We start from the raw sequence: 55,981 nt of genomic DNA on the forward strand, positions 1-55,981 counted from the left end.
GCCGTCCATCCGGCCATGCGGCGGGCCGAGGAACTGCGCGCGATCATGCGGGAGGGCGTGCGGACCATGCGCGAGCGCGTCGCGGCCAACTGCGCCGACGTGGCCGAGCTGCACGACCGGCTGGCCCGGATGCACGAGTACGCCGGCCACGCCCTCGACTGCGACTGCGGCTCCCACCGGCGCAAGGCCGCCGAGTTCCGGGCCAGAGGGAACCGCTTCGCCTCCGTGTGACCATCGGCTTCTCACGGCAGGGTGCGCGACTGCGGGACCGCCCTGGGGGCATGGTGTCTCCCGGTGGCGATCAGGCGATGGAGGTGAGGCGAGATGACCGATTCGGCGGCCGACGCGTTCGAGAGCGAGTTCATCGAGTTCCAGAAGCGTCTGGCGTATCTGAGGGAGTCCCGGACGTTCGTGACCGACGAACTCGGCCGCGACGAGTGGATGGAGGCCGCGCTGCTGGAGCTCGAGGTGGCCACCGAGGAGCTGAAGGTCCGCCAGGAGGAGCTGATCTCCTGGGCCGACCAGGTCGCCGCCGAGAAGAGCCCGGCCGAGCTCGAACGCCTCCTGCTGCGCGCCGCCTTCACCGGCTCGCCGTTCCCCACCCTGATCGTGACCGGCGACGACGGGGTGATCAGGCGGGCCAACGCGGCCGCGCTCGCCCTGCTCGACGTGACCCAGTCGTACGCGGCCGGACGCCCCTTTCCGGTCTTCGCCGACCTGCGCTTCCGGGCCGCCCTGCGGTCGGCGCTGGCGGCGGCGAGCCGCACCGGCGAGGCCCGGACGGTCCGCATGCGCCTGGTGCGGCGGCGGCTGCCTCCGGTGGACGTCACGCTCGCCATCGCCCGGCTCGACCTGCCGGGTGAGCGGCCCCACCTGCTGATCGGCACCTCGGTCGTGCCGCCGCTGGAACCATTGCCGCCGTCCGGGCCCGAGATCCGGCCCGCGCGCGAGGACGTGTTGTCCTCCTGGGCCCGGCTGCTGCTCTCGCCCGGGTTCTCCCTCGGGCTGGCGGCGGGCGCGCTGCGGGAGGCTCTGGCCGACTGGGTCCGCGTCGACCTGGTGGACCAGACCGGCGCCTGGCGCCCGGCGGCCGCCGTGGCCGGCGAGGGCCTTCCGGCCGGGGGCGACCGGCCGCTCGACCTGTCGCGCCGGGTGGCCGAGAGCGGGCGCATGGCCCTGGAGAGCCCGCTCGGCGACCTCGGCGTCCTGGGAGAGGACGCCGACGGCGTCCCGGTGGCCGCGCGGCTGGGCGTCGGCTCGCTGGTCTGCGTGCCGCTCGTCGCCCGCCGCGCGATGGGCGCGGTGACGATCGCGCGCCGCGGCGGCGCACGGAGGCCGCTCTCCCTGGCCGAGGCCGGCCTGCTGCGGGAACTGGGCGACCAGCTCGCCCTCCGGCTCGACCTCGACGAACTTTTGGCCTGATCGGGGGCGTGGCGCGGCCGATGCGGGGCAGGCGGACCCTTGTCGGAAGGAGGAACGATGACAACCGCCCGCGAGATCATGACTCCGAACGCGGAGTGCGTGAACTCCGACCAGACCATCGCCGACGCCGCCGAGAAGATGCAGCGCCTCGACGTCGGCTCCCTGCCGATCTGCGGCGAGGACAACCGCCTCAAGGGCATGATCACCGACCGCGACATCGTGGTGAAGGTGATCGCCCAGGGCCGTGACCCCAAGTCGTGCCTGGCCGGTGAGCTGGGAGGCAAGGAGGTGGTGACGATCGGCGCCGACGACGACGCGCAGGAGATCCTGCGCACGATGGGCGAAGGCAAGGTCCGCCGCCTGCCCGTGATCGACGGTCACACCCTGGTGGGGATGGTCGCCCTGGCCGATGTCGCCAAGGCCCTTCCGGAGACGTCGGTCGGCGACCTCATGGCGGCGCTGACCACCGACTGACGCACTTCGCGGGCCCGGCCGTGCCGCCACGGCCGGGCCCCGGAGGGAGAGCACGGAGGAAGACACTCAGGAAAGGCAGAGACCATGCCCGCACGCCAGGAACTCCCCGACACGTTGAAGCGCTCCCCGAAGAAGGCCCAGCGGACCTGGCTCAAGGCCCACGACTCCGCCGTCGAACAGTACGGCGAGGGCGAACGGGCCCACCGGACCGCCAACGCGGCCCTGAAGCACAGCTTCGAGAAGGTCGGCGACCACTGGGAGCCCAAGGCCGAGAAGGGCCCCTCGGACCGCCAGGCCGAGAAGAGCACCCCCAAGCCCGGCAAGACCGCCGAGGGCGTCGACGCCAACGCCTCCAAGCAGCACCTCTACGACGTGGCCAAGCGCCTGGAGGTGCCCGGCAGGTCCTCCATGAGCAAGCCCGAGCTGGTGGAGGCGATCAAGAAGGCGAACCGGAGGGCGTCGGCCAAGGCCCGCTCGAAGTGACGCCCGGAGCGAGCGCCGTCAGCCGGTGAAGAACGCCCGCACGATCGGCCCGGTGACCTCCGGGTCGATCGTGTGCGTCTGGCCGTCGAGGGCCACGACGTGGGCCCCGGCGACCGCCGTGCCCAGGGCCCCCACCATGCCGCGCAGCCGGTCGGGACTGGCCGCGCCGTCGAGCACCAGCGTGGGCGGCGGGCGCAGGCCGGCGAGCTGGTCGGGCAGCTCGCGGTCGGTCACCAGCAGGGCGTCGTAGACCGACGAGGGCGCCAGCGCCTCCAGACGCCGCCAGAAGGGGGCGTTCTTCGCCTCCTCCACCATGTGGGGCGGCATGCCGATGATCTTGAGCTGGAAGTATTCGACCGCCTCCTCGCGCCGCCCCTGGGAGACCAGTTCGGTCAGGTGGCCGGCGTGGTCGGCGGGGGAGGGGTTCTCGTTCTGGTAGGGCGGCTCGTAGAGGGCCAGTCGGGTGATGCGGGCCCCGTCGAGCAGCGCCTTCAGCGCCAGCAGCCCGCCCGAGGAGTAGCCGAACACGGCCGCCTCGCCGCCCGCGGCCTCGATCATGGCCTTCAGGTCGTCGACCTCGTCGGCGATCCGGTAGGGCAGGGCCACCTCGCCGCTGCCGCCGCGCCCCCGCCGGTCGTAGACGAAGACGGTGAAGTGGTCGGCCAGCGCCTCGGCCAGCGGCAGGCCGGCGGCGCGCTCGTTGAAGACGCCCAGCACGACGATCACCGGCGGCCCCTCGCCGACCCGGTCGTAGGCCAGCGTGGTGCCGTCACGCGAGGTCGTAATCATCATGACAACCGTTCTATCAGCCGGTACCGTCGTACCCAGTCCAGCGAAACGAGGAGAGGCCATGGCTGCCCGTCCGGTGTGACCGGGGTGGTCCAGCGCTGCCCCGGTCAAGACGAGAGACAGTTTCTTTCTCACTTTGACTGGAGCATTTCTTCCAATGCCGTGGTACACGGATTTCTTCACCGAGCTGCCCAACACCTTCTGGCGGGCCGCCGTCCCCATCGAACACACGACCCCCGAGATCGACTTCCTGATGTCGCTGCCGGGCGACCACGTCCTCGACGTGGCCTGCGGCAGCGGGCGGCACGCCCTCGAACTCGCCGCGCGCGGCCGCCGGGTGACCGGCGTCGACGTGTCGGCCGAGGCCGTCGCCCACGCGACCCGGGAGGCCTCCCGGCGCGGGCTCGACGCCGTCTTCACGGTCGGCGACATGCGCGCGCTGCCCGAGACGACCGCCGACACGGCGATCTGCATGGGCAACGCCTTCGGCTACCTCGACCACGACGAGACGATCGGCTTCCTCAACGGGCTGACCGTTCGCACGCTGGTCCTCGACTACGCCTTCGCGGCCGAGTCGTTCCTCCCGGGCGTGACCCTGGAGGAGGAGCCGATGACCATCGGCGGCGTCACCGCCGAGCAGGTCAACGAGTACGACGTGACGGGCGGCCGCTGGCTCACCCACTTCACCTTCACCCGAGGGGAAGAGGTGCACCGGGGCACCTCGGTCCAGCACGTCTACACCGCCGCCGAGGTCCGCCGCATGGTCGCCGGTGCGGGCTTCACGACGATCGACCTGTACGCCGGCCCCGACGGCGCCCCCTACGAGATCAGGTCCGGCCGCCTGATCCTGGTGGCCCGCCGCTAGGCCAGGAGCGCGACGGCCGCGCGGAAGGCCCACGGGAGCTTCCGCGCGGCCGGCGCGATCACGTCACCGGTCATCCGGTTGCCCCTGACGGCCACCAGCGCCGCCGTGAGCGCCCGGTGCCGCCGCGACAACCGCCTCCAGGCGCGCTCGTACGAGCCGGGATCGCCGGTCCGCAGGGCCGCGACCAGCGCCTCGGCCGAGCGCGCCGCCAGCGAGACGCCCTCCCCGGTGAGCGCGTCGACGTACCCGGCGGCGTCGCCCACCAGCAGCACCCGCCCGGCCACCCGGGCCTTGGCCCCCTGCCGCAGCGGCCCCGCCCCCCTGACCGGCGAGCACGCGGGGCCCAGCCGGTCGCGCAGCGCGGGGAAGGCCGCCAGGTGCTCCTCGTAGGGCACCCGCCGCGAGCTCAGCACCGCCACCCCGACCAGCTCGGCCCCCAGGGGCGTCACATAGGCCTCCGCGCCCGGCGACCAGTGCACCTCGACGTGGGAGTTCCACGGGGCGACCGCGAAGTGTCGGCGCAGGCCGTGGCGGCGCAGCCGCCCCGGCGGGACGGTCAGCCCCAGGGCGGCGCGTAAGGGGGAGTGCAGCCCGTCGGCCGCGACCAGCCAGCGGGCCCGGCCGAACCCGTCGGCCTCGACGTCGCCCGGCCGCTGCCGGAAGCGCTCCACCCGCCCGGCGACCACCCGCACCCCGAGCTCGGCGGCCCGCTTGGCGAGCGCCTCGTGCAGGATCGTACGCCGGACGCCGACCCCGGAGAGCCCGCGCGGGAACGGCGCGGTCACCGAGCCGCCGGCGTCGAGGTAGGCGATGCCGCGCAGCGGCCACCCCTCCGGCCGCACCCCCAGAGCCCGCAGCGCCTCGGCCCCCGTGGGCATCAGCCCCTCGCCGCACGCCTTGTCGACCGGGGTCGCCCGAGGTTCGACGACGACGGCCTCCATCCCGGCCAGCGCGGCGTGGCAGGCGGTCGCCAGCCCGGCGGGCCCGCCGCCCGCGATCAATAAGTCGATCACGCGGTTTCCAGCCGGGTCAGCGCGGCCTCCTCACACCGGATGCGGACCACCATCAGCCCCGCGTTCAGCACCGTGAAGACCAGCGCCGTGACCCAGGCCGAATGGACGAGGGGCAGCGCCAGCCCTTCGACGACCACCGCGACGTAGTTGGGGTGGCGCAGGAAGCGGTAGGGCCCGCCCGTGACCGCCTTCAGTCCCGGCACCACCACGACCTGGGTGTTCCACTGGTGTCCCAGTGTTCTGATGCACCACCAGCGCAGCGCCTGGGAGGCCGCCACCAGCGCCAGCATCGGCCAGCCGAGGGCGGGCACGAAGGGGCGGTCGGCGGCGTACACCTCGATCAGGCACCCGGCCAGCAGCCCGGTGTGCAGCACCACCATGAACGGATAGTGGCCCTGACCGGCCACGATCCCGCCCCTGGCCAGGCTCCAGCGCAGGTTGCGCTTCGCGACGACGAGTTCGGCCAGGCGCTCGGCCCCGACGAGGGCGACCAGCACGGCGTACCAGCCCATCACCACTCCAGCAGGACGAGTTCCGAGCAGAACCCCGGGCCCATCGCGATCATGAGGCCGGGGGTGCCCTTCGGGGGATCGAGCGCCATCGTGTCGGCCAGCACCCGCAGCACCGACGACGACGACAGGTTGCCGACCTCGGCCAGCGACCGCCACGTCACGTCGAGGGCGCCGGGCGGCAGGTCCAGCGCCTCGACGACCGCCTCCAGTACCCGCGGCCCGCCGGGGTGGCAGACCCAGGCCGTGACGTCCTTCCTGGTCAGCCCGTGGTCGCCGAGGAAGCCGTCGACGTCGCCGGGCAGGTAGGTGCGGACGACGGCCGGGACGCTGGCGTCCAGCACCACCCGGAAGCCGCCGTTGGTGATGTCCCAGCCCATGACCTGGTCGGAGTCGGGGTAGAGGTGGGAGCGCGAGTCGACCACGCGAGGGCCGGGGCCCTCGGAGGTGGTGGCCACCACGGCGGTCACGCCGTCGCCGAACAGGCCGCCCGCGACCAGGTTGGCGATCGAGCGGTCGTCGCGCTGGATGGTGAGGGAGCAGAACTCCACCGAGAGCAGCACCGCGACCTGGGCGGACTTGGCGGTCAGGTAGTCGTGCACGCGGGCCACCCCGGCCGCGCCGCCCACGCAGCCCAGGCCGAACAGCGGCAGGCGCTTCACGTCGGGGCGCATGCCCAGGCGGGAGGCGATGCGGGCCTCGATCGACGGCGCCGCGAGGCCGGTCACCGTCGTGAAGAGGATCATGTCGACGTCGCGGGGGGTCAGGCCGGCCGCGTCGAGGGCCTCCGCGATGGCCTGGGAGCCCAGGTCGACCGCCGCCGCGACGAACACGTCGTTGGCCGCGCCGAAGCCGTCGAGTTTCACGTAGTCGTCGAGGGGCAGTACGAGATGCCGGTACTCGACTTGGGCGTGCCGGTGGAGTCGTTCGAGAACGCGGCGTTCGGTGGCGTCGAGGATGCCCAGGCGGGCGATCGCGTCGGTGATCTCAGCCTGCGCGTAGCGGTTCGGCGGCAGGACGCCATGAACGGCGGCGATACGTGACATCGCACTCCCAGATCGGCAGAAATCCATCCCCTTCCGATCTCTGCCCACCCCTCACGGGTTCATGTGCGTCCCCTTGGGAACCCCAACCTCTGTGCTCCTGGGATTAGCGCTCGCCTGCCACCCCGGGCCGACGCTGGCGGTCACCGCCCTCGTGACCGCGCTGGCCGCCGGATCGGGGCAGGACCTCGCCGGCTGCCTGCTCGTGCTGGCCGCCGTGGTGTCCGGCCAGTTGTCGGTGGGCTGGTCGAACGACGCCGTCGACGCGGGCCGCGACCGGGCCCTGGGGCGTACCGGGAAACCGGCGGTCTCCGGAGACGTCTCGGTGCGGACCTTATGGGGGGCCGCCGCGGTCGCCCTGCTGGCGTGCGTGCCGTTGTCGCTGGCGAACGGCCTGCTCGCGGGCGGATTCCACCTGCTGGGGGTGGCCGCCGCGTGGGCGTACAACCTGGGGCTGAAGGCCACGCTGCTCTCGTGGGCGCCCTACGCGATCGGGTTCGGGCAGTTCCCGGCGTTCGTGTCGCTCGGGCTGCCCGGCCAGCCGTGGCCCGCCTGGTGGTCGGTGGCCGCCGGGGCGCTGCTCGGGATCGGCGCCCACCTGGCCAACGTGCTGCCCGACATCGACGGCGACCTGGAGACGGGGGTGCACGGCCTGCCCCAGCGGCTCGGCCGCCGCCGGACCCTGGTGCTGACCCCGGTCTTCCTGGTCGCCGCCGTCGCCGTGCTCTGGTGGCCCGCGGCGCTGGCCGCCGCCGCGCTCGCGCTGGCCCCGAGGCTGGTGCGCCACCCCGCCGCGCCGTTCCAGAGCGCCGTCGCCGTGGCCGCCCTGGCCGTCGTGCTGCTGCTCGTGCGCGGTACGGGCTAGCCCTTGTAGTTGAACACCTGGCGCAGCGTGTGCTGCACGGTCACCAGGTCGGTCTGGTCGGCCATGACCTGGTCGATCGGCTTGTAGGCCTCCGGGTGCTCGTCGACCAGCGCCGAGGCCCGGTCGGCGTTCCACGTCCGGCCCTCCATCGCCTTCTTCAGCGACGACGCGGTGAGCGTGCGCTTGGCCTGCCCGCGCGACATCCGCCGCCCCGCCCCGTGCGAGCACGAGTTGTAGGAGTCGGCGTTGCCCTTCCCGCGCACGATGTAGGACCGCGTCCCCATCGAGCCCGGGATGACGCCCTCGTCGCCGGTGTCGGCCTTGATGGCGCCCTTGCGGGTGATCCACAGCGACTTGCCGTGGTGCGTCTCCTTCTGGGTGAAGTTGTGGTGGCAGTTGATCGTCCGGACCCGGCGGCCCTTCCCGACCACCGAGAACAGCGCGTTCGACAACACCGCGTCCATCCGCGCCCGCGAGGCCATCGCGTAGGCCTGCGACCACAACATGTCGTCGATGTAGGCGGTGAACTCGGGCGTCCCCTGGACGAAGTAGGCCAGGTCGGGGTCTTCCAGCCCGATCGCCGCCTGCTTCATCGCCTTCTTCGCGCCGGCGATGTGGCGGGTGGCGAGCTGGTTCCCGATCCCGCGCGAACCGGAGTGGAGCACCGTCCACACGTGGTCGCGCTCGTCGAGGCAGACCTCCACGAAGTGGTTGCCCGACCCGAGGGTGCCGAACTGCGTGGCCACCGTCTTGTCCTGCTTGGCGGTCAGTTCCGTGTACGGCCGCCCGATCGCCTCCAGCGCCCGGTCGATCGCCCGGTCGTCGTGGCCCCGGCCCACGCCGGCCGGGATGCGCCGCTCGACCAGCGGCATCAGCGCGTCGAGGCTCTCGGGCAGGTCGGCGGCGGTCAGGTCGGTCTCGGTCGCGATCATCCCGCAGCCGATGTCGACCCCGACGGCGGCGGGGATGATCGCACCCTCGGTGGGGATGACCGATCCGACGGTCGCGCCGATCCCGATGTGCGCGTCGGGCATCAGCGCGACGTGTCCGGAGACGAAACGCAGGCGCGCGGTCCGGGCCGCCTGCTCGATCGTTCCGGCGTCGATCTCGCTGGCCCAGGACAGCAGGTTGTGGGCGACTTCCTTCGGCATGATGATCTCCTGTTCGGTGCGACCAGTGTGCCGAACCGGGGTTAAGCGTTCCCAATGGTTTTCCTCTGGAGGAATCCCCGTTGATCGGGCGCGGTTGTATCTGCTCTAAGCTGGCATACAGAATGGAGATGGTTACGTGCTGGTCGACTCGTACGGGCGTGTCGCGACAGACCTGCGGGTGTCGCTGACCGATCGGTGCAACCTCCGGTGCAGCTACTGCATGCCGCCGGAAGGTCTCGACTGGCTGCCCAAACCCGACCTGCTGACCGCCGACGAGATCGTCCGCCTGGTCACCGTCGGGGTGCGCGACCTGGGCGTCACCGAGGTCCGCTACACCGGCGGCGAGCCGCTGCTCCGCCGCGAACTGGTCGACATCGTCGCCCGCACCTCCGGCCTCGGCGCCGAGATCTCCCTGACCACCAACGGCATCGGCCTGGCGAAGCTGGCCGCCCCGCTCGCCGAGGCGGGCCTCCACCGGGTGAACGTGTCGCTCGACACGATCGACCGCGAGACCTTCAAGAAGCTCGCCCACCGCGACCGCCTGCCCGACGTCCTCGACGGCCTGGCCGCCGCCGACGCGGCCGGGCTGCGCCCCGTGAAGGTCAACGCGGTCCTGATGCGCGACGTCAACGACCACGAGGCCGCCGGCCTGCTGCGCTACTGCCTCGACCGCGGCTACCAGCTCAGGTTCATCGAGCAGATGCCCCTCGACGCCCAGCACGGCTGGAGCCGCGACAACATGATCACGGCCGACGAGATCCTGGGCCTGCTCGGCGCCGCGTTCACACTCGACGACGCCGACCCGAAGGAGCGCGGCAGCGCCCCCGCCGAACTGTTCCTCGTCGACGGCGGCCCCGCGACGGTCGGCGTGATCGGCTCGGTCACCCGCCCGTTCTGCGGCGCCTGCGACCGCGTCCGCCTGACCGCCGACGGCCAGATCCGCAACTGCCTGTTCGCCACCGAGGAGTCCGACCTCCGCACGGCCATGCGCGAAGGCGCCTCCGACGACGAGCTGGCCGCCCGCTGGACCGCCTCGGTCGCCCGCAAGAAGCCGGGCCACGGCATCGACAACCCCGAGTTCCTCCAGCCGGCCCGCCCGATGAGCGCGATCGGCGGCTGACCGGCTGGGCCCGCCCTGTTTCCACCTGGTCTGGAGGCCGCTTGTGAACGTGCTGGAGGAATGGACCGCCCTGGTCTGCCGCGAACTCGGCATCGACCCGGCCGTCGTCGACCGCGACCTGGTACTCGACCTGACGCGCGACGTGGCCCACGGGGTCGCCCGCCCGGCGGCGCCGCTGACGGCCTACCTCCTCGGGCTGGCCCAGGGAGCCGGCACGGCCCCACCCGACGCGGCGGCGGTCATCTCCGCCAAGGCGGCCGAATGGAGCCGCGACTAGGCCCTGCTCCCGCCGGCTCCAGCCCGCGTCGCGGGCGGGGCCCGGCGTCCTCGGGGATCTCACCGTGGAGATGATCGCGTGACCGTCGAGGCTCGGGGAGCCGCTCTCTTGCTCGCGCCACCCATGGGGAGATTCGCTGATCTTTTTTCGCGAGGAGGTCAGACGGCGCCGCGAGTAAAGGGCGGCAGAAAAGGTCTGAACATAGGGCGACGCCGGGTGGTTACGGGGGCAAACCACCCGGCGTCGCTTCATCGGCGTTCCGACGGGGGCCCGGAACGCCGGCACCAGCGCTCCGACGGGGGACCAGAGCGCTTGGCTAAACTGTACACCTACCACCCTTAGGATGCGTCAAGACTTAGTCACGACCCGATCTCGCGTCGATGCCGTGGTATCTCGTTTTGGTTAGCTCCATCCATGTCCTGAAGTGGGGGAAGGTCCTTTCCCCGCTCGTTGGCCCCGATCACGGCAAGGTACGGCAAAAGCACCGCGCCGGCGATGAAGAGACCGCGCAGCCACAGCGGCGCACCGGGCCACGCCACGGCCAGGATGAGGCAGACGACGCGGATCGACATCTTGATCACGTAGCTGATCTCGCGCCTGCGGATGTCGGCCGTCAGAGACGGCTGCGCGTCGGTCACCTGGTGAACGGTCGTCTTCCGCCGTTGAAACAGCTTCACGATCCAACCCTACGCCCGGGGCATATGATCGTTTCGCGACGACAGGGAGGCACGATGTCTGACCGCACCTACCGGGTGACCGAGATCGTGGGAACGTCCGGAGACTCCGTCGACCAGGCCATTCGCAACGGGATCAAGCGCGCGTCGCAGACGCTGCGCCATCTCGACTGGTTCGAGGTGACGGAGGTCCGCGGCCACATCCAGGACGGCGAGGTCGCCCACTTCCAGGTGGGCATGAAGGTCGGTTTCCGCCTGGAGGACTCCGAGTAGCAGAAGGGGCGGTCCCGTGCAACACGGGACCGCCCCTTGACACCCTTGTCAGATCAGTTGGCCTGGCTCACGGTCGACATGTTGAAGTCGGGCACCCGCAGCGGCGGCATGATCGTGCGGGTGAAGTAGTCGTTCCACTCGCGCGGCAGGGTCTGCGACGCCGCGCCGACCTCGGTGACGCGGCCGAGCAGGTCGACCGGCGACTCGTTGAAGCGGAAGTTGTTCACCTCGGCCGTGACCTCGCCGTTCTCGACCAGGTAGACGCCGTCGCGGGTCAGGCCGGTGAGCAGCAGCGTCTGGGGGTCGACCTCCCGGATGTACCAGAGGCAGGTCAGCAGCAGGCCGCGCTCGGTGGCCGCGATCATCTCCTCCAGTGACTTCCCGCCCGCCGGGCCCTCCATGATCAGGTTGTCGATCGCGGGGGTCTCGGCGAGGCCGGTGACCTCGGCCGAGTGGCGGGTCTGGATCAGGTTGGCCAGTTTGCCGTCGGCGATCCACTTGGTCGGGCCCAGGGTGAAGCCGTTGTCGAAGACCGACGACTCGCGGCTCGACGCGTGGGCCACGGTGAACCCGCCACACTCCACCCCGGCCCGGCCGGGGTCGCTGTAGAGGTCGATCGGCAGCTTGGCCAGCTCCTCGCCGACGCGGGTGCCGCCGCCCGGCTTGGCGAAGACCGTGCGGCCGTCGAAGGCGTCGCGGGCGCCCGCCGACCAGTACAGGTAGATCATCAGGTCGGCCACCGCGCCCGGGGGCAGCAGCGTCTCGTAGCGCCCGGGGGCCAGGTCGACCCTGCGCTTGGCCCATTCGAGGCGCTGGGCCAGCGTCGCGTCGAGGGCGGCGACGTCGACGTCGGTGAAGTCGCGGGTGGCCGCGCCGACCCACGCCGAGCGGGTCATGTCGGGCGACTTGGCGTTCAGCTCCAGGCGGCCGGTCGGCTGGTCGTGGCGGCGGCGCAGGCCGGTGCTGGTGCCGACGAAGACCGAGTTGACCAGGTGTTCGGCGAAGCCGTAGAGCCGGCGGCCCCCGGCCTCGGCGGTCGCGAACGCCTCGCCGAGCGCCGGGGCCAGGTCGCGGAAGACCGCGATCGAGGTCTCCTCGGCCGGGCGGTCCCAGTCGGCGGCGGCCTCTCCGGCCACCAGCGGGCGGGCGTCTTCGGACGGCTGCGCGTCGCGCGCCGCCCGGTCGGCCGCGGCCACCACGTCGGCGATCTGGTCGGGCGTGACGCCCGCCCGGGAGACGACGCCGGTGCCGCTGCCGGCGATCGAGACCACGGTCAGCCGCGAACCGCGGGCGACGCCGTTGGTCGTCAGGGTGTTCCCGGCGAACCGCAGGTTCGCGGTGGTGTCCTCGTCGACGATGACGACGCGGTCGTCGGCGCCGGGCAGCGCCAGCGCGCGCTCGACTACTTCCTGCGGGGTCACTTGCCGCCCTCCTGCACCGTGTTGAGGATCTTCACACCGCGGAACCGGGCGGCCGGGCAGCCGTGGCTGACCGGCGCCACCTGGCCGGGCTGGCCCTTGCCGCAGTTGAACGCGCCGCCGAGCACGTAGGTCTGCGGGCCGCCGACGGCGTCCATGGAGCGCCAGAAGTCGGTGGTGGTGGCCTGGTAGGCGACGTCGCGGAGCTGGCCCGCGAGGCGCCCGTTCTCGATCTTGTAGAAACGCTGGCCGGTGAACTGGAAGTTGTAGCGCTGCATGTCGATCGACCAGCTCTTGTCGCCCAGGACGTAGATGCCCTCGTCGACGCCCGCGATCAGTTCCTCGGCCGACGGGCCGCCCTCGGCGGGCTGGAGCGAGACGTTGGCCATGCGCTGGATCGGGGTGTGGCCGGGGGAGTCGGCGAAGGCGCAGCCGTTCGAGCGGCCCAGGCCCTTCAGCAGGGCCATCCGCCGGTCGAGCTGGTAGCCGACCAGGGTGCCGTCGCGCACGATGTCGAACCGCTGGCCCTGCACGCCCTCGTCGTCCCAGCCGACGGTGGCCAGGCCGTGGTCGGCGGTCCGGTCGCCGGTCACGTTCATGATGGGGGAGCCGTAGGTGAGTTCGCCGAGCTGGTCGAAGGTGGCGAAGGAGGTGCCCGCGTACGCCGCCTCGTAGCCCAGCGCCCGGTCGAGCTCGGTGGCGTGGCCGATCGACTCGTGGATGGTCAGCCACAGGTTCGAGGGGTCGATCACCAGGTCGTAGTTGCCCGCCTTGACCGAGGGGGCGGCCAGCTTCTCGGCCAGCAGGTCGGGGATCTCGGCCAGCTCGGCGGGGAAGTCCCAGCCCGTGCCGGTCAGGTATTCGTAGCCCCGGCCCACCGGGGGAGCGAGGGTGCGCATGTCGTCGAAGAGGGCGCCCTCGGACTTCATGGCCGTCAGCGCGGGATGGACGCGGACCCGCTGCTGGGTGGTGACCGTGCCGGCCGAGTCGGCGTAGAACTTCTGCTCCTTGACCTGCATCAACGAGGCCGACACGTGGTCGACCCCCTTGGCCAGCAGACCGGCGGACCAGTCTCCCAGCAGCGCCACCTTGTCGCGCAGCGGCACGTCGAACGGGTCGACGTCGTAGAGGGACACCCAGACGCCCTCGTGCACCGGCTCGGCGGCCAGCTCGACGGGCTCCCGGTTGAGGGGGGCGCTCACCTCGGCCACCTGGACGGCCTGCGCCGCCACCTCGGCCGCGGCCTCGGGCGTGAGCGTGATGCCGCCGGCGAACCCCCAGGTGCCGTTCTTGACCACCCGTACGGCGAAACCGAGGTCGTCGGCGTCGCTGGAGCCTTCGAGGCGGGCGTCGAACAGGCGGAGCGTCTCGGCGCGCACCCGTTCCAGACGGAAGGCGGCGAACTCGGCGCCCAGCTCGCGGGCCCGCTGGAGGGCGGCGTCGGCCAGCCGCCGCAGCGGCAGGGCGAGGAAGTCGGGATCGATCTGACGCATGGAGGGGATCCTAGTCCGCCCCGTACGAGATGATCTGGAGTAACCCCACCACGCCGCAGCCGCGATCTTGTCTCGGGCGAACAAGAGGCTACCCGGGAGTAACTAGTAACGTCGGGTACATGCCTCGTTCTGTACTCGTCACCGGCGGCAACCGCGGCATCGGCCTCGCGATCGCCCGGGAACTCTCGGCGGCCGGAGACCTCGTCGCCGTCACCCATCGATCCGGCCAGGCCCCCGACGGGCTCTTCGGCGTCACGTGCGACGTCACCAGCCAGGAGTCGGTCGACGCCGCCTTCGAGAAGGCCGAGGCCGAGCACGGCCCGGTCGAGGTCGTCGTGGCCAACGCCGGCATCACCAAAGACACCCTGCTGGCGATGATGAAGGAAGAGACCTTCACCGACGTCATCGACACCAACCTGACCGGGGCCTACCGGGTCGCCAAGCGCGCCGTCCGGCCGATGTTGCGCCTCAAGCGCGGGCGCATCATCCTCGTCTCGTCCGTCGTCGGCCTCCTCGGCTCCGCCGGGCAGGCCAACTACGCCGCCTCCAAGGCCGGCCTGGTCGGCTTCGGCCGGTCGCTGGCCCGTGAGCTCGGCTCCCGGAACATCACCGTCAACATCGTGGCCCCCGGTTTCGTCGAGACCGACATGACCGCCGTCCTCACCGAGGAGCAGCAGGCCGCGATCCAGAAGCAGATCCCGCTCGGCCGGCAGGCCAAGGTGGGCGAGGTCGCGCGTGTCGTCCGCTTCCTGGCGAGCGAAGACGCCTCCTACATCACCGGGGCCGTGATCCCCGTCGACGGCGGCCTGGGAATGGGGCACTGACCATGGGAATCCTCGAGGGCAAGCGCATCCTCGTCACCGGCGTGCTGACCGACGCCTCGATCGCCTTCAGCGTGGCCAAGCTGGCCCAGGAGGAGGGCGCCCAGATCGTCCTCACCGGGTTCGGCCGCCTGAGCCTGGTCGAGCGCATCGCCAAGCGGCTGCCCGAGCCGCCGCCGGTGCTGGAGCTCGACGTCAGCAACACCGAACACCTCGACAGCCTGGCCGAGCGGGTCGGCGAACACCTCGGGGGGCTCGACGGGGTCGTCCACTCCATCGGGTTCGCGCCGCAGACCGCCCTGGGCGGCAACTTCCTCAACACCTCGTGGGAAGACGTCGCCACCGCGTTCCAGATCTCCACCTTCTCCTACAAGTCGTTGTCGATGGCCTGCCTGCCGCTGATGAAGCAGGGCAGCTCGGTCGTCGGCCTCGACTTCGACGCGTCCAAGGCGTGGCCGGTCTACGACTGGATGGGCGTGGCCAAGGCCGGGCTCGAGGCGACCAACCGCTACCTCGCGCGCGACCTGGGCAAGCACGGCATCAGGGCCAACCTGGTGGCGGCCGGTCCGCTGCGCACGATGGCGGCCAAGAGCATCCCCGGCTTCAAGGAGTTCGAGGACTCCTGGCCCGCCAAGGCCCCGCTGGGCTGGGACCTGGCCGACACGGTCCCGGCGGCCAAGGCGTGCGTCGCCCTGCTGAGCGACTGGTTCCCGGCGACGACGGGCGAGATCGTCCACGTCGACGGCGGCGTCCACGCCATCGGCGCCTAGGGTTCTCAGGCGATGCGCTGACGGCGTCGCGACGCCGACTGGAGCCCGGAGAGCGGCAGCGACTCCGGGCACATCGCCTCGAGCTCTTCCTTCCTGGCCCGCTTGAGCCAGGCGACCCGCGCGGCCAGCACCGCCGACACCAGCAGCAGCGTCGTCAGCCCGGTCGCGACGGGGTCGTAGGCCTGCTTCGGCCGCACCGGCGCCTTCCGGGTGTCGCTCATGAGCTCGGGGATGAGCTGGCCGGGCCAGAGCAGCGGCGGGGCGACCTCGTCGACGCGGACCGGCTCGGGCTCGGCGACGGGCGGGGGAGCGGGCTCCGGGGAGACCGTGATCGACTCGCCCGGGGTGACGAACTGAGGGCGGGGCTCCGGCCGCCGTTCCCTGCGGTTCTCGCGCCGGCCGGTCGTGGCGGGCTCGGTGGACTCCGCGGGTCCGGTGGGCTTCACCCGCACCGGCTCGGCGTCGAGCGTGGGCACCGGGCTGTGGCCGCAGGCGACCGAGCAGACGTCGACGGAACCGCCGTCGGTCGTCCCGGTCTCGACGCCGGTCGACGACTCCTTCTTCTGGTTCTTCTCCGGCTTGCCGGAGTCCTTGTTCTGCCCGGGAGCGGATGAGGACTTCGAGTTGTCGCTGCCGGTCACCCCGCCGACGACCTTGTCGACCGTGTCGGTGACGTCGCCGAGACCGCCCTTGGTCACGTCGTCGACGACGTCGGTCGCGCCGTCGACGACCTTGCACAGCGTGTCGGTCACCCCCGGCAGCAGGCCGCCCCGGTCGCAGTCGGCGGCCATGGCGGCCTCGGCCATGACCAAGGGGAGAGCGGCGCCTATGGCCACGGCGAGAACGCCGGCGCCGAGGGTGGACGCGCGCCGCCCGATCCTCATGTGCCCCTCCCCAGTCACCGGCGGGCCCCCTCCCCTGTGGGCGCACCGCTCCCGTTGGCGCGCTCCAGTCTCTCCCCAACGCCGGGTGAATTTCGCGCTGAGTCGCCCTTCGGTATCCAGGTGTGATACGCGAGACCATTTCTCGTTCGGTTTCTGAACCTTTCACCGGCCACCTGCTGCGGGCCGGGCCCCGACGCCCCGCGCGTTGACGGCACACCCGGCCGGTCCCGACGATCGGGTCCATGCAGATCACCGCAGTGGTCCTCACCGCCGCTCTGCTCGCGGCGCCGGCCCCGACGCCGGCGCCCTCGCCGACCGGCAGCCCCGGCCCGGTCCCCCTCACCTGCCGGACCGGTCCCATCCCCACGAACCCGCCCGCCAACGCCCCGCCGACCGCGCCGGGCGCGCCGACGGTCGACTGGTGGTTCTTCAACGGCGCGTACCTGCGCTGGGCGCCGTCGACCGACGACCACGGCGTGGCCTGCTACGAGGTCTACGAGGACGACGGAGCCAACGGGATCATCCGGGCCGTCTTCCAGGGGCCCGCCGAGGGCTGGGTCCCCCTCCCGATCCCCACGGGAACCAAGGACTATCCCGTCTACGTGGTCGCCGTCGACCGCTACGGCGTGCGTAGCGCCCGGTCGCCGGTCACCCGGGTGCGCATCAGCAACGACATCGTGCAGCCGCAGCCGAGCCGCCCGGTCGCCGCTCCGCTGAGCCCCACCAGCGTTCGCCTGTCGTGGACGCTGCCCTCCTACAGCGCGCCCGCCACGGCCTACCAGGTCATCTCGGGCGGGCAGCTGCTCATGACGGTCCCGGGCACCACCGCGACCCTGACCGGGCTGACGCCGGGCACCGAGTACTCCGTCACGGTCCGCCCGCTGTACGCGGACCGCAGCTGGGGGTACGAATCGCCGCCGGTGGTCTTCACCCCCAGCACGCCCGCCGTGTCATGTGAGGTGGACTACTCGACCCGCACCTGGGGCACCGGCATGACCACGAACGTTGCGATCACGAACACCGGCGACGAGCCCATCGAGGACTGGGAGCTCACGTTCACCTTCCCCACGCACGGGCAGCGGGTGGACCGGGGCTGGTCGGCGGCCTGGGAGCAGAACGGCCAGCGGGTCACCGCCACCGGCGTGACCTGGAACAGGGACATCGCACCCGGCCGGACCCTGTGGATCGGCTTCAACGGTGAGCACACCGGTGCGAACCCCGCGCCGGCCGACTTCACCGTCAACGGCTCCGCCTGCGCCTGACCCGCAGGCGGCGATCACCCGGGAGGCCCTGGGCGAGGTGTCACGACGACACGTCGTCCAGGGCCTCGCGGATCTCCCAGGGGAGCACGAGCGTCTCGGACTCCAGCACACCGAGGAGCTGGGCGTGGGTGCGCGCGCCCACGATCGCCGAGGCGACCCCGGGCCGGTCGCGGACCCAGGCCAGCGCCACCGCCAGCGGCGAGGCGCCCAGGCCCTCGGCGGCGGTCACGCACGACTCGACGATCCGGCGCGACCGCTCGTCGAGATAGGGCTGGACGAAGTCGGCGAAGTGCGGCGTCGCGGCGCGCGAGTCGGCCGGGATGCCGGTGCGGTACTTGCCCGTCAGCACGCCCCGGCCGAGCGGCGACCAGGCCAGCACGCCCGCGCCCACATGGGCGGCGGCCGGGAACAGCTCGTCTTCGGCCTCACGGGCCACCAGCGAGTATTCGACCTGCGCCGCCACGATCGGGGCCCGCCCCGCCGCCGAACGCTGGTGCACCCCGGCGGCGGCGACCTGCCAGCCCGCGTAGTTGCACACCCCGGCGTAGGCGGCCCGCCCGGTCGAGACGGCGATGTCGACGGCCAGCAGGGTCTCTTCGAGCGGCACGTCGGGATCGAAGGCGTGGAGCTGCCATAAGTCGACCTCGTCGACGCCCAGGCGGTCGAGCGAGGCGTCGAGGGCGCGGATCAGGTGGCGGCGGGAGCCGTCTTTGCCGCCGGGCGTGAGGACGGCCTTGGTGGCGATCACCAGGTCTTCTCTGGGGACCGCCTCTTTGAGCAGCCGGCCGATCAGCCGCTCGGCGTCGCCGCCCGCGTAGACGTCGGCGGTGTCGACCAGCGTGCCGCCCTCTTCGGCGAACGTCGTGAGCTGGGCGGAGGCCTCTTCGGCCGACGTGTCGCGCGCCCAGGTCATGGTGCCGAGCCCGATGCGTGAGACGGACAGGCCGCTGCGCCCGACATATCGCTGATCCATTGCGAGTCAGAGTATCGTGTCCGAGGCTCTAAGCTGGCCGACCGTGAACGTCTTTGAGGCGGTCGTCCTCGGCATCGTGCAGGGGCTGACCGAGTTCCTGCCGATCTCCAGCTCGGCGCACCTGCTCATCGTGCCCAAGCTGGCGGGCTGGGAAGACCCCGGAGCCGCGTTCACCGCCGTCATCCAGCTCGGCACCATGCTGGCGGTGCTGATCTTCTTCTGGCGCGACATCCTGCGGATCACCGCGGTCTGGTTGCGCAGCCTGACCGACAAGGAGCTGCGCGCCCACCTCGACGCGCGCATGGGGTGGTACATCATCCTCGGCACGATCCCGATCTCGGTCGCCGGCCTGCTGTTCTCCGACGCGATCGAGGGGCCGGCCCGCAACCTGTGGCTCAACTCGGCCATGCTGATCGTGTTCGGCCTGATCCTGCTCGGCGCCGAGCAGTTCGGCAGGAAGGCCAAGCAGCTGTCCGACCTGGGGCTGAAAGACGGCCTCATCATCGGCGCGTGGCAGATGCTCCCGCTGATCCCCGGCGCCTCCCGCTCGGGCTCCACGATGACCGGGGCGATGTTCCTCGGCTACACCCGCGAGGCGGCGGCCCGCTACTCCTTCCTGCTGTCGATCCCGGCGGTGGTCCTGTCGGGCGTCTACGAGATGCGCCACGTCGGCGACGGCGGCGGCCCGCCCCTGGTCGGCACGGCCGTGGCCACGATCGTGTCCTTCGTCGTCGGCTACGCCTCGATCGCCTGGCTGCTGAAGTGGGTGGCCAAGAACTCGGTCAACATCTTCGTGATCTACCGGGTGTTCGCCGGCACCCTGCTGCTGACCCTTCTCGGACTGGGCGTGATCACGGCATGACGACCCTCCTGCTGCTGCGCCACGGCCTGACCCCGCTGACCGGGCCGGTCCTGGCCGGGCGCACGCCGGGCGTGCACCTCGACGACCGGGGCCGCCGGCAGGCCGCCGACGCCGCCGAGCGCCTCAAGGACGTCCGGCTCGACGCGGTCGTCTCCAGCCCGCTGGAGCGCTGCCGCGAGACCGTCGAACCTTTCAACGCCGAAAACCTCCAGATCGACGACCGATTCGCCGAGTGCGACTACGGCGACTGGACCGGGAAGAAGCTCGGCGACCTCGCCAAGGAGCCCGAGTGGCGGGTCGTGCAGGCCCACCCGAGCGCCGCCGTCTTCCCGGGCGGCGAGTCGCTGGCCGCCGTGTCGGCCCGTGCGGTGGCGGCCGTCCGCGACTGGAACGCCCGGCTGGGGGAGCGGGCGACCTACCTGGTCTGCTCACACGGCGACGTGATCAAGGCGATCGTGGCCGACGCGCTCGGTCTGCACCTCGACCAGTTCCAGCGCATCAACGTCGATCCGGGATCGGTCACAGTCCTCGAATACACCCCCATACGCCCCTTTCTTCGCAGACTTAACGACACCCGAAATTTCGGGCTTCCGGAGCCGCCTCCGGAGCACAAAGATGGAGGAGAAAACATCGCCGGGAGCGACGCCGCCGTCGGCGGCGGAGCCGGGACCACGTAAGGTCGGGGCTATGCCGGTCTTCGATTACGATCCGCCTGAGAGGTTCGTGGCCGGTGCCGTTGGGCAACCGGGCGCGCGAACCTTCTTCCTACAGGCGAGGGCGCAGGGGCGCCTCACCACGGTCTCGCTCGAGAAGTTCCAGGTCGCCGTGCTCGCCGACCGCCTCGACGAGTTGCTCGACGAGGTGCTGCGCCGCAGCGGCGGCCGCGCCCCCGTCCCGGCCGTGGCTCCCGGCGAGGTCTCCGACGAGGGTCCCCTCGACACCCCCATCGAAGAGGACTTCCGGGTCGGCACCATGGCCCTGGCCTGGGACCCCGACACCTCCCAGGTGATCATCGAGGCGCAGGAGGCCACCGCCGAAGAGGAGGAGGACCCGATCTTCGGCGATCCCGACCGGCCCGAGCCCGCCGTCCTGCGGGTGCGCATCAGCGCCGCCGCCGCGCGGGCCTTCAGCCGCCGGGCCCTCGACATCGTGGCCGCCGGGCGGCCCCCGTGCCCGCTGTGCGGGCAGCCCCTCGATCCCGAGGGTCACATCTGCGTCAGGCTCAACGGACACCACCCCGGGGGACTCACCGCATGACCGCTGAGAACGCGGAAGAGGGAACGAGGCTCGACGACGCGGCGGCCATGCGCCTGCTGCGCGGCGGGCGGCTGGAGATCGCCGGCCGTCTGATCGAAGCCAGCAACATGACCCTCTACTGCACGATCAGCGCGGGCGACCAGGTCGCGGCCTGCGTGTACAAGCCCGTGGAGGGCGAACGCCCGCTCTGGGACTTCCCCGACGGCACCCTCGCCGCCCGCGAGGTCGCCGCCTACGAGGTGGCCGTGGCCACCGGCTGGCGGCTGGTGCCGCCCACCGTCTACCGCGACGGCCCGTTCGGCCCCGGCATGGTCCAGCTCTGGATCGACGCCGACCCCGACGCCGACCTGATGGCCGTCATGCGCAGCCGCCAGCCCGCGCTGCGCCGCATGGCCGTGCTCGACGCGGTGATCAACAACGCCGACCGTAAGGGCGGCCATCTCCTGCCGCTGCCCGACGGCCACGTCTACGGCGTCGACCACGGAGTCTGCTTCTCCGTCGACACCAAGCTCCGCACCGTCCTGTGGCAGTGGAAGGGCCGGCCGCTCTCCCGTGAGGCGGTCGCCGTCCTGGTCCATCTCGATCAGGAACTCGAAAGAGGACGACTCGGGCGAAGATTGCGCGAACTGCTGACCGCCGCCGAGGTGGAGGCGACCTGGAACCGGGTACGCAGACTGCTGGACACCGGAATTCACCCCTACCCATCGGGCGACTGGCCCGCGATCCCCTGGCCCCCGATATAACTGCTTTCCCGGAGCCTCACTGAGCTGGACGTAGCACTTTATTTCCGGCACTCTGCATGAGTCTCTACCGATAGTGGAGGGAACGGGCATTGTGTACGGTCATCGTGAGCTTCGACCCCGATGCGGAGTCGCCGATCCTGCTGGCCGGGGTCCGCGACGAGTTCGTCAACCGCCCCTGGATGTCCCCCTCCGCCTACTGGCCCGGTCATCAGGGCGTCGTCGGCGGCCGTGACCTCCTGGCGGGCGGCACCTGGCTGGCCCTCCACCCCGCCGCCCGTCGCGTCGCCGCCCTGCTGAACGGCCACGGCCTGCTCACCTCGTCCCCCAACCGCGCCTCCCGGGGCGAGCTGCCGCTGCTGGCCGCCTCCGGCGGCGAGATGCCCCTGGTCGAGCTGACCCGCTACGACCCCTTCCACCTGCTGCTGTGCGGCCTCGACGGCGTCCGCCTGTGGACCTGGACCGGCGACCGGCTGTCGGAGGAGAAGTTGCGCCCCGGCACCTACGTCGTGGTCAACGCGGGCCTGGCCGACCCCCGCGAGAACCCCCGCGTGGCCCGCTTCCAGCCCGCCTTCGCCACGGCGCCCCGGCCCGGCCGGCCGGGCGGGGGAACCCCCGATCGCTTCTGGGGCGAGTGGCTCACCCTCGCCTCCGGCGACGGGCTGCCCTACGAAGACCCGGCCGCCCTGCTGGTCCGCCACGAGCTGACCGACGGCCGCCTGTTCATGTCGTTGTCGGTCAGCCTCGTGGCCCTGGCCGAGTCGGGCGTGCGCTACGACTTCCTGCCCGCGCCCGACGACCCCCTCACCTGGCATCCGGTGGACATCCCCCGCGAGGCGCGCGGATAGGCTCACACCATGCAATCGTGGTCTTCGTCGAACGTCCCCCGCCTGCCGGGCCAAGGTCACCCGCTCCGCCTCTACGACACCGCCGCCCGCGAGATCCGGACCACGGAGCCCGGCCCGGTGGCCCGCATGTACGTCTGCGGCATCACCCCCTACGACGCGACCCACCTCGGCCACGCCAACACCTATCTGGCCTTCGACCTGGTGAACCGCGCCTGGCGCGACGCCGGCCACGAGGTCCACTACACCCAAAACGCGACCGACGTCGACGACCCGCTGCTGGAGCGCGCCCAGCGCGACGGGCAGGACTGGCGCGAGCTGGCCGAAGACCAGATCGAGCTGTTCCGCACCGACATGGCCGCCCTGCGCATCCTGCCCCCGGCCGAGTACGTCGGCGTCACCGAGGTCGTCGACCAGGTCGCCGCCCTCATCGAGCGGCTGGGCGAGGCGACGTACACGATCGACGGCGACGTCTACTTCGCCCGCACCGCCGCCCCCAAGTTCGGCGCGGTCTCCGGCTACGACGAGGAGACCATGCTGGCCCTGTTCGGCGAGCGCGGCGGCGACCCCGGGCGGCCGGGCAAGCGCGACCCCCTCGACTGGCTGCTCTGGCGGGCCGAGCGCCCCGGTGAGCCCTCCTGGCCCTCGGCCTTCGGCCCGGGACGCCCCGGCTGGCACATCGAGTGCACCGCGATCGCCCTGGCCAACCTCGGCCCCGGCTTCGACGTCGCCGGCGGCGGCACCGACCTGATCTTCCCCCACCACGAGATGGGCGCCTGCGAGGGCCACGTGGCGACCGGCGAGTGGCCGTTCGCCAAGGCCTACGTCCACTCCGGCATGGTCGGCCTCGACGGCGAGAAGATGTCGAAGTCGCGCGGCAACCTGGTGTTCGTCTCGAAGTTGCGGCAGCACACCGACCCGATGGCGATCCGGCTGGCCCTGCTCGCCCACCACTACCGCACCGACTGGGAGTGGACCGACGCCGAACTGGCCGAGGCGACCGCCCGCCTGGGCCGCTGGCGCGCGGCCGTCGCACGGGAGCGCGGTCCCTCGGGCGCCGAGCTGCTGGAGAGGGTGCGCGACCGGATCGCCGACGACCTCGACGCCCCCGGCGCGCTGGCCGAGATCGACGCCTGGGCGGCCGCCGAGGGCGACGACGCGCGGGCGCCGGAACTGGTCCGTGACGTCGCCGACGCACTGCTCGGGATCACCCTCGGAAAGTGAGGATCGCGGTTGAAGCGGTTATTGCTAGGTCTTGTCCTGACAGCGGGATGCACGACCGCGCCACCGCCCGCCGCGACGCCCACGAGCGCCCCCACCCCTGAGTTCACCGTCACGGCCGGCCTGCGGCACGTCGCCAACGTGCCGCCCGGCCCGCCGTTCGACACCCCCGAGTCGTTCGCGACCGACCTGGCCTTCCAGGGGCGATACGCCTTCGCCGGCAACTACGGCGGCTTCACCGTCTACGACATCGGCGACCCGACCAGACCGACCGTGGTGACGCGGGTGCTCTGCCCCGCCGACCAGAACGACGTCTCGGTCTACAACAACCTGCTGTTCCTGTCGGTCGACGTGCCCCGTGCCGGTCCCGACTGCTCCAGCGGCCCCGGCGACCCGTCGGCGGAGACGCAGTTCGAGGGCGTGCGGATCTTCGACATCACCGACGTCGCCCGGCCCCGCTACGTCACCGCGGTCCGCACCCCCTGCGGGTCACACACCAACACGATCATCCCGGGCGACGACGTCCACCACGTCTACGCCTCGGCCGCGGGGCCTGCCCCCGACACGGCCCGCTGTCCCGCGCCCCACGAGCTCGTCTCGGTCATCGAGGTGCCGGCCGCCGACCCGGCCGCCGCCAAGCTCGTGGCCACGCCCGTGTTGTTCACCGACCGCGACCCGGGCCGGTTCGGCGGCTGCCACGACGTCAGCGTGCTCCCGGCGAAGAACCTGGCGGTGGCCGCCTGCTATGGCGACGGCCTGCTGCTCGACATCACCGACCGGGCCGACCCGAAGGTGCTCCAGCGGGTCACCGACCGGAGGAACTTCTCGATCTGGCACTCCGCGGCGTTCACTCCCGACGGCACGAAGGTCGTCTTCAGCGACGAACTGGGCGGCGGCACGGCCCCGATGTGCACCGCCGAGGTGCCGGGGAACAAGGGGGGCACCGCGATCTACGAGATCACCGGCGACCGCCGGATGAGGCCGCTCGGCCTGTTCAAGATCCCCAGAGTGCAGAGCGAGGCCGAGAACTGCGTCGCCCACAACGGCAACGTCATCCCGATCGAGGGCCGGAACCTGATGGTGCAGGCCTGGTACCAGGGCGGCGTCTCGGTCTGGGACTTCACCGACCCGGCGAAGGCCCGGGAGGTGGCCGCGTTCGACCGGGCGCCGCTGGCGGCCGGCACGCTCGGCGGGTCGTGGTCGGCCTACTTCTACAACGGCTACATCTACTCCAGCGACATCACCCGGGGGCTCGACGTGCTGGAGCTGACCGAGCCGTCGGTCGCCGGGGCGAAGAGGCTGCCGGGGCTCAATCCGCAGACGCAGGAGTAGTGCCGCGCCGGGCCGCGACCCATCGGGCGGCGCGGTCGGCGGCGCCGTACAGGACCGGGGTGGAGAGCACCAGGTTCACGGCGCGGCGCCTCGGCTCGTGGACCAGCCAGTGGCGGGCCGCCGCGACCGAGGGGCGGGCCAGGCGGCCCTCGGCGACCATCAGGTCGCCGGTCTTGAGGCTGTCCTTGTAGCCCTTCTCGCCCCGGCCGAGGTCCATCAGGGTCACCCCCGCCTCGGCGACCGCCCGGCACAGGCGCAGGCGGTGGATCAGGCCGGGGGAGTAGAAGGCGAAGGCCGGGTCGTAGACGGGGAACCAGGCGATGATCGTCGTCTCGGTGCGCACCCCGAAGTTGCCCGCGACCAGCGTGTCGCCCGCGTAGAGCAGGCCGAGGGTGCCGGTGAACACGGGGGTGCGGACGTCGTGGAGGCGCTCGGTGACGGCGACCACCCACGGCTCGGCGAAGCGGTCGGGGCGGCCGGTGCGGCGGTACTGCGCCGACTTCCACCGCTGGAGGGTGCGCAGGGCCGCGCGGTCGGGCGAGTCGAGCTCGAACCGGACCTCGCCGACCTCACGGGCCAGCCGCCGCTCCTTCTTCAGGGTCGACTTGTAGATCTTGTTCGACCGCTCGGCCAGGCCCTTGGCGTAGACGTCGTAGCCGCCGGTCAGGTCGATGACCGGGGAGGGGTGCCGGGCCTTGTGGTGGTGGACGAACTGGGCCGGGTCGAGATGGTCGAAGGCCCACACCTTGAGGTCGCAGGCGCGCAGCAGCTCCCTGGGCGCGACCTCCAGACCGGGTTCGGCCGCCATGCCCTGGAGATCGGAGAGCACCGAGCCGATCGGGAGGCCGACCGCGCCGCGCCGCTCGAACGGGAAGAAGGCCCGGCCGCCGTCGACCACGGCCACGTGGGCGTCGTCGCGGACCGCGCCGACCGCCTGGGCGTACTCCGGGGCCAGGAACGGGTTCGGGCGGCGGTCCAGGCGCTCCAGCGCCCGCCAGTCGGCGAGCTGGGCCGCGGAGAGCTCCGCCGGCCGCACGACGTCGATCCTCACCCCCGGCCCCGCATCCGCAGCGCCCGGTCGGCGAGCGCGTGGAGCCGGGGGTTGCCGACGATCGTCTTCTTGATCCGCCGGGCGGGCGCGGTACGCGCCCAGTGGAGGGCCGCGGCCGCGCCGGGCCGCCGTGCCACCCCTTCGGACAGGGGGAGGGTGCCGTTGCAGATGGTCTGTTTGTATTCTCCGGCGGTGCCGGTGTCGATGTGCCGCAGTCCGCGGGCGGCGGCGGCCTCGACCAGGCGTAAATGATGGATGAGACCGGGTGAATACGACCCGAGTTCCGGATCGTAGGCGGGGAACCAGCCCGCCATGACGCCTTCGCTGACCAGCCCGAAATGCGCGGCGACCGGGCGGTCGCCGATCTTCAGAACCGAGAGCGGCGCGCTGAATTCGGGGGTCTGAACGTCGCGCAGCCTTTCGATCAACGCGGCCACCCAGGGTTTCGCCGTGCGGTCGGCGCGGCCGATGCGGCGATACTGGTCGGACTTCCAGCGCAGCAGCGCGCCGAAATGATCGCCGGAGGCGTATTCGTAGGTCAGCGGGCCGATGTCCCGCTGGATCTTGCGCTCCTTGTAGACGATTGTCTTGTACGACTTCGGCGAAGTCTCACGAAAGAACTTGATATATCCGTCATATCCGGATTCGAGATCGAGCAGCATCGCCGTCCGATTCTCGTCGGAAGTGAACCACGGTTGCCCGCCCACCAGATATTCGAACTCGAACACCTCCAGCCCGCAGCCTTTCAGCAGGTCCGGACCGGTCACCTCGAATCCCGGCCGGTGCACCAGCCCCTGCGCCAGCGTGACCCACGCGGCCAGCGGCCGGGCCGCCCCGGGGCCGCACGGCTCGAACGGCAGGAACCCCGCCAGGCCGGTGTCGTCGCAGATCACGGCCACTCTGGCGGACTCGCGGACGTGGCTGACCGCCTGCGCGAACTCGGGCGCCAGCCACGGGCTGGCCAGGTGGGGGGAGGCCCGGCGCATCTGTCTCCACGCCGACAATTCCGGCTCGCCGAGATCGCGGGGACGTACGACATCGATCTTCATATGCGATGAATTCCGGTGACCTAGGGGGTGATGACCGCGCCATACTAATCACGCGAATAACGTCTCGTCCCCCGACCCGAGGTGCTGCCCCTTATGACCGTCGTGCAGGACATCGACCTGGGCAGCCTCTCGTTCTGGGGCAGGCCCCATCCGGAAAGACTGGCGGCCTTCGAACGGCTGCGGCAGATCGAGCGGCCGATGTACTTCGGCGAGCCGCGCGTCCCGGGACTGCGGTCGGGCCAGGGGTTCTACGCGCTGGTCCGGCACAAGGAGATCACCGAGGCGCTGCGCAACCCCGGCGTGTTCAGCAGCTACCCGTCGGTGTCGATCCCGCCGCCGCCGTTCTGGGCCAAGTACATCTTCGGGAACTCGATGGTGAACCTCGACGACCCCCAGCACGGCCGCCTGCGCCGCATCATCGCCCGCGCGTTCACCCCGCGCATGCTCGACAAGAGCGAGCAGGACGTCACCGCCAACGTCAACCGCATCATCGACCGCGTCGTCGCCGCAGGTCCGGGCGGTGACTTCATCACCCAGGTCGCCAACCCGATCGCGGCGGGCGTCATCTGCGACATCGTGGGGGTGCCGGAAGAACACCGCGGCCTGGTCATCGAGCGGGTGCACACCTGGGCCGACTACACCGGCGTGCGGCCCGGGTTCGCCTCCTCCCTGCGCCTGGCCGCCAAGAACACGATGGGCCTGGTCGGCCTGCGGCGGATGGTCATCGAGCTGGGCAGGGAGCGCCGGAAGAACCCCCGCGAAGACGTCATCTCGCAGCTCGTCACCGCCAACATCGACGGCGAGAAGCTCACCAGCATGGAGCTCGGCGCGTTCTTCACCCTCCTCGTGACCGCCGGCATCAACACCGCAAGCAACGCGATGGCCCACGGCCTGCGGCTCCTCACCACCCACCCCGACCAGCGCGAACTGCTCGTGAACGACTTCGACGCGCACATCGGCACCTGCATCGAGGAGATCGTCCGCTACGTCACGCCCGGCATGCGCACCGGCCGCACGATCAAGGTCGAGCACGAGGTCGGCGGGCAGGTGCTCAAACCGGGCGACAAGGTCGTCCTGTACTTTCTCTCGGCCAATCGCGACGACTCCGTGTTCGCCGATCCCGACACGTTCGACATCACCCGTGACCCGAATCCACATGTCGGGTTCGGGGCGCCCGGTATCCACTTCTGCCTCGGTGCGAATCTCGTCCGGAAAGAACTCACTGTGGCGTTCCGGGAACTGTTCCGGCGCCTTCCCGACATCCACGCCATCGGCGAAGGACGCCAACTTCGCTCCAACTTCGAGAACGGCCTGACCGAGTTGCGATTCGGCTTCTAGATTCCGGGGTAACCGGCGATTCATTCTTTCGCCCGATATCGTGGCCGGGTGGCACGAGAGAATCGGCGGCACTGGCGTCACGCGCGCCGTTCCCTCCGCACCAGGCTCGTCATGCTCTTCGCGACCGTCACGGTCGCCGGCGCGGCCGGCGCCCTCGTCCTGGCGATGTCCGGGCCCCCGGCCGTGCCGTGGCAGCCGTTGGGCGACCAGGGGAACCCGCCGCCCGAGGCGGTGGCCGGCCCGGCCGCCGCCAAGCCGATCGTGGTCGGCGGCGGCGCGCCCGCCGGGTTCCCCGTGTGGGGCTTCTCCCACACCCGGTTCAGCGTCGACTCCGGCCCGCCCGACGTGACGGCCGTCGCCGAGAGGAGCCTCGCGCGCGGCCGGATCATCCAGAACCAGCACATCATGGGCTTCGGAACCCTCAACCCCGAGCCGTCGCCCGGCAGGTACGACTGGAAGTCCATGGACAGCCGGATGGCCGCCATCAAACGGTCGGGCGGCCTGCCGGTCATCACCCTCTGCTGCGCCCCCGACTGGATGGTCGGCGGCGAGCCCGGCGAGACCGACTGGGAGAACAACTTCACCCAGTCGCCGCTGCGCGAGCACTACCGGGACTTCGCGAACCTGGCCGCCGTCGCGGCCAGGCGCTACCCCCACGTCCGCCACTTCATCGTCTGGAACGAGTTCAAGGGCTTCTTCAACGAGGGCCTGAAGCGGTGGGACTACGAGGGCTACACCGAGATGTACAACCTCGTGTACGACGCCCTGAAGAAGGTCAACCCGAAGATCCAGGTCGGCGGCCCCTACATCAACGTCACCGACCGGCCGGGCTGGAAGTCGGAGGTCTCCGGCCCGTGGGGCAGCCAGGACCAGCGCGGCCTCGACGCCATCCGGTTCTGGCTGAAGAACAAGCACGGCGCCGACTTCCTGGTCGTCGACGGCACCTCCGAGTCGTCCAAGGGCATGTATCCCGACGAGTTCTCCGCCCTGGCGAAGTTCTCGGCCGTCAACGCGTGGCTGCGCAAGCAGAGCAACCTGCCGGTCTGGTGGGCCGAGTGGTACTTCGAGCCCGCCGAGTCCGACTGGACGACGGGCCGCCGCCTGGCCGTCCAGGCCGCCGCGATGATCGAGTTCGCCAGGAGCGGCACCGCCGCCGCCCTCTACTGGTCGCCGCAGGGCGAGGGGCCCGAGTGCGACGGCTGCCTGTGGACCAACCTCGACCAGCCCGGGGCCGGCAAGGCGCTGTCCGCCCTGACGATGCTCCAGGACTTCGCGAAGTGGTTCCCCGCCGGCACCCGTCTGGTGAGCGTGCCGTCGGCCCACCCGTCGATCCGGCTGCTGGCCTCGGCGAAGAAGATGGTCGTCGTCAACACCCGGGGCGAGGAGACCACGGCCACGGTCGACGGGAAACGGCTGACGCTCAAGTCCTACGAGGTGCGGTGGATCAGCCGATGAAGAACACCGACCGCCCGCCGGTCAGCGTGGTCGTCTGCACGACCGGCAACCGCCCCGAGATGCTGCGCGAGGCGCTGGCGTCCATCCGGGCGCAGGACTACGAGGGCGACGTCACCGCCGTCGTCGTGTTCGACCGGTGCGAGCCCGACAAGGAGGTCCTGTCGGACGACCCGCACCGCCGCGTGACCTGGACGACCAACGAACGGGTGCCCAACGTGGCCGGCAGCCGCAACAGCGGCATCCTGGCGGCCTCCGACGACCTGGTGGCCTTCTGCGACGACGACAACACCTGGCGCCCGTCGAAACTCCGCCTCCAGGTCGAGGCCCTGCACCGGAACCCGGACGCCGCGCTGGTGTCGTGCGGCATGGTCTCGACGCAGGAACGCCTCTGGCCGTCCGCCCACATCACCTTCGACGACCTGCTGCGCTCCCGCATCCCGGCGGCCACCACGTCGTCGTTCCTGATGCGCCGCCCCCTGCTGCTGGGCCCGGTCGGCATCTTCTCCGAGGAGATCCCGCGCGGCTTCGCCGAGGACTACGAGCTGCTGCTGCGGTGTGCCCGGCACGCGCCCATCCCCTATGTGCCGGAGATCCTCGTCGAGGTCCCGCCCCATGAGGGCTCCCACTTCTACGGCCGCTGGTCGATGATCGCCGACTCCCACGAGTGGCTGCTCGACCACTACCCCGAGTTCCGGCGCGACCGGCGGGGATACGCCCGCCTGGCGGGCCAGGTGGCCTTCGAGAGCTCGATGGCCCGCGACTGGGGGCGCTCGCTGAAGTGGGCCCGCCGGGCCTTCGCCGCCTCGCCGCTGGAGCCGCGCACCTACGCGGCCCTGGCCGTCACCTCCCGGTTGGTCTCCGGCGAGTGGGTCATCGGCAGGGTGCAGGCCCGGGGCAGCGGCACCTAGATCTCCCCGTCGATTGTGTGATGCAAGTAGCAACGTCTACAGTTACTTTCATCACGCTATCGACTAGGGAGACGTTGTGAAACAGAGCCGGGCACTGCTGCGCGCCACCACCTGGCCGGGTGTTCCCGACCGCCTGCTCGTCCTGCTGGCCGTCCAGCTTCTGGCGGCGCGGCGGTACCGCGAGGGGCTGGAGCACTTCCGCGCGCTCGCCGCCGAGCGGCCCGGCTCGGCGCTGATCCAGAGCCTGACCGGCGTCTTCGGCGTCCACCTCGGCGGACCGGACGGGGAGGCGCTCGCCGCCCTCGACGCCGCGGCCGAACGCGAACTCGGCCTGCCGCACTACTTCCGGGGCACCACGCTGGCGGCCCTGCCCGGCTGCGCCGGCCGCGCCGACACCGTGATCGCCGACCTCGAGTTCGTCCTCGCGGTACGCGACCAGTTCCCGCCCGGGTTCATGCACGCCGTCCAGTGGGCGCTGGCGCGCGGCTACGCGTGCGCGGGCCGCCCGCACGACGCCCGGGAGGCGCGCGGGCGGGTCGGCCACGACCACGATCTGGCCCTGGTCGCCGACTACCTCGCCGACCCCGGCCACGGCCTGCGCTTCGGCCCTCCGCGCCTGGTGGAGACGGCGCCCGGCGTGCACGTCGCGCAGGGATACGACTTCGCCGACTTCGGGTTCGTCGTCACGGGCGAGGGCGTCGTTGCGATCGACGCCGGCAGCGACCCGGGCCACGTGAAGGCCGCCCTGCGCGACCTGCGCGCCGTCACCGACCGGCCGATCACCCACGTGATCCTCACCCACGCCCACTTCGACCACATCGGCGGCCTCGACGCCCTGCTGGGCGAAGGGGGGCAGGTCATCGCCCAGGAGGCGTTCGCCGCCGAGCTCGCGCTCCAGGCCGCGAGCCCGCCGCCCTTCCCCTATCTACTCCCGGACGGCCAGGAACACCGCAAGCATGTCGTGCCCGACCGGCTCGTCAGCCGGCCGGAGACGCTCACCGTCGGCGGGGTCGAGTTCGGCCTCGTCCCGATCCGCGGCGGGGAGAGCGCCGACGGGCTGCTCGTCCACCTGCCCGACCGGGGCGTGGTGTTCACCGGGGACATGTGCATGCCCTACCTCGGCGCGCCGTTCTTCCCCGAAGGGTCGGCCGAGGGTCTGTTCGAGGCCCTCGTGACCGTCCAGGAGCTGCGCCCGCGCTCACTGGTCCACGGGCACACCGCGCTGACCGAGAACTTCACGGTCGAGGCCCTCCCCGGCCTGCTGGCCGCCCTGCGCGAGCTGCACGCCGTCGTGCTCGCGGGAGTCGCCGCCGGACGTCCGCTGGTCGAGCTGCTCGACCTCGACCACCTGCCCGAGACGCTGCGCGACCACCCCGCCGCGATCACGCCGTATCTGGTCATCCGCGACGGCTTCCTCCAGCGTGTGCACCACCAGGCGTCGGGTTACTGGCAGCCCGACGGAACGGGCGTGGAGCACTTCTCCGCCGGAGAATGGGCCGCCGCGCTCGACCTGCTGGGCGGCGGAGGAGCCGAGCCCTTCGCGGCGGCCGCGGCGGAACTGCTGAACCGCGGTGAGCCCGCTCTCGGGCTGCGGATCGTCGAGCACGGGCTGCTCCGCCACCCTCAGGCCCCGGCGCTCGCCGAGCTGCGTCATCGGCTCCTGCTCGCGCTCGTCGAACGGAATCAGTTCTTCGATCCGTTCAAGTTCGCCTACTACGCCGGGCTCGCCGGATTCACCCTGGCCGCCGCGGGCTGAGCCCCCGGCCCGGGCTCCATGTCGCAGTCGTGCGGCCCGAGCGGCCGGCCGCACCGGTCACAGGTCAGCCCGGGCCGCAGCGACCCGCCGCAGCCCCGGTGCCGGACCAGCAGCGGCGGGCCCTCGGTCGCCCGGTGGTGGTCGCCCCACAGCAGCAACGACATGATGACCGGCCACAGGTCCAGCCCGGCCGCCGTCACCTGGTATTCGTACCGGTCGGGCCGGGTCTGGTAGAGCGATCGCTCCAGGACGCCCGCCTCGCAGAGCTTGCCGAGCCGGTCGGACAGGATGTTGTGGGCGATGCCGAGGTTCGCCCGGAAGTCCTCGAACCGGCGGGTGCCGCGCAGCGCGTCGCGCACGATGAGCAACGTCCAGCGCTCGCCGACCACCTCCAGCGAGCGGGCGATCGAACAGACCTGTCCTTCGTACGTACGCGGCAGCATGTCCCCATCCTAGGTCCATTGCATCACGCAAGTAAGAGGCGGTTCAGACGCTCAGCAGCAGGAACCTCTCCAGCACGACCCAGCCCGCGAGCAGCAGGAACGGGATCGACAACCAGGCCAGCCTGCGGCTCCAGTACCAGGTGCCGGGGCGCTGCCGGATCCGGATGACCTCCCGGGTCAGCACGATCAGGACGAAGATCCCCAGGGCCACCAGGCCGTAGGGCGTCCACGGGGTCTCGCCGATGCGGAACGGGGTGCCGCGCAGCTGGGGCGCGATCCGGCCCGTCGGCTGCTCCTTCAGGGCGTAGACGGCCGCGTCGTCGTTCCAGACCAGGGTCTTCAGGTCGGGGTGCTGGGCCAGCGACACCCGGATCTTCGGGCCCCAGTCGGCCGGGTAGTTGGCGTCGATCTCCAGCGACGCCTCCTGGCTGCGGGTGGCCAGGATGAACGAGCCGGGCCCCGCGTCGCGGAGCTGCTCGACCACGTTGTCGACCTTGTACGGGTCGCGGCCCGCCGTCGCGCGGATCTGCCGCACCCGCTCGACCCCGGTGAGGCTCCACGAGATCGACGAGCCGCCGTCGCCCTCCGGCACCAGGTAGAGGATGCGGGTGGTCTCCAGATCCTGCTCGTAGATGTAGTCGATGGCGGCGCGTTCCTGCGGGGAGGTCCATTCGTACTTCTCGTTGCCGAACCGGGCCAGCAGGAACGCGCCCGCGAGCCCCAGCACCAGACCGCAGGCCACGACCGGACGCAGTGTGGCCAGCACCGGGAAGCGGCGCTTGGCCGGCACCCTGCTGGGCAGGGCCGGGTAGAAGAGGTAGGCCACGAGGATGCTGGTGGCCGGAAGAGTGAACAGGTAGACGCGCAGGCCCAGCTCGCCGCCGTAGCTGAGCATGGCCAGCGACAACACCGGCACGACCATCATCACGAAGACGACCCGGTCGCCGATGCCCTTCTTCAGCCGCCGCAGCAGGCCCAGCCCGGCCAGGCCCAGGATCACCCCGGTGATGGCCAGCCGTGTGTAGAGCACGACCAGGCGTTCGGGGTTGGTCGAGCTGATCCGGCCCGTGGTCTGGGAGGTGAGGTTGCCGCCGACCTGGCCGACCGAGCCGACCATCGCGTCGAGGTGGCCCGACCAGTAGGCGACGGCCATGTAGTTGACGTAGGCCGCGACGATCGCGCCGAACAGCACGACCATCATGAAGCTGAGCCGGGTCCGCCGGAACACCACGAAGCCGAGCAGCACCCCGCACATCATGAACGGGGTGATCTGGTGGGACGTCGCGGTCGCCACGAAGATCATCACGATCAGGACCAGGATGATGACCCGGTCGGCGACCGTGGTCCTCCTGGGGGCGCGTTCGCCCGGGATGAGCGTCCAGCGGCGTCTCCAGAACGACGAGGCCGGGTCGACGCGCAGGAACCAGGTCACCAGGATCGCGACGAAGAGCAGATAGAGCAGGTACGTCATGCCCTGCGGCGAGAAGTAGTCCTGCCCCACCCACTGCGACACCACGAAGACCATCAGGGCCAGCCACTTGGCCCGGCGGTCGGCCTGGAGCCGCCGGACGATGACGACCAGGGGGATCAGGTAGGCGACGTTCGAGATCAGCGGCCACCAGTTGAGCAGCGCCGCCGCGTCCTCGACCCCCGCCGCCCTGATCATGAACGCCGAGAAGACCGAGAAGCCCGGCCAGTTGAAGCGGGCGTCCAGGGCCGTCAGGGTCTCGCCGGTCCGGGCGATGTAGTCGACGAACCCGCCGATCGTCCAGGCGACCGGGAAGCGGGGGAGCGGCTCGACCAGGACCGCCGCGCCGTGCAGGGCGAACATGACGGCCAGGATCTGGAACAGCAGCAGGACCGGCCGGTTGCGCTGCTGGGTGAGCGTGTCGAAGAAGCTGAGGATCAGCAGGGCGACGGCCAGCAGGGCGACCGGCGGCATGACCGACACCAGGCCGAGGCCGGTCATCGCGTAGAGGTCCACGCCGACCAGTCCGGTGGGGCGGGCCTTCATCGCCAGGACGTACATGGCCAGGGCCTGGACCGTGATGACGGCGCCCAGCCACTCACGCGGCTGCCTCATGAGCAGCGCCGCGCCCGCCAGCCGGCCGCTTCTCCTCGGCGGGGTCACCCGCTCGGGCACCGTGACGAGCTCACCGGCGGGCGCGACGTCCCATCCGGGGGCGACGACCCGGATCAGGCCCGAATTCGCCGACTCATCGGTTTCCCGCCTGGAATCGGCATCGTCCCGGTCGGCATTCTCCTCGGCGACGGGCGGATTCGCGGCATCGCCGGGTTGGTCGTCATCGGCCGGAGGTTCGGGCGTTTCCGATCCGTTGGATTCTCCGGCCTTTTCGATTTCCGGATCCGCTTCTTCTCCGGCCGGAATTCCACCGTTGTCATCGTCGTCTTTCGCGGAATTCTCGACGGCGTTGTCTTCTCCGTCGCCTTCGGTACGTAACGGAGCGTCGTCTTCGGGGGCATCTTCTCCGTCGGGCCCGTCGACTATCGGGTCGGTGATTCTCGACGTGGTCAGCCGGCGGATGCCGCCGAAAGGCAGGGCTACGGGTTTGATGGTGTCCACCGTTTCCGAGTCGTCGGAGGTGTGCCGCGACGGTGGGGTTGCGGTCGAGGGCACGGCATCTGTTTCTGCACCTTTCGGCCGGCAGAGCCGGAACAGCGCGGGGGCCACCGCCGCCGCCATGACACTCTGCGTGACGACCAGCGCGATGCCGACGCCCTCGATGCCGTGGCGCGGCAGCAGCAGCCACGTCAGCCCCAGCGCCAGCGCGCACCGCACGGCCTGGATGGAGAGCAGCGCGCGGCCCCGCCCCAGGGCCCGCAGCGCGCCGAGGTAGAGCTCGACGAACGCCCGCGCCAGCGTGGCCAGGGCGATCAGCCGCAGCAGGGTGGTGCCGTTGTCGGCGAACTCGGCGCCGAAGACCGACAGGACCAGCGGCGCCGCCGGCACCACCACGACGATCAACGGGATAAGCACGGTCAGGCTGCGGTGCAGCGCCCGGCGGGTGTTGCGGCCCAGCGCGGCGGGGTCGAAGGAGCCCTCGACCGTCAGGCTGGTCGCCATCGTGAACGCGAAGATCTCCAGCAGGCCGCCGACGGTGACCGCGATGCCGTAGTAGGCGTAGGTCCGGTGGTCGACCTGGGTGGCCACCACGACCGGGATCAGGTAGATCGCGGCCAGCGTGAACACCGAGCCGAAGTAGTCGCCTCCGGCGAACCGGGCGATCCTCTTCGGCGACGGGGGAGTCCGGTGCGCCGTCTCGGCGACGTGGCGGGGGATGACCCGTACGAAGAGCAGATAGTTGACGGGGAGAACGGCCAGCGCGCACGGCACGATCCAGGCCAGGAACACCTGCCACGAGACCACGTCGCCCCGGGCCGCGACCAGGAACGCGCAGGCCGCCACCGCGGTGACCTTCACGAACCCGACGGCGACGTTGACCACGGGCACCCACGTCGAGCGCCGCAGCGCCGACAGCACCACCTCTTGCAGCGTGTAGACCGACCACACGATCACGACCAGCGCGAACACCCCGGCGGGCACCCAGCCCCACAGGATGCGGAAGCCCGGCTCCTCCTTGGTCGCCACGACGAAGACCGCCGTGGCGACCAGCCCGAGGCCGCCGCCCAGCAGGTAGACCGCGCCGACGAACCGCCCGGTCGCCCGCCCGGTCTCCGGTACGAACCGGGTCAGCGCCCCCACGAACCCGAACGAGGTGAGCGCCGCCAGCATCCGCATCGCGTTGATCAGCGCCTGGCCCTCGCCCACGTCGGCGGCGGGGAACAGCCGGGCCGCGATCACCCAGTAGCCGACGCCGAGCGCCGCCCCGATGCCGGCGTTGACGACCAGCGCGTAGGCGTTGCGCAGCAGCGGATCCTGAAGGTCGGCGGGCAACCGCCGGCGAAGCGTCTCGGTCACCGGTTCTCAGTCGTCACGGGTCGGGGCGGGCGGCCCGGCACCTGTCGGCACCGGACCTTTCTCAAAGCGGCGGGTCGGTCTGCCTCTCACGGCACCCGGCTTTCGGAGCGGTGGGTCGGTCGATGCTGTGCGGCGCCGACCTTTTGGAGTGGCGGGTCGGTTGGTGTCTCACGGCACCGGTTCCTCAGAGCGGCGGGTCGGTCGACGCTTTGCGATCACCGGTCGTGGGCTTCCGTGGTCAGGCGGCGCCCTGGTCGGCGGGGACCGCGGCGTCCGTGTTCACGCGTGCGGGCGCGGGGAGCCGGGTGTCGCGTTCGCGCAGGATCGTCTTCAGCACCCGCCAGCCGTCGCGGAACGTGCGCAGGTTGCTGGTGCCGTGGATGCGGCCGCGCTCGTGGCTGGGCACTTCGTGGACCTTCAGGCCGGCCTTGGCGGCGCGGATGTTCATCAGTGTCTCGACCTCGAAACCGGCGCAGTCGGGCGACAGGACGTCGAGGCCGCTGGCCCAGAACGCGTTGTAGCCATAGCAGAGGTCGGTGTAGCGGGTGCCGTAGATGAGGTTGACCAGGCCCGACAGCAGCAGGTTGCCCAGGCGGCGGCCGAGGGTGATGTCGTCGCTGCCGCCGCCGTGGGTGAAGCGGGAGCCCTTGGCGTAGTCGGCCCCGGCGACCAGCGCGGCGACGAAGCGGACGATCTCCCGGCCGTCGGTCGAGCCGTCGGCGTCGATCATCACGATGATCTCGCCGGTGCAGGCGGCGAACCCGGCGGCCAGCGCGTCGCCCTTGCCCCGGCCCGGCTGGGTCACCACGCGCAGCCCGGGACGCAGCCGCCGCGCCACCGCGACCGTGTCGTCGGTCGAGTCGCCGTCGACCAGCACGACCTCGTGCACCCACCGGGGCAGCGTCGCGAAGACGTGGGGCAGGTTCTCGGCCTCGTTCATCGCCGGGACCACGACGCTCACCCGAGGTGCGATCGCCATTAAAGGGGTGATTGTGGTAAATGACCCTAAATGGGATATAGGACGAGAAATGCTGCTCTCGGGATTCATGGTGCGGGGATCCTCCGGGGCAAGGTGCGTGCTGCGTCGTTGCAAAGGGGGCACGATTGCCATCGCGAGCTGCGAGGACGTGAAACGTACCAGGGATGGGCTCGCCTTGGGAACCGCGTCCGTCCGGATGTGTCCGGACCGGAACGCGGCCGAAACAAGGAGCGCTAAGACGCTACATGTCCTGATCTCATGCCGGGTGGAGATCCCGCCGAAACACGCCAGGACGTAAAGAAGATCTTCATTCGGCCCCCACCTCACATCACCGGGAAGTTCCCTCGTTGGACGTTAGGTGCATATACGTCCACATTCCAGGTGTATTAGAACGATGTATACATCTGAGCAAGATTGATCACTTCGGTCAACCGTGACGACCGATTTCGGTCAGGGTCTCCGAGAATCCGATCGCGGGGCCATGATCGAATACGCGGTCGGGCCGTTCGGCGAACATCACGCCCCGGCGCGGCAGCGTCGCCTGCTCCAGCTCCCAGATCAACGGGTCGAACCGGCGGCCGACCATCCGGTGCCAGACCCGCTCGCGCAGCTCGGGCAGCAGGTCGTAGAGGTAGTCGCCAGGGCAGCGGGTGTTGTTCAGGTCGCGGTGGCCGACGATCGACTCGTACGGGTCGAGGTCGTAGATCGCGCACAACCACGCCGTCAGCTTGACCAGCGAGCCGAGCAGGGGCAGCGGCGGGCTGGTCCGGGCGTAGGTGCCCTCGTTCTCGATGCCGAGCGTGGTCCGGTTGTGGTCGGCGGTGTGGGCGCCCACGGCGTGCATGCCGCGGGAGACGGCCAGGAGGGTGCGGTTGCGGCCCTCCATGATGTGGCCGCCCCGGCTGATGGTGAACTGCTCGCCGATGTCGTCCCACCGGTTGCGGCGCATGTGGTGCTTCTGGATCGCCCGCGAGAGGCGGTAGGCGTGCTCCAGGCTGTCGTCCATCGTGTTGGACGTCGCGGTGTGGTGGATCACGATGTACGCGGGGGCCCGGCGCAGGATCGTCGCCGTCTCCTGGGGCTCCCGGGCCCCCCATTCGAGCCGTTGGTGGATGCGGGGCCGGATCGGCCCCCGCGCGGCCTCCGCTCTCGCGGCGCCCAGCAGGGGGACCGCGGCGCCCGCGATGCCCACAGAGAAACCGAGCGAGAGGACGTGGCGGCGGTCCAGGGGCATGCGCGCTCCTCCGAGAGGCGGGAGGAGACGGTCTTTTCGAGGCAGATTCAGAACACGAGCCACAGCCGGCCGTCGGCCGTCCGGGTCTCACTTTGGTTACACAGCGTGACAGGTAGGATGAATACCTCGGGAACGCCGCGCCCAAACCGGGCATCACACCTGTGCCAGGAACTTCTCCCGCTCTTCGGGTGCCAGCCGGTCGCTGAACAACATCCCGTCGAGGTGGTCGGCCTCGTGCTGCAGCACCCGGGCCAGCAGGCCGACGGCCCGGACGGTCACCGGCTTGCCGAACATGTCACGGCCCCGGGCGGTGACCGAGAAGGATCGTTCCAGGGGCCACCAGATCCCCGGGGCCGACAGGCAGGCCTCGTCGGCGACGACCTTCCGCTCGGAGGCCTCCAGCCGCGGGTTCACGATGTGGCCCGCCCGGCCGTCGAGGGAGAAGGCGAACACCCGGAGGGGGACGCCGAGCTGCGGCGCGGCCAGCCCGGCCCGTCCGGCGCCCGCGCGGAGGGTCAGCGTGAGCGACTTGACCAGCTCACGCAGCTCCTTGTCGAAGGTGGTGACGTGTTGGGCTACGGTCCGTAGCGCTGGATCGGTGAACGGGACGATCTGATGAGCAGTCACAGCACGCTCCCCGCGGCGGTTCCTTCAGGCAGATTCCCAGCGCGAGACGTGACCGGCCTTCGGCCGGTCACGTCTCGCCAGCGACACCACAACGAAATGCCCGGCCCACTCTTGCCCTAATCGCGGTTAAATCGGCGTTGCGTCGGTGCGTCGTGTGAGTTTCTTGTTTCGTACGTGCGACCCACTTAACGGGCGCACCGTCACCGATCGTCAGTGTGCGTAACGGCGGCCTCCTACGTTCCAGGCAACCCTGGAAACCGAGGAAGGACCCCCTCATGGCACGTTGGATCGCCGACTGGCGCCCGGACGACCCCGACTTCTGGGCCGCCGGAGGGCGGCGGGTCGCCCGCCGCAACCTGATCTTCTCGATCTTCGCCGAGCATCTCGGGTTCACGCTCTGGACGGTGTGGAGCATCGTCGCGGTACGCCTGAGCGCCTACGAGTTCACGACCGACCAACTGTTCTGGATCGTCGCGCTGCCGAACCTGGTGGGGTCGGCGCTGCGGCTGCCCTACACCTTCGGGCCCGCGAAGTTCGGCGGGCGTAACTTCACGGTGGTCAGCGCGCTGCTGCTGCTCGTGCCTGCGGGGCTGCTCGCGGTGGCGGTCAGCGACCCGGCGACACCCTACTGGATCTTCCTCGTCATCGCCGCGACCGCCGGGCTGGGCGGTGGCAACTTCGCCTCCAGCATGGCGAACATCACCTACTTCTACCCCCAGTCCAAGCAGGGGGCCGCGCTCGGCCTGAACGCGGCCGGGGGCAACATCGGGGTCTCCTCGGTGCAGCTGGTGATGCCGCTGGTGATCGGCGCCTTCGGGCTGGCGGCGGCCGGGCTGTTCTGGGTGCCGTTCATCCTGGCGGCGGCGCTGGGCGCCTACTTCTTCATGGACAACCTGACGGTCGCCAAGGCCGAGCCGCGCGAGATGGCGAAGGCGGCGGCCAAGCCGCAGACCTGGATCATGTCGGTCCTCTACATCGGCACCTTCGGCTCCTTCATCGGCTACTCGACCGCCTTCCCGCTGCTGCTCACCTCGCAGTTCCCCGAGCAGTCGGGGCTGACCTCGCTGGCGTTCCTGGGCGCCCTGCTCGGCTCGCTGATCCGGCCCGTGGGCGGCTGGTTGTCCGACCGGCTCGGCGGCGCGGCGGTCACGTTGTGGAACTTCGCCGCGATGGCGGGCGCGGTCCTCCTCGTGTACGCCGGCCTCGCGGCCCACAACGTCGGCCTCTTCTTCGCCGCCTACCTGCTGCTGATCGGCACCGCGGGGGTCGGCAACGGGTCGACGTACCGGATGATCCCGGCGATCTTCCGGGCCAAGGCGATCGAGGGCCTGGAGCCGGGCACCACGGCCTACGACGACGCCCTGGCGGCCGGCCGCCGGGACGCCGCGGCGGCCATCGGCTTCATCTCCGCGGTCGGCGCCTTCGGCGGGTTCTTCATCAACCGCGGGTTCGGCTCGTCCATCGCCGCGACCGGGGGAGCGGGGGCGGCGATAACCGCTTTCGCCATTTTCTATGGCATTTGCTTCGTTCTGACCTGGTTCTGCTACCTGCGACGCCACGCCACCGGGACCTCTCCCAGCCTCGCGGCCGCCCGTGTTTAACCGAGGAACCCCACCTTGTAGCACAGCGGTAACAGAAGGGACCCAGCGGTGAAACCGCCTGAAAGCACCATCGGACCCATGCCGTTCTCACTTTCCGCTCCGGCGTCTGTGATGTCGCCGCTGCCCGCGGGGACGGCCACGCACTGCCCGTACTGCGCCCTGCAGTGCGGCATGCACGTCACCCCGGCCGAGACCACCCAGGTCGAGATCACCCCGCGCGACGACGTGCCGGCCAACCAGGGCGGCCTGTGCCAGAAGGGCTGGACCGCCGGCGCGCTGCTGGGGTCGCCGCACCGCCTGACCACGCCGCTCATCCACGGCAAGCCGGCGGGCTGGGACGAGGCCCTCGGGTACGCCGCCTCCCGCATCGCCCGGATCCAGGACGTGCACGGCCCCGACGCGATCGCCGTCTTCGGCGGCGGCGGGCTGACCAACGAGAAGGCCTACCAGCTCGGCAAGTTCGCCCGGGTCGCGCTGCGCACCAGCCAGATCGACTACAACGGCCGGTTCTGCATGTCGTCGGCCGCCGCGGCGACCAACCGGGCCTTCGGCCTCGACCGGGGCCTGCCCTTTCCGATCACCGACCTGGCCGGGGCCGACGCGGTGCTGCTGGCGGGCGGCAACGTCGCCGAGACCATGCCGCCCTTCGTGCGCCACCTCAACCCGGCCGGGCTCATCGTCGTCGACCCCCGCGAGACCGCCACCGCGCGGCTCGCCGCCCTGCACCTGCAGAACACCCCCGGCACCGACCTGGCCCTGGCCCTCGCGCTGCTGCACATCGCCATCGCCGACGGCCACGTCTCCGAGGAGTACGTGGCCGCCCGCACGACCGGCTTCGACGCGGTCCGCGACAGCGTCTCGGCCTGGTGGCCCGAACGCGCCGAACGTGTCACCGGCGTGCCGGTCGCGGACATGCGCCGGGCCGTCGCGATGCTCGCCGAGGCGGGCAACGCCGTCGTGCTCACCGGGCGCGGCGCCGAGCAGCACGCCAAGGGCACCGACACGGTCACCGCCTACATCAACCTGGCGCTCACGCTCGGCCTGCCCGGCCGCCCCGGGTCCGGCTACGGCTGCGTCACCGGCCAGGGCAACGGCCAGGGCGGCCGGGAGCACGGCCAGAAGGCCGACCAGCTCCCCGGCTACCGCAAGATCGACGACCCGGCGGCCCGCGCCCACGTGGCCGCCGTCTGGGGCGTCGACCCCGCCGACCTGCCCGGCCCCGGCCGCTCGGCCTACGAGCTGCTCGACGCGCTGGGCACCCCCGAAGGCCCGAAGGGCCTGCTGCTGTTCGGCTCCAACCCGGTCGTCTCCTCGCCCCGCTCCGGTCACGTGGCCGGGCGGCTGGCGGCGCTCGACCTGCTGGTGGTGGCCGACTTCGTGCTCTCCGACACCGCCGAGCTGGCCACCGTCGTCCTGCCCACGGCCCAGTGGGCCGAGGAGGCGGGCACGATGACCAACCTCGAAGGGCGCGTGCTGCTGCGCCGCCGGGCCGTCGCTCCGCCCTCGGGGGTGCGGAGCGACCTGGAGATCCTGTCCGGCCTGGCCGACCGCCTCGGCCGGGGCGGCTCGTTCCCGGCCGACCCCCGCACCGTATTCGACGAGCTGCGCCGGGCCAGCGCCGGCGGCCTGGCCGACTACTCGGGCATCACGTACGAGAAGATCGCCGACCAGGGCGGCGTCTTCTGGCCGTGCCCCGCCGACGACCACCCCGGCACCCCGCGGATCTTCCTCGACCGGTTCCCGACCCCCGACGGGAGGGCCCGCATGGTCGTCGTCGACCACCGGCCGCCCGTCGAGGACGTCGACGCCGACTACCCCTACTACCTGACCACCGGCCGCCTGCTGGCGCACTACCAGAGCGGCGCGCAGACCCGCAGGGTGGCCGACCTCGTCCAGGCCGCCCCCGAGCCGTTCCTGGAACTCCACCCCGACCTGGCCGACCATCTCGGCATCCGTCCGGGCGACCTGGTCAGGGTGACCGGCCGGCGGGGGGTCACCGAGGCGACGGCCCGGATCAGCGCGGCGATCCGGGCCGACACCGTTTTCCTGCCCTTCCACTGGGAGGGTCCCAACCGGCTGACCAATCCGGCGCTCGACCCGGTCTCGCGCATGCCCGAGTTCAAGGTGTGCGCGGTCAACCTCGCGGTCGTGGGAGGTGGCCGATGAGGGGCATCGTCGTGGTGGGCAACGGCATGGCCGGAGCCCGCCTGGTCAGCGAGGTGCGCGCGCGCGACAAGAAGGCGCGGGTGACCGTGTTCGGGGCGGAGGAGCGGGCGCCGTACAACCGGGTGCTGCTGTCCAACGTGCTGGCCGGCACCACGCGGGCCGACCAGGTGCGCCTGCACGGGCCCTCCTGGTACACCGACCACAACGTGACCGTCCACCTCGGCACCGAGGTCGTCGCGATCGACCGGGAGACCCGGTGCGTCATCACGGCCGACGGGGGGCGCACGCCCTACAGCGTGCTGGTGCTGGCCACCGGCAGCCGGCCGGTCGTCCCGGACGTCCCCGGCGCCGAACGGGCCATCGCGTTCCGCACCATGGACGACTGCGAGCGCATCCTCGCGGCGGCCAAGGAGGCCCGGCGGGCCGTCGTCATCGGCGGCGGGCTGCTCGGCGTCGAGGCCGCCCGCGGCCTGGCCGGGCGTGGCCTGCCGGTCACCCTGCTCCACCTCAAGGGCCACCTGATGGACCGCCAGCTCGACCAGGAGGCCGGGCAGGTGCTCGGCGACACCCTCGAAGGGCTCGGCGTCGAGATCATGACCGGCGTCTCCGTCACCGGGATCACCGACGGCAAGGTCGAGCTGACCACCGGCCACGTCGAGGCCGACCTGGTCGTGGCGGCGTGCGGGGTCCGGCCGGTCACCGGGCTGGCCGAGGACGCCGGTCTGCACGTCGAACGCGGGATCGTCGTCGACGACGAGATGCGTACCGACGACCCGGCGATCTTCGCCATCGGGGAGTGCGCCCAGCACGACGGCCAGGTCTACGGGCTGGTCGCGCCCTGCTGGGAACAGGCCGCCATCGTCGCCGACCTCGTCACCGGCGCCGACGCGCGGGCCCGCTACCGGGGTTCGCGGCTGGTCACCCGGCTCAAGGCCAAGAGCGTCGAACTGGCCGCGATGGGCGAGACCCACCTGACCGACGCCGACGCCGAGATCGTGAGCTTCACCCACCGGCGCGGCGGCACCTACCGCAAGCTCGTCATCCGCGACGGCCGCCTGGTCGGCGCGATCCTCGTGGGCGACCCGGCCACGGTCGGCACGCTCACCCAGCTCTACGACCGGGGCGGCCCGCTCCCCGCCGACCGGGCCGGGCTGCTGTTCCCCGCTCTGTCGGGGGCGGCGCCGGTCAGTCCCAGTCCGGTACGCATGCCCGACGCGGCCCAGGTCTGCCGCTGCAACAACGTGACGAAGGGACAGATCAGGGCCTGCTGGGAGGCCGGTGCCCGCGACGTGGCCGCCGTGGCGGCGGCGACCCGGGCGACCACCGGCTGCGGCAGTTGCGCCGAAACGGTCGGCGGAATCGTGGAATGGCTGTGCGAACAGGAAGGGGCGAGCGCATGACCCGCGTTCTCATCGTCGGTAATGGCCCGTCCGCGCACCGGCTGGCCGAGACCCTCACGACCCGGGGCTTCACCGGTTCGGTGACGATCCTCGGGGAGGAGCCCCGGGGCGCGTACGACCGGGTGGCCCTCACCACCCACCTGACTGAGGGCCGCGACCTCATGTACCCCGAGATTCCCGGGGTCACGACCTTCGTCGACACGAAGGTCGTCTCGATCGAGCCGGCCGCCAAGACGGTCAACGGCACGATCCCCTACGACGTGCTGGTCCTGGCGACCGGCTCGGCGCCGTTCGTGCCGCCGGTGCCCGGACGCGACCTCGACGGTTGCCACGTCTACCGGACCATCGACGACCTCGACGCCATCAGGGCCTCCGCGAAGACGGCCACGGCCGGCGTCGTCGTGGGCGGCGGCCTGCTCGGCCTGGAGGCCGCCGACGCCCTCCGGGGGCTGGGCCTGCAGACCCACATCGTCGAGATGAGCCCGTGGCTGATGCCCCGGCAGGTCGACGAGGGCGGCGGCGCCGTGCTGAAGAGGCACGTCGAGGCCCTCGGCTTGACCGTGCACACCGGCTCGGGCGTCACCCGCATCGAGGGCGACGACCGCGTCACCGGCCTGCTGACCCCGGACAAGGGTGTCATCGACGCCCAGGTCGTGGTGTTCTCCGCCGGCATCCGGCCGCGCGACGAGCTGGCCAGGGGCGCCGGGCTCCAGGTCGGGGAGCGCGGCGGCATCGTGGTCGACGACGGCATGCGCACCAGCGACCCGTCGATCCTCGCCATCGGCGAGTGCGCACTGCACAACGGCCAGATCTACGGCCTGGTCGCGCCGTGCATGACGATGGCCGAGGTGGCGGCCGACCGCATCATGGGCGGCTCGGCCGCGTTCACCGGCGCCGACCTGTCGACCAAGCTCAAGCTGCTCGGCGTCGAGGTGGCCCAGTTCGGCGCGATGGCGGGCGCCCTCGACGTCACCTACCTCGACCCGGTGGCCGGGGTCTACAAGAAGCTGTTCGTCAGCGACGACGCCTCGACCCTGCTCGGCGGCATCTGCGTCGGCGACGCCGCCCCCTACGCCACGTTGCGCTCGTTCGTCGGGTCCGAGCTGCCGGCCGCGCCGAGCGACCTGCTGTTCAGCCCGGTCGCCGTGGAGCTGCCGGGGGACGCGCCGGTCTGCTCGTGCAACAACGTGACCAAGAACGACGTCACCGCGGCCATCAAGGAGCACGACCTCACCGACGTCGCCGGGGTCAAGGCGTGCACCCGGGCCGGCACCACCTGCGGCAGCTGCGTGCCGCTGCTGAAGAAGATCCTCACCGAGTCGGGCGTCGACACCGGGACGGGCCTGTGCGAGCACTTCACGCACAGCCGGGCCGAGTTGTTCACGATCGTCCAGGTCCGCGGCATCACCACGTTCACCCAGCTCATCGACGAGCACGGGACCGGCCGGGGCTGCGACATCTGCAAGCCCGTGGTGGCCTCGATCCTGGCGTCGCTGCACAACGGTCACGTCCTGGAGGGCGAACAGGCCGCCCTGCAGGACACCAACGACCATTTCCTAGCTAACCTACAAAAAAATGGGACATACTCGATCGTGCCCCGGATCCCGGGGGGCGAGATCACCCCAGAGAAACTGATCGTGATCGGCGAGGTCGCCCGCGACTTCGGCCTGTACACCAAGATCACTGGAGGCCAGCGCATCGACCTGTTCGGCGCCCGCGTCGAAGAGCTGCCCCGCATCTGGCAGCGTCTGGTCGACGCCGGATTCGAGTCGGGCCACGCCTACGGCAAGGCCCTGCGCACGGTGAAGTCGTGCGTCGGCTCCACCTGGTGCCGTTACGGCGTACAGGACTCGGTGACCCTCGCCATCGACCTGGAGTTGCGCTACCGCGGCCTGCGCTCGCCGCACAAGCTGAAGTCGGCCGTCAGCGGCTGCGCCCGCGAGTGCGCCGAGGCCCGGTCGAAGGACTTCGGCATCATCGCCACCGAGAAGGGCTGGAACCTCTACGTCGGCGGCAACGGCGGCTTCACCCCCCGCCACGCCGACCTGCTGGTCCAGGACGTCGACACCCCGACCCTCATCCGCACGATCGACCGGTTCCTGATGTTCTACATCCGCACCGCCGACCGCCTCCAGCGCACCTCCGCGTGGCTGGAGAACCTCGAAGGCGGCCTCGACCGGCTCCGCGAGATCGTCATGGACGACGCCCTGGGCATCTGCGCCGACCTCGACGCCCAGATGGCCGCCCACGTCGCGACCTACGCCGACGAGTGGCGGGCCACCCTCGACGACCCGGTGAAGCTGCGCCGCTTCGTCAGCTTCGTGAACGCGCCCGGCACGCCCGACCCGTCGATCACCTTCACCACCGAGCGCGACCAGATCAAGCCCGAGATCCTGCAGGTGACGAGCCGATGACGACGATGCCGCTGCCCCAGCGTGTGTGGGAGGCCGTGTGCCCCCTCTCCGACCTGCTGCCCGAGCGCGGCGCCTGCGCCCTGATCGGCGGCGAGCAGGTGGCCGTGTTCCGAACCCACGACGGGTCCCTGTACGCCATCGGCAACCGGGACCCCTTCAGCGGTGCCTACATCCTGTCCCGGGGGATCGTCGGCACCAGGAACGGGGAGCCGACCGTGGCCTCCCCGATGCACAAACAGGTGTTCTCGCTCACCAGCGGGGTCTGCCTGGACGATCCCGGGACTGTGATTCCGACATTTCCGATTCGCGTCACCATGGGGATGGTTGAGGTGAGCGTCAAATGACCGCACTGCTCGAAGAGACGCAACTGGCCGCACTGGCCGAGGGGCTGTCTCCGGAGACCGCGCCGAACGCGCTGTCCGGCTTCACGATCGGCGTCACCGCCACCCGCCGTCGCGAGGAGTTCTCGGCGCTGCTCGAACGCCGGGGCGCGCGCGTGGTGAGGGCGCCCGCGATCCGGCTGGTGCCGCTGACGGAGGACGTCGACCTGATGTCCGCCACCCGCGAGTGCCTGGCCACACCGGTCGACGACGTGGTCGTCACCACCGGCGTCGGGTTCCGCGGCTGGGTCGCCGCCGCCGAGGGCTGGGGGCTGGCCGGCCACCTGACCGCCCGCCTGGCCGACGCCCGGCTGCTCACCCGCGGCCCCAAGGCGCGCGGCGCCGTCCGGGCCGCCGGCCTCACCGACCACTGGACGCCGGCGACCGAGTCGTGCGAGGAGGTCCTGCGCTACCTGCTGAGCCAGGACCTGCGCGGCCGCCGCATCGCGATCCAGCTGCACGGCGAGCCGCTGACCGGCTTCGTCGCCGACCTGCGCGCCGCCGGGGCCGAGGTCATCGAGGTGCCCGTCTACCAGTGGCTGCCCTACCGCGACACCTCGCCGCTGCGCCGCCTGGTCAGCCAGGTCGCCTCCGGCGCGATCGACGCGGTCGCGTTCACCAGCGCCCCGGCCGTGCACGCCATGCTCAACGCCGCCCGCGCCGACGGGCTGGAGGAGGCCCTGCTCGCCGCCTTCCGCGGCCCGGTGACGGCGGCCTGCGTCGGGCCGGTCACCGCGCAGCCGCTGGTCGCCAAGGGCGTGCCGGTGATCCAGCCGGAGCGGTCGCGGCTCGGCTCGCTGGCCCGCACGCTGGCCCGGCACCTGCCGGAGAACAGCGTCACCCGGCTCACCGCCGGCGGTCACGAACTGGAGATCCGGGGCCACGCGGTGGTCGTCGACGGCGAGCTCAAGCCGTTGCCCCCGGCGCCGATGGCGGTGCTGAAGCGGCTCGCCGACCGGCCCGGCCACGTCGTGGCCCGGGGCGACCTGCGGATGGTGCTGCCCGGCGGACCCTCCCGCGACTCGGCCGAGCACGCCGTCGAGATGGCCATCACCCGGCTGCGCCGCGCCCTGGGCCCCAGCGGCATCGTCGAGACGGTCGTCAAGCGCGGCTACCGCCTTGCCTGTGACCGGGAAGACGTGTGACGACCCTCGTCATGGCGGCCCACGGCGCCCGCAACCCCGAATGGGACGCCGTCCTCGCCGACCTTGCTAGGCGGGTGCGGCGGACCCGCCCGGGGAGCCCGGCCCGGCTCGCCTTCCTGGAGCTGAGCGACCCGCCGCTGGATCGGGTGCTCGCCGAGGTCGCGGGCCCGGTCGTGGTGGTGCCGCTGCTGCTCGCGGGGGGCTACCACGTCCACATCGACCTGCCCGAGGTGATCGCCCGGGTGCGTCCCGACGCCGTCGTCGCGGGCCCGCTCGGCCCGCACCCCCTGCTCACCTCGGTGCTGGCCCGGCGGCTGGCCGCCGCCGGGCTGCGGCCCCGTGACGCGGTGATCCTGGGCGCGGCCGGCTCGTCCGACCCGGCCGCCCTCGCCGCCGTGCGGGCGGCCGCCCGCCTTCTGTCGGTACGCCTCTCCCGCCCGGTCACCGCCGCGTTCGCGTCGGCGGGCCGGCCGGGCATCGCCGAGGCGGTGGCCGAGGTCCGCAGAGGCCCGGCCCCCCGGACGGTGGTGGCCTCCTACCTGCTGGCCCCCGGCCTGTTCCACAACCGCCTGGCCGAGAGCGGCGCCGACGTGGTCAGCGCCCCGCTGGGCGTCGACGACGACCTGGCCAGGCTGGTGTGGCACCGGTACGACGAGGCGCGTCAGGGATCCAGCCGCAGCTCCCGCACGATCGCCTCGGCCGCCTCGGGCCGCGACGGCTCCGAGTCGGCGCCGGTGAAGATCTCGTAGTAGGCGTGCCGGAAACAGCCGGCCAGCAGCAGCCGGGCGCTGGACTCGGGGTGCACGTCGGCCCTGACCCGCCCGAGCTCCTGCTCGCCGGCGAGGTAGGCCGCCAGCGGCAGCACCTCGCCCTCGGGCCCGAGCTCCGAGTCCCGCATGGCCTGCCGGAAGCGGACCGTGAGGATCGGGGAGACGAAGGCCGGGAGGGCGGCGGCCTGGATCTCCGTGTAGTAGTGGATGCCGGCCAGCGCGACCGGCCGCAGGTTCCCGGTCACGTCGCCGTGCCCGGGGCGGAGGTCGTGCAGCAGCCGGAGCCAGGCCGGCAGCCGGTCCTGCAGCAGGGCCAGGAACGTCTCGACCGCCTGAGCCGGGGTGGTGCCCCGGATCTGGGGAGTGGCGGTTCCGATCGGTTCGGCGGTGCCCGTTTTCATCCGCATCGCCATGTCGAGGACACGCCGACGGGTTTCCTGAGAAGAATGGTGCGGTGGTGGGGAGGGAGTTACCATTTTCGCCCTTGTGCGCGCAGTCCACAGAAGACGCTTGTGAGGAAGGAAGCGCTAATTATTACCGCATAAGGGCGGTGAAGTGGCAGGAAAACCAGCATCCGGTTTCCACCGGATGAATCCTCACGGTGTCAAGGCAGGACCGGTCCGCCGCGTGCCCGCCCAGACGACGGCGGTGACCACGACCAGCAGGACGCAGGGGAGCAGCATGATCGCCGACCCGGCCCCCGCCGACCGGTCGGCCCCCGCGAGCGGGTCGGCGTGCGTGACGAGCATGAACAGGTAGACCAGGGTGTTGTTGGCGGCGTGCACGACCACGGAGGTCTCCAGGCCGCCCGTCCGCCACGTCATCAGCCCGAAGGTGACGCCGAGCGTCAGGTAGTAGAGGTTCAGCCACGGGTCGGTGGACATGTGGATGGCCGCGAACAGCACACTCGACACGCCCAGGCCCAGCACCATCGCGGTCCGGGGGCCGCGCCCCCAGCTCGCCGCCACCCGGAAGGCCAGGCCGCGGTAGCCGTACTCCTCGCCCGCCGCCTGCAGCGGCGACAGCAGCACCGTGACGACGAACACGGCGATCGCGTCGGTGAACGTCCAGGCCTTCTCCGTGTACGGGGAGAGCACGAAGAACACCGTCATGTAGAGCACCCACACGGGCACGATCGTCAGCGCCGCCCGGCCGAACACGGCGGGCCGGAACACCGACGACACCGAGCTGAGGGACGCGCCCCGCACCCCGTACAACCACCGCTGGAGGAGCATGCTCCACGGGATCAGCAGCGCGATCGAGACGAGGTTGGCGGCGTGGTAGACCGGGGTGAACTCGGCGCCGCCCGAGATCGGGTTGGCGCGGCCCATCGACTCATCGATGGCCGAGCCGATAAGGCTGATCACGCCGCCGAAGCCGAACAGCCCGACGAGCAGCAGCACGAGGGCCAGCACGCCACGCCCGACCCGGCGCCGCTCGCCGGTGAGCACGAGATGGTAGGGGAGACCCGGCGGGACGCGCCGGGCGGAGGAACGGGATCGCATGCCCCCAGCCTTCTGCGGGCCCGGCCGCGCGAGCAGTGCCGTCGCTCACGAGATCCGATGACATTTGTCAGATCCAGCCGCGCTCGGCGGCGAGGCGGACGGCGTCGTGCCGGTTCGCCGCGCCCAGCTTGGCGACGGCGGCGGTCAGGTAGTTCCGCACCGTCCCCCGCGAGAGCGACACCCGCCGCGCGATCTCCTCGACCGGCGCGCCGTCGCGCGCGAGGGCCAGCACGTCGGTCTCGCGCGGCGTGAGCGGCGAGTCGCCCGCGCTGATCGCCTCGGCCGCCAGCTCCGGATCGACATGCCGCCCGCCCGCCGCGACCTTCCTGACCGCCGCCGCGAGATCCCGCGCCGACGTGGTCTTCGGCAGGAACCCGCGCACCCCCGCCGCCAGCGCCGCCTTCAGATACCCGGGCCGCCCGTGGGACGTCAGGATCACACACCCGCACCCGGGCGCCTCGGCCGCCAGCCGCCGCGCCACCTCGATCCCGTCGGGCCCGGGCATCTGCAGATCGAGCAAGGCCACATCGGGCCGCACCCGCAGCGCCGTCGCGACGGCCTCGTCCCCCGAGGCCGCCCGCCCGACGACCTCGAAGTCATCGACGAGTTCGAGCAGCCCGGCGACGGCCTCCCGGATGAGATGCTCGTCGTCGGCGACCAGAATCCGGATCACCGAAGTTCTCCCTCGGGATGGGGCACCACGGCCTCAAGGACGAACCGATCCCCGTCACGGTGGGCGGACACCCGCCCCCCGAGCCCCCCGATCCGATCGGCCATCGCCCGAAGCCCGGTCCCCGCGCCGACGGACCGCACAGCCGATCTCAGATCCGCTTCCGCGACCGCTTCAGGGATGGCTGGTGCGGCCGATGCCCCGGGTGGTTGCGTGGCTGGTCTTCGGGCTGTTTCCTCGGCCGCTTGAGTGGTGACCGGTGCCGCCGATTCTGCAGGTGGTCGCGTGGGTGGTCTTTGGGCCGCTGCCGTGTCCGCTGCCGTGGCCGGTATGCGGGCCGGTTCTGCGGCCGGTTCTGTGGTGGCGCCGTCGTTCGTGATCGTGAGGTGGAGTTCCCCGTCGGCGGCCGTCGTCGTGATCGTCACGTGCGTCGCCGTCGAGTGGCGGAGGAGGTTCGTGACGCCCTCGCGGACCACCCATGCGAGCGCCTCGGCGCACTCCTCGGGCACCGGGTCGCCGGTCACCACGCAGCGGACGCCGGCCGCGCCGAGCAGCGCCCGGGCGCCCGCCACCTCGTCCTCCCAGGTGACCCTGACCTCGCCGCGCACCACGCGGCGCACCTCGCCGCCGGCCTCCTCGGCCAGCCGCCGGACGCCGGACAACTCGCCGGCCGCCCGCCCGGTGTCGCCCCGGCGGACCAGTTCGGACGCCAGTTCGCTCTTGACCGCGATGGCGGCGAGGGTGCGGCCGAACACGTCGTGCAGGTCACGGGAGATGCGCAGCCGCTCGGTCGCGAGGGCGAGCGCGGCCCGGTCGTCGTGGGCGCGCTGGAGTTCCCACAGGATTCGCAGCATCCACGCGCCCGACCAGCAGGCCCACAGGGTGACGCTGACGACGGCCCCCCCGACGACCAGGAGCGGGAGGTCCGCCACCGCCGCCAGCGGGACGGCCGACAGCAGGATCGCGCCGTTCAGGCAAAGGGTGCGCCGCGCGTCGAGAACGGGCACGAAGCTCGCCGCCGCCGACCCCACCGCCGCCGCGATCACCACGCCGCGCACCGGGGCCGAGATCGTGACCGACGCCGCCACGAGCGCGACCAGCACCAGCGCCCACGGCACCACCCAGCCGGGCGGCCGCCGCCGGGCCCGGCCGCCGAGGACGTCGAAGCTCCACCGGCTGACCAGGACGTTCCCGATGACGAGGGCGACCGTCAGCGCGGCGACCACGAGGAACCCGGGGCTCGACGCCGCCGCAGGAAGGGGTGCGAGCGGGGTCGTGACGGCGAGGTAGGTGGACCAGCGGGCGTAGGCCTCGAACCGCCGGGCGCTGACGACCGGCTCGCGGCCCGGCCCGGTGTCAGCCGTCGGTGCCCCGGTCGCGCCGTCGCAGGTAGCGCTCGAACTCCGCCGCGATCGCGTCGCCGCTCGCCTCGGGCAGGTCGGCGGCGTCCTTGCGCTCCTCCAGCTCCTTGACGTATTCGGCGACCTCGGAGTCCTGGGCGGCCAGTTCGTCGACGCCGGTCTCCCAGGCGCGGGCCTCTTCGGGCAGCTCGCCGTAGGGCATCGGGATGTCGAGGAGGTCTTCGACCCGGCGCAGCAGGGCCAGGGTCGCCTTCGGGTTCGGCGGCTGGGCGACGTAGTGGGGCACCGAGGCCCACAGGGAGATCGTCTGCAGCCCCGCGTGGCCGAGGGTGTGCTGGAGCACGCCGATGATGCCGGTCGGGCCTTCGTACTTGGTCAGTTCGAGGTTGAGAACCCGGGCGAGGCCGGGGTCGCTGACCGAGCCCACGATGGGCACCGGCCGGGTGTGGGGGGAGTCGTTCAGCAGAGCGCCCAGGAGGAGGGCCAGCTCGATGCCGAGTTCGTGGCAGAGCCCGACGATCTCCTGGCAGAACGTGCGCCAGCGCATGTTGGGCTCGATGCCGCGCAGCAGCACGACGTCACGCTTGGCCCCCGGAGGGCGGGCCACCAGCAGGCGGGTGGTGGGCCAGGTGATCGACCGGGTGATGCCCTCGCCCATTTCCACGATGGGGCGGGTCACCTGGAAGTCGTAATAGTCTTCCGGGTCGAGCTCCACCAGCGGGGTGGCCTTCCACTCGGCCTCCAGGTGGGCGAGCACCGCGCTCGACGCCTCACCCGCATCGTTCCAGCCTTCGAACGCGGCGATCAGCACCGGGTCGACGAGCTCAGGGAGCCCTTCGAGCTCGATCAAGCCGCCTCCTCACATAGTCGTGGGCCCAGCCTAGTTGTAGTGCGCCCCCGAGCGTTATCCGTGGCCACCGATAAGCTGAGGGCCGACACCCCGACTGCTCCCCGAGGCCGATAATCCAATGTCCGAACATCTGCATGCCGTTCTCTTCGACATGGACGGCCTGCTGGTCGACACCGAGAAGTTGTGGGGCCTCGTCGAGGCCGAGGTCGTCGAGCGGCTCGGCGGAGAGTGGGGCCCGGACCACCAGGAGCGCCTGGTCGGCGGATCGTGGGACGCCACGGTCGCCTACATGCTCGGCCTGACGGGGGCCGACGTCGCCCCCGAGGTGGTGGGCCGATGGTTGCTCGACGGCATGCTGACCCGGCTGGAGTCGGGCGTCGAGCCGCTGCCCGGCGCCCTCGAACTGCTCACCGAGGTCAAGGCCGGGGGCGTGCGCACCGCCCTGGTCACCGCCTCGCTCCGGCCGATGGCCGACGCCGTGCTGGCCTCGATCGGCCGCCACCACTTCGACGTCATCGTCACCGCCGACGACGTGACCCGCACCAAGCCCGACCCGGAGCCCTACGACCTGGCCCTGCGCCTGCTCGGCGCAGACCCGCGCCACACCGTGGTCTGTGAAGACTCGCCCAACGGCGTGGCCGCCGCCACCGCCGCGGGCTGCCACGTCATCGCGGTGCCCAACCTGGTGCCCATCGAGGCGGCCCCCCGGCGCACGATCGTCGAGTCCCTCCTCGACGTCGACCTGTCGTTGATCAGATCGCTCGTCTCTGCCTGACCGGAAATATCGCTTTATGCGGGAATGTCGCCGGTTGTTCGGCGCAATGAGCCCGCAAAGAAAAATCATGCCGCGTTTGTGGTCCGGGCGGCCGGAAATCAGGGTGGGCGGAATCGTCCATTCCCGCCCCGGTGGGATTTCCGGCAGAGGTGCACACATTGCGAACAATTCACGGCATGGCGAAGGCATTCACGAGAAACGGCTGCACGGCCGTCGGCGTTTCCCTTTTCGGATTTCTGGCCGCCGCCGCGCCCGCGCACGCCGACACGCCGCGGCCGAAGCCGACGTGGACGGACATCACCGACGGCGACGCCCTGTCCCTGAAGACCGCGGCCCTGGCCAGGAAGAACGCCGCCGTGTCGAAGAAGGGCGACACCATCGCGAAGAAGAGCCGGGCCGCCCACCCCAGACCGGTGCGCCCGAAGGCCGAGCCGTCGCTTGACTCCGCCGCCGTCGAGGTCACGTCCCTGGCCGATCCCCTCGTCTTCACCGTGACGACCCGCAAGGGCGTTCCTTATCTGCACGACCCGCGCGAGGCCCCCGGCTGGCACAACCTGCGCCGGGTGTCGGGCAGCCGCGGCGGTCGTGTCACCCAGATCTCCGTGGCCCAGGATTCCCGGCTGAATTACCTTCCCGATCCCACCACGACGACCGCCTTGCGGGTCACCGTGCAAACGCGCGACGGGATCTTCTTCACCGTGTGCCGTCTGGGGAACCTGGCCGATCTCAATGTGCCGCTGCCGACGGCCGGCGCCCTTCCCTGCACGCCATGGGCGACGCTTCCCGCCGTCTGACGAAAGCCACCCGGAATTCACCAGGAGTCATCATGCGTTTCCAGCGATTCGCCGCGTGCGCGATCGTCTTCACCGGTCTGGCCGCGGCGGGTGCGGTCGCACCCGCCGCCGCCACGCCGGCCGACCCCTACTCGCCGGAGAAGTGGGGTGTCATCGGCCGCAACTCCGCGGGGAACGCCAGCGCGTTCCTCCGCCTGGGCCCGTGGGGGCGCACTGCCGCCACCGACCCGGCGGCCACCCAGGCGCCGCCCTATGGAATCGGCAGTCTCGGGTTCATCGTCGGCGGCGACGCCGACCACATCCAGTTCGGCAACGAGACCGATTTCGCCGGTACGCGGCTCGCGGACATCGACGTCCTCCGCTACTGGATCTTCACCGCGGCCGACGAGGACGTGTTCCCGACCATCAACCCGCCCACCCTCAACCTGGAGGTCGACCCGAACCTGGGCACGGCCGACTACACGAGCCTGGTCTACCTGCCCGGCGAGTCGGCGAGCCCTTCGGCCCCGGCTGCGCGGGCCGCCGGACGCTGGC

At 71.4% G+C, this 55,981-nt stretch carries 55 protein-coding genes (2 of these 55 only partly in view); 33 read left to right on the forward strand and 22 right to left on the reverse strand.

Features of this window, described 5'->3' with window-relative positions; translation table 11 throughout:
- The 4 genes from QSK34_RS24250 to QSK34_RS24265 all read left to right on the forward strand — a co-directional run.
- Positions 1 to 231: the 3' portion of an STAS domain-containing protein gene (locus tag QSK34_RS24250; protein ID WP_285586952.1), read on the forward strand. The gene continues 444 nt to the left of window position 1, outside the view; 231 of the gene's 675 nt are visible here — the last part of the coding sequence; its start codon lies beyond the left edge, outside the window; its stop codon occupies positions 229 to 231.
- A 93-nt stretch (positions 232 to 324) separates the two neighbouring features.
- Positions 325 to 1,422 carry a PAS domain-containing protein gene (locus QSK34_RS24255; RefSeq protein WP_285586954.1) on the forward strand — a complete coding sequence of 366 codons (1,098 nt, stop codon included), beginning with the start codon at positions 325 to 327 and terminating at the stop codon, positions 1,420 to 1,422.
- 57 nt (positions 1,423 to 1,479) lie between these two features.
- On the forward strand, positions 1,480 to 1,896 hold the full coding sequence (locus QSK34_RS24260; RefSeq protein ID WP_062348581.1) for a CBS domain-containing protein: 417 nt from the start codon (positions 1,480 to 1,482) through the stop codon (positions 1,894 to 1,896).
- Between the two features lie 84 nt (positions 1,897 to 1,980).
- Positions 1,981 to 2,379, forward strand: a complete 399-nt coding sequence (locus QSK34_RS24265) for a ChaB family protein (protein WP_161483152.1) — start codon at positions 1,981 to 1,983, stop codon at positions 2,377 to 2,379.
- Between the two features lie 18 nt (positions 2,380 to 2,397).
- Here the strand turns inward: QSK34_RS24265 and QSK34_RS24270 are convergent, their stop codons facing one another.
- Positions 2,398 to 3,171, reverse strand: coding sequence for an alpha/beta fold hydrolase (locus QSK34_RS24270; protein WP_285586961.1), 774 nt, complete (start codon positions 3,169 to 3,171; stop codon positions 2,398 to 2,400).
- 154 nt (positions 3,172 to 3,325) lie between these two features.
- On the opposite strand from QSK34_RS24270, the gene QSK34_RS24275 reads away from it, so the two are divergent.
- Positions 3,326 to 4,033 (forward strand): class I SAM-dependent methyltransferase, encoded by a 708-nt coding sequence (locus tag QSK34_RS24275; protein ID WP_161483154.1) that lies wholly within the window; start codon positions 3,326 to 3,328, stop codon positions 4,031 to 4,033.
- Here the strand turns inward: QSK34_RS24275 and QSK34_RS24280 are convergent.
- From QSK34_RS24280 to QSK34_RS24290, 3 genes are read right to left on the reverse strand one after another with little or no spacing between them, the layout of a single operon-like run.
- Positions 4,030 to 5,046: an NAD(P)/FAD-dependent oxidoreductase gene (locus QSK34_RS24280; protein ID WP_285586963.1), complete on the reverse strand. Its 1,017-nt coding sequence runs from the start codon at positions 5,044 to 5,046 to the stop codon at positions 4,030 to 4,032. The two genes, QSK34_RS24275 and QSK34_RS24280, sit on opposite strands and share 4 nt — an antisense overlap.
- Positions 5,043 to 5,558, reverse strand: coding sequence for an isoprenylcysteine carboxyl methyltransferase family protein (locus QSK34_RS24285; RefSeq protein WP_285586965.1), 516 nt, complete (start codon positions 5,556 to 5,558; stop codon positions 5,043 to 5,045). The genes QSK34_RS24280 and QSK34_RS24285 overlap by 4 nt, the downstream gene beginning before the upstream one ends.
- The gene (locus QSK34_RS24290; RefSeq protein ID WP_285586967.1) at positions 5,558 to 6,601 is read right to left on the reverse strand and encodes a type III polyketide synthase; all 1,044 of its coding nucleotides are present in this window, start codon (positions 6,599 to 6,601) and stop codon (positions 5,558 to 5,560) included. The genes QSK34_RS24285 and QSK34_RS24290 overlap by 1 nt, the downstream gene beginning before the upstream one ends.
- 91 nt (positions 6,602 to 6,692) lie before the next feature.
- Between QSK34_RS24290 and QSK34_RS24295 the strand changes: the two genes are divergently transcribed.
- Positions 6,693 to 7,463: a UbiA family prenyltransferase gene (locus QSK34_RS24295; RefSeq protein ID WP_285586968.1), complete on the forward strand. Its 771-nt coding sequence runs from the start codon at positions 6,693 to 6,695 to the stop codon at positions 7,461 to 7,463.
- Here QSK34_RS24295 and QSK34_RS24300 read toward each other — a convergent pair.
- Positions 7,460 to 8,614, reverse strand: a complete 1,155-nt coding sequence (locus tag QSK34_RS24300) for an RtcB family protein (RefSeq protein WP_285586970.1) — start codon at positions 8,612 to 8,614, stop codon at positions 7,460 to 7,462. The genes QSK34_RS24295 and QSK34_RS24300 overlap by 4 nt on opposite strands.
- Positions 8,615 to 8,750: 136 nt before the next feature.
- On the opposite strand from QSK34_RS24300, the gene moaA reads away from it, so the two are divergent.
- Together moaA and QSK34_RS24310 are read left to right on the forward strand one after the other, a co-directional pair.
- Positions 8,751 to 9,734, forward strand: a complete 984-nt coding sequence (moaA, locus tag QSK34_RS24305; protein WP_285586971.1) for a GTP 3',8-cyclase MoaA — start codon at positions 8,751 to 8,753, stop codon at positions 9,732 to 9,734.
- Positions 9,735 to 9,777: 43 nt separating this feature from the next.
- Positions 9,778 to 10,011 carry a DUF6457 domain-containing protein gene (locus QSK34_RS24310; RefSeq protein WP_030452315.1) on the forward strand — a complete coding sequence of 78 codons (234 nt, stop codon included), beginning with the start codon at positions 9,778 to 9,780 and terminating at the stop codon, positions 10,009 to 10,011.
- Positions 10,012 to 10,370: 359 nt separating this feature from the next.
- Here the strand turns inward: QSK34_RS24310 and QSK34_RS24315 are convergent, their stop codons facing one another.
- Positions 10,371 to 10,688, reverse strand: a complete 318-nt coding sequence (locus QSK34_RS24315; protein ID WP_285586972.1) for a DUF3099 domain-containing protein — start codon at positions 10,686 to 10,688, stop codon at positions 10,371 to 10,373.
- Between the two features lie 54 nt (positions 10,689 to 10,742).
- Between QSK34_RS24315 and QSK34_RS24320 the strand changes: the two genes are divergently transcribed.
- A complete protein-coding gene (locus QSK34_RS24320) occupies positions 10,743 to 10,958 on the forward strand; it encodes a dodecin (RefSeq protein WP_161483162.1) in 216 nt (71 codons plus the stop codon).
- A 53-nt stretch (positions 10,959 to 11,011) separates the two neighbouring features.
- On the opposite strand, the gene QSK34_RS24325 is transcribed toward QSK34_RS24320, so the two are convergent.
- Positions 11,012 to 12,379: a metallopeptidase TldD-related protein gene (locus QSK34_RS24325; RefSeq protein ID WP_285586974.1), complete on the reverse strand. Its 1,368-nt coding sequence runs from the start codon at positions 12,377 to 12,379 to the stop codon at positions 11,012 to 11,014.
- Entirely contained in the window at positions 12,376 to 13,869 is a 1,494-nt protein-coding gene (locus tag QSK34_RS24330) for a TldD/PmbA family protein (protein WP_285586977.1), read from the reverse strand. The genes QSK34_RS24325 and QSK34_RS24330 overlap by 4 nt, the downstream gene beginning before the upstream one ends.
- A gap of 119 nt (positions 13,870 to 13,988) precedes the next feature.
- On the opposite strand from QSK34_RS24330, the gene fabG reads away from it, so the two are divergent.
- Together fabG and fabI are read left to right on the forward strand one after the other, a co-directional pair.
- Positions 13,989 to 14,693, forward strand: a complete 705-nt coding sequence (gene fabG, locus QSK34_RS24335) for a beta-ketoacyl-ACP reductase (protein ID WP_161483165.1) — start codon at positions 13,989 to 13,991, stop codon at positions 14,691 to 14,693.
- 2 nt (positions 14,694 to 14,695) lie between these two features.
- Positions 14,696 to 15,460 (forward strand): enoyl-ACP reductase FabI, encoded by a 765-nt coding sequence (gene fabI / locus QSK34_RS24340; RefSeq protein ID WP_062340315.1) that lies wholly within the window; start codon positions 14,696 to 14,698, stop codon positions 15,458 to 15,460.
- A 5-nt stretch (positions 15,461 to 15,465) separates the two neighbouring features.
- Here the strand turns inward: fabI and QSK34_RS24345 are convergent, their stop codons facing one another.
- Complete coding sequence (locus QSK34_RS24345; RefSeq protein ID WP_285586981.1) at positions 15,466 to 16,344, reverse strand: hypothetical protein; 879 nt, start codon at positions 16,342 to 16,344, stop codon at positions 15,466 to 15,468.
- A 242-nt stretch (positions 16,345 to 16,586) separates the two neighbouring features.
- On the opposite strand from QSK34_RS24345, the gene QSK34_RS24350 reads away from it, so the two are divergent.
- On the forward strand, positions 16,587 to 17,606 hold the full coding sequence (locus QSK34_RS24350) for a cellulose binding domain-containing protein (protein ID WP_285586983.1): 1,020 nt from the start codon (positions 16,587 to 16,589) through the stop codon (positions 17,604 to 17,606).
- A 40-nt stretch (positions 17,607 to 17,646) separates the two neighbouring features.
- Here QSK34_RS24350 and QSK34_RS24355 read toward each other — a convergent pair whose 3' ends face one another.
- Positions 17,647 to 18,579, reverse strand: coding sequence for an aldo/keto reductase (locus tag QSK34_RS24355; protein ID WP_285586985.1), 933 nt, complete (start codon positions 18,577 to 18,579; stop codon positions 17,647 to 17,649).
- A 43-nt stretch (positions 18,580 to 18,622) separates the two neighbouring features.
- On the opposite strand from QSK34_RS24355, the gene QSK34_RS24360 reads away from it, so the two are divergent.
- From QSK34_RS24360 to QSK34_RS24390, 7 genes are all read left to right on the forward strand, one after another.
- Positions 18,623 to 19,441 (forward strand): undecaprenyl-diphosphate phosphatase, encoded by an 819-nt coding sequence (locus QSK34_RS24360; RefSeq protein ID WP_285586988.1) that lies wholly within the window; start codon positions 18,623 to 18,625, stop codon positions 19,439 to 19,441.
- The gene (locus QSK34_RS24365; protein ID WP_161483169.1) at positions 19,438 to 20,118 is read left to right on the forward strand and encodes an MSMEG_4193 family putative phosphomutase; all 681 of its coding nucleotides are present in this window, start codon (positions 19,438 to 19,440) and stop codon (positions 20,116 to 20,118) included. The genes QSK34_RS24360 and QSK34_RS24365 overlap by 4 nt, the downstream gene beginning before the upstream one ends.
- A 10-nt stretch (positions 20,119 to 20,128) precedes the next feature.
- On the forward strand, positions 20,129 to 20,698 hold the full coding sequence (locus QSK34_RS24370; RefSeq protein WP_030452328.1) for a DUF3090 domain-containing protein: 570 nt from the start codon (positions 20,129 to 20,131) through the stop codon (positions 20,696 to 20,698).
- Entirely contained in the window at positions 20,695 to 21,441 is a 747-nt protein-coding gene (locus QSK34_RS24375; RefSeq protein ID WP_161483170.1) for an SCO1664 family protein, read from the forward strand. Before QSK34_RS24370 ends, QSK34_RS24375 begins: the two co-directional genes overlap by 4 nt.
- Before the next feature lie 89 nt (positions 21,442 to 21,530).
- On the forward strand, positions 21,531 to 22,286 hold the full coding sequence (locus tag QSK34_RS24380; RefSeq protein ID WP_285586995.1) for an NRDE family protein: 756 nt from the start codon (positions 21,531 to 21,533) through the stop codon (positions 22,284 to 22,286).
- A gap of 9 nt (positions 22,287 to 22,295) precedes the next feature.
- Positions 22,296 to 23,507 (forward strand): cysteine--1-D-myo-inosityl 2-amino-2-deoxy-alpha-D-glucopyranoside ligase, encoded by a 1,212-nt coding sequence (mshC, locus tag QSK34_RS24385; protein ID WP_285586997.1) that lies wholly within the window; start codon positions 22,296 to 22,298, stop codon positions 23,505 to 23,507.
- Positions 23,508 to 23,516: 9 nt separating this feature from the next.
- Positions 23,517 to 24,836, forward strand: coding sequence for an LVIVD repeat-containing protein (locus tag QSK34_RS24390; protein ID WP_285586999.1), 1,320 nt, complete (start codon positions 23,517 to 23,519; stop codon positions 24,834 to 24,836).
- Here QSK34_RS24390 and QSK34_RS24395 read toward each other — a convergent pair.
- Together QSK34_RS24395 and QSK34_RS24400 are read right to left on the reverse strand one after the other, a co-directional pair.
- Complete coding sequence (locus QSK34_RS24395) at positions 24,814 to 25,887, reverse strand: GNAT family N-acetyltransferase (protein WP_285587001.1); 1,074 nt, start codon at positions 25,885 to 25,887, stop codon at positions 24,814 to 24,816. The two genes, QSK34_RS24390 and QSK34_RS24395, sit on opposite strands and share 23 nt — an antisense overlap.
- Positions 25,884 to 26,780: a GNAT family N-acetyltransferase gene (locus QSK34_RS24400; RefSeq protein WP_285587003.1), complete on the reverse strand. Its 897-nt coding sequence runs from the start codon at positions 26,778 to 26,780 to the stop codon at positions 25,884 to 25,886. Before QSK34_RS24400 ends, QSK34_RS24395 begins: the two co-directional genes overlap by 4 nt.
- A 249-nt stretch (positions 26,781 to 27,029) precedes the next feature.
- Between QSK34_RS24400 and QSK34_RS24405 the strand changes: the two genes are divergently transcribed.
- The 4 genes from QSK34_RS24405 to QSK34_RS24420 all read left to right on the forward strand — a co-directional run bounded on the left by QSK34_RS24405 (position 27,030) and on the right by QSK34_RS24420 (position 32,393).
- The gene (locus tag QSK34_RS24405; protein ID WP_285587005.1) at positions 27,030 to 28,274 is read left to right on the forward strand and encodes a cytochrome P450; all 1,245 of its coding nucleotides are present in this window, start codon (positions 27,030 to 27,032) and stop codon (positions 28,272 to 28,274) included.
- A 48-nt stretch (positions 28,275 to 28,322) separates the two neighbouring features.
- Positions 28,323 to 29,729 carry a GH39 family glycosyl hydrolase gene (locus QSK34_RS24410; protein WP_285587007.1) on the forward strand — a complete coding sequence of 469 codons (1,407 nt, stop codon included), beginning with the start codon at positions 28,323 to 28,325 and terminating at the stop codon, positions 29,727 to 29,729.
- Positions 29,726 to 30,637, forward strand: coding sequence for a glycosyltransferase family 2 protein (locus tag QSK34_RS24415; protein WP_285587009.1), 912 nt, complete (start codon positions 29,726 to 29,728; stop codon positions 30,635 to 30,637). Before QSK34_RS24410 ends, QSK34_RS24415 begins: the two co-directional genes overlap by 4 nt.
- A 76-nt stretch (positions 30,638 to 30,713) precedes the next feature.
- The gene (locus tag QSK34_RS24420; protein WP_285587012.1) at positions 30,714 to 32,393 is read left to right on the forward strand and encodes an MBL fold metallo-hydrolase; all 1,680 of its coding nucleotides are present in this window, start codon (positions 30,714 to 30,716) and stop codon (positions 32,391 to 32,393) included.
- Here the strand turns inward: QSK34_RS24420 and QSK34_RS24425 are convergent.
- The 5 genes from QSK34_RS24425 to def form a co-directional block, all read right to left on the reverse strand.
- Complete coding sequence (locus tag QSK34_RS24425) at positions 32,351 to 32,836, reverse strand: winged helix-turn-helix transcriptional regulator (RefSeq protein WP_285587013.1); 486 nt, start codon at positions 32,834 to 32,836, stop codon at positions 32,351 to 32,353. The two genes, QSK34_RS24420 and QSK34_RS24425, sit on opposite strands and share 43 nt — an antisense overlap.
- A gap of 43 nt (positions 32,837 to 32,879) precedes the next feature.
- Positions 32,880 to 36,776, reverse strand: coding sequence for a hypothetical protein (locus tag QSK34_RS24430; RefSeq protein WP_285587016.1), 3,897 nt, complete (start codon positions 36,774 to 36,776; stop codon positions 32,880 to 32,882).
- A gap of 238 nt (positions 36,777 to 37,014) precedes the next feature.
- Positions 37,015 to 37,755 (reverse strand): glycosyltransferase family 2 protein, encoded by a 741-nt coding sequence (locus tag QSK34_RS24435; protein WP_285587019.1) that lies wholly within the window; start codon positions 37,753 to 37,755, stop codon positions 37,015 to 37,017.
- A 427-nt stretch (positions 37,756 to 38,182) separates the two neighbouring features.
- Positions 38,183 to 38,989, reverse strand: a complete 807-nt coding sequence (locus QSK34_RS24440; RefSeq protein WP_285587021.1) for a peptidoglycan recognition protein family protein — start codon at positions 38,987 to 38,989, stop codon at positions 38,183 to 38,185.
- Positions 38,990 to 39,142: 153 nt separating this feature from the next.
- The gene (gene def, locus QSK34_RS24445) at positions 39,143 to 39,616 is read right to left on the reverse strand and encodes a peptide deformylase (RefSeq protein WP_285587023.1); all 474 of its coding nucleotides are present in this window, start codon (positions 39,614 to 39,616) and stop codon (positions 39,143 to 39,145) included.
- A 275-nt stretch (positions 39,617 to 39,891) separates the two neighbouring features.
- On the opposite strand from def, the gene QSK34_RS24450 reads away from it, so the two are divergent.
- From QSK34_RS24450 to QSK34_RS24480, 7 genes are all read left to right on the forward strand, one after another.
- On the forward strand, positions 39,892 to 41,217 hold the full coding sequence (locus QSK34_RS24450; protein WP_285587025.1) for an MFS transporter: 1,326 nt from the start codon (positions 39,892 to 39,894) through the stop codon (positions 41,215 to 41,217).
- A gap of 78 nt (positions 41,218 to 41,295) precedes the next feature.
- Positions 41,296 to 43,383: a molybdopterin oxidoreductase family protein gene (locus QSK34_RS24455; RefSeq protein WP_285587027.1), complete on the forward strand. Its 2,088-nt coding sequence runs from the start codon at positions 41,296 to 41,298 to the stop codon at positions 43,381 to 43,383.
- The gene (locus tag QSK34_RS24460; RefSeq protein ID WP_161483187.1) at positions 43,380 to 44,783 is read left to right on the forward strand and encodes an FAD-dependent oxidoreductase; all 1,404 of its coding nucleotides are present in this window, start codon (positions 43,380 to 43,382) and stop codon (positions 44,781 to 44,783) included. The genes QSK34_RS24455 and QSK34_RS24460 overlap by 4 nt, the downstream gene beginning before the upstream one ends.
- Positions 44,780 to 47,197, forward strand: coding sequence for a nitrite reductase large subunit NirB (nirB, locus tag QSK34_RS24465; RefSeq protein ID WP_285587031.1), 2,418 nt, complete (start codon positions 44,780 to 44,782; stop codon positions 47,195 to 47,197). Before QSK34_RS24460 ends, nirB begins: the two co-directional genes overlap by 4 nt.
- A complete protein-coding gene (nirD, locus tag QSK34_RS24470; RefSeq protein WP_161483189.1) occupies positions 47,194 to 47,541 on the forward strand; it encodes a nitrite reductase small subunit NirD in 348 nt (115 codons plus the stop codon). Before nirB ends, nirD begins: the two co-directional genes overlap by 4 nt.
- A complete protein-coding gene (locus tag QSK34_RS24475) occupies positions 47,538 to 48,722 on the forward strand; it encodes a uroporphyrinogen-III synthase (RefSeq protein WP_285587033.1) in 1,185 nt (394 codons plus the stop codon). The genes nirD and QSK34_RS24475 overlap by 4 nt, the downstream gene beginning before the upstream one ends.
- Positions 48,719 to 49,471, forward strand: coding sequence for a sirohydrochlorin chelatase (locus tag QSK34_RS24480; RefSeq protein WP_285587035.1), 753 nt, complete (start codon positions 48,719 to 48,721; stop codon positions 49,469 to 49,471). Before QSK34_RS24475 ends, QSK34_RS24480 begins: the two co-directional genes overlap by 4 nt.
- On the opposite strand, the gene QSK34_RS24485 is transcribed toward QSK34_RS24480, so the two are convergent.
- The 5 genes from QSK34_RS24485 to QSK34_RS24505 all read right to left on the reverse strand — a co-directional run bounded on the left by QSK34_RS24485 (position 49,384) and on the right by QSK34_RS24505 (position 53,878).
- Positions 49,384 to 49,893, reverse strand: coding sequence for a hypothetical protein (locus QSK34_RS24485; RefSeq protein ID WP_161483192.1), 510 nt, complete (start codon positions 49,891 to 49,893; stop codon positions 49,384 to 49,386). The two genes, QSK34_RS24480 and QSK34_RS24485, sit on opposite strands and share 88 nt — an antisense overlap.
- 195 nt (positions 49,894 to 50,088) lie before the next feature.
- The gene (locus QSK34_RS24490) at positions 50,089 to 50,997 is read right to left on the reverse strand and encodes a CPBP family intramembrane glutamic endopeptidase (protein ID WP_285587039.1); all 909 of its coding nucleotides are present in this window, start codon (positions 50,995 to 50,997) and stop codon (positions 50,089 to 50,091) included.
- Positions 50,998 to 51,064: 67 nt separating this feature from the next.
- Positions 51,065 to 51,670 carry a response regulator transcription factor gene (locus QSK34_RS24495; RefSeq protein ID WP_285587041.1) on the reverse strand — a complete coding sequence of 202 codons (606 nt, stop codon included), beginning with the start codon at positions 51,668 to 51,670 and terminating at the stop codon, positions 51,065 to 51,067.
- Positions 51,667 to 52,893, reverse strand: a complete 1,227-nt coding sequence (locus QSK34_RS24500; RefSeq protein ID WP_285587044.1) for a sensor histidine kinase — start codon at positions 52,891 to 52,893, stop codon at positions 51,667 to 51,669. Before QSK34_RS24500 ends, QSK34_RS24495 begins: the two co-directional genes overlap by 4 nt.
- A gap of 130 nt (positions 52,894 to 53,023) precedes the next feature.
- Positions 53,024 to 53,878: a PAC2 family protein gene (locus QSK34_RS24505; RefSeq protein WP_285587046.1), complete on the reverse strand. Its 855-nt coding sequence runs from the start codon at positions 53,876 to 53,878 to the stop codon at positions 53,024 to 53,026.
- Between the two features lie 118 nt (positions 53,879 to 53,996).
- On the opposite strand from QSK34_RS24505, the gene QSK34_RS24510 reads away from it, so the two are divergent.
- The 3 genes from QSK34_RS24510 to QSK34_RS24520 all read left to right on the forward strand — a co-directional run.
- A complete protein-coding gene (locus tag QSK34_RS24510; RefSeq protein WP_285587047.1) occupies positions 53,997 to 54,653 on the forward strand; it encodes an HAD family hydrolase in 657 nt (218 codons plus the stop codon).
- 131 nt (positions 54,654 to 54,784) lie between these two features.
- Positions 54,785 to 55,447, forward strand: coding sequence for a hypothetical protein (locus tag QSK34_RS24515; protein WP_285587048.1), 663 nt, complete (start codon positions 54,785 to 54,787; stop codon positions 55,445 to 55,447).
- A 32-nt stretch (positions 55,448 to 55,479) separates the two neighbouring features.
- Positions 55,480 to 55,981, forward strand: partial view of a hypothetical protein gene (locus QSK34_RS24520; protein WP_285587050.1) — the 5' portion only. Its footprint extends 263 nt past the window's final position; 502 of the gene's 765 nt are visible here — the first part of the coding sequence; the start codon lies at positions 55,480 to 55,482; its stop codon lies beyond the right edge, outside the window.

It is taken from the genome of Herbidospora sp. NBRC 101105, from assembly GCF_030269205.1.
GTDB lineage: Bacteria > Actinomycetota > Actinomycetes > Streptosporangiales > Streptosporangiaceae > Herbidospora > Herbidospora solisilvae.

Bases quoted from the DNA above. Each gene is read 5' to 3' on its own strand.
- QSK34_RS24405 (WP_285587005.1), top strand. From the start codon at position 27,030: ATGACCGTCGTGCAGGACATCGACCTGGGCAGCCTCTCGTTCTGGGGC.
- QSK34_RS24355 (WP_285586985.1), bottom strand. From the start codon at position 18,579: ATGGATCAGCGATATGTCGGGCGCAGCGGCCTGTCCGTCTCACGCATC.
- QSK34_RS24510 (WP_285587047.1), top strand. From the start codon at position 53,997: ATGTCCGAACATCTGCATGCCGTTCTCTTCGACATGGACGGCCTGCTG.
- QSK34_RS24425 (WP_285587013.1), bottom strand. From the start codon at position 32,836: ATGCTGCCGCGTACGTACGAAGGACAGGTCTGTTCGATCGCCCGCTCG.
- QSK34_RS24350 (WP_285586983.1), top strand. From the start codon at position 16,587: ATGCAGATCACCGCAGTGGTCCTCACCGCCGCTCTGCTCGCGGCGCCG.
- QSK34_RS24345 (WP_285586981.1), bottom strand. From the start codon at position 16,344: ATGAGGATCGGGCGGCGCGCGTCCACCCTCGGCGCCGGCGTTCTCGCC.
- fabI (WP_062340315.1), top strand. From the start codon at position 14,696: ATGGGAATCCTCGAGGGCAAGCGCATCCTCGTCACCGGCGTGCTGACC.
- nirB (WP_285587031.1), top strand. From the start codon at position 44,780: ATGACCCGCGTTCTCATCGTCGGTAATGGCCCGTCCGCGCACCGGCTG.
- QSK34_RS24290 (WP_285586967.1), bottom strand. From the start codon at position 6,601: ATGTCACGTATCGCCGCCGTTCATGGCGTCCTGCCGCCGAACCGCTAC.
- QSK34_RS24440 (WP_285587021.1), bottom strand. From the start codon at position 38,989: ATGCCCCTGGACCGCCGCCACGTCCTCTCGCTCGGTTTCTCTGTGGGC.
- QSK34_RS24320 (WP_161483162.1), top strand. From the start codon at position 10,743: ATGTCTGACCGCACCTACCGGGTGACCGAGATCGTGGGAACGTCCGGA.
- QSK34_RS24330 (WP_285586977.1), bottom strand. From the start codon at position 13,869: ATGCGTCAGATCGATCCCGACTTCCTCGCCCTGCCGCTGCGGCGGCTG.
- QSK34_RS24365 (WP_161483169.1), top strand. From the start codon at position 19,438: ATGACGACCCTCCTGCTGCTGCGCCACGGCCTGACCCCGCTGACCGGG.
- QSK34_RS24300 (WP_285586970.1), bottom strand. From the start codon at position 8,614: ATGCCGAAGGAAGTCGCCCACAACCTGCTGTCCTGGGCCAGCGAGATC.
- QSK34_RS24475 (WP_285587033.1), top strand. From the start codon at position 47,538: ATGACCGCACTGCTCGAAGAGACGCAACTGGCCGCACTGGCCGAGGGG.
- QSK34_RS24370 (WP_030452328.1), top strand. From the start codon at position 20,129: ATGCCGGTCTTCGATTACGATCCGCCTGAGAGGTTCGTGGCCGGTGCC.
- QSK34_RS24485 (WP_161483192.1), bottom strand. From the start codon at position 49,893: ATGAAAACGGGCACCGCCGAACCGATCGGAACCGCCACTCCCCAGATC.
- QSK34_RS24455 (WP_285587027.1), top strand. From the start codon at position 41,296: ATGCCGTTCTCACTTTCCGCTCCGGCGTCTGTGATGTCGCCGCTGCCC.
- QSK34_RS24255 (WP_285586954.1), top strand. From the start codon at position 325: ATGACCGATTCGGCGGCCGACGCGTTCGAGAGCGAGTTCATCGAGTTC.
- QSK34_RS24415 (WP_285587009.1), top strand. From the start codon at position 29,726: ATGAAGAACACCGACCGCCCGCCGGTCAGCGTGGTCGTCTGCACGACC.
- QSK34_RS24270 (WP_285586961.1), bottom strand. From the start codon at position 3,171: ATGATGATTACGACCTCGCGTGACGGCACCACGCTGGCCTACGACCGG.
- fabG (WP_161483165.1), top strand. From the start codon at position 13,989: ATGCCTCGTTCTGTACTCGTCACCGGCGGCAACCGCGGCATCGGCCTC.
- nirD (WP_161483189.1), top strand. From the start codon at position 47,194: ATGACGACGATGCCGCTGCCCCAGCGTGTGTGGGAGGCCGTGTGCCCC.
- QSK34_RS24285 (WP_285586965.1), bottom strand. From the start codon at position 5,558: ATGGGCTGGTACGCCGTGCTGGTCGCCCTCGTCGGGGCCGAGCGCCTG.
- QSK34_RS24265 (WP_161483152.1), top strand. From the start codon at position 1,981: ATGCCCGCACGCCAGGAACTCCCCGACACGTTGAAGCGCTCCCCGAAG.
- QSK34_RS24460 (WP_161483187.1), top strand. From the start codon at position 43,380: ATGAGGGGCATCGTCGTGGTGGGCAACGGCATGGCCGGAGCCCGCCTG.
- QSK34_RS24450 (WP_285587025.1), top strand. From the start codon at position 39,892: ATGGCACGTTGGATCGCCGACTGGCGCCCGGACGACCCCGACTTCTGG.
- QSK34_RS24260 (WP_062348581.1), top strand. From the start codon at position 1,480: ATGACAACCGCCCGCGAGATCATGACTCCGAACGCGGAGTGCGTGAAC.
- QSK34_RS24375 (WP_161483170.1), top strand. From the start codon at position 20,695: ATGACCGCTGAGAACGCGGAAGAGGGAACGAGGCTCGACGACGCGGCG.
- QSK34_RS24435 (WP_285587019.1), bottom strand. From the start codon at position 37,755: ATGGCGATCGCACCTCGGGTGAGCGTCGTGGTCCCGGCGATGAACGAG.
- mshC (WP_285586997.1), top strand. From the start codon at position 22,296: ATGCAATCGTGGTCTTCGTCGAACGTCCCCCGCCTGCCGGGCCAAGGT.
- QSK34_RS24275 (WP_161483154.1), top strand. From the start codon at position 3,326: ATGCCGTGGTACACGGATTTCTTCACCGAGCTGCCCAACACCTTCTGG.
- QSK34_RS24490 (WP_285587039.1), bottom strand. From the start codon at position 50,997: ATGCGATCCCGTTCCTCCGCCCGGCGCGTCCCGCCGGGTCTCCCCTAC.